Origin of the sequence: Virgibacillus salexigens (genome assembly GCF_014905415.1) — a bacterium.
In the GTDB taxonomy this organism is placed as follows: domain Bacteria; phylum Bacillota; class Bacilli; order Bacillales; family Amphibacillaceae; genus Virgibacillus; species Virgibacillus salexigens.
On sequence record NZ_BNEO01000009.1, the window covers coordinates 1 to 57,671 of the forward strand.

Annotated in this window: 64 protein-coding genes, 14 tRNA genes, 1 rRNA gene and 1 pseudogene (1 of these 80 running past the window's edge); 72 read left to right on the top strand and 8 right to left on the bottom strand. The window is 36.4% G+C overall.

Features of this window, described 5'->3' with window-relative positions; translation table 11 throughout:
- Positions 1–236 precede the first annotated feature (236 nt).
- From rrf to JKP73_RS20665, 15 genes are all read left to right on the top strand, one after another.
- A 5S ribosomal RNA gene (rrf, locus tag JKP73_RS20595) occupies positions 237–352 on the top strand.
- Between the two features lie 24 nt (positions 353–376).
- Positions 377–451, top strand: a tRNA-Asn gene (locus JKP73_RS20600).
- Between the two features lie 3 nt (positions 452–454).
- Positions 455–546: transfer RNA gene (locus tag JKP73_RS20605), tRNA-Ser, on the top strand.
- Positions 547–561: 15 nt separating this feature from the next.
- Positions 562–636, top strand: a tRNA-Glu gene (locus JKP73_RS20610).
- A gap of 7 nt (positions 637–643) precedes the next feature.
- Positions 644–719, top strand: a tRNA-Val gene (locus JKP73_RS20615).
- A gap of 22 nt (positions 720–741) precedes the next feature.
- Positions 742–818, top strand: a tRNA-Met gene (locus JKP73_RS20620).
- A gap of 63 nt (positions 819–881) precedes the next feature.
- Positions 882–958 (top strand) — tRNA-Asp (locus JKP73_RS20625).
- 30 nt (positions 959–988) lie between these two features.
- Positions 989–1,064 (top strand) — tRNA-Phe (locus JKP73_RS20630).
- 22 nt (positions 1,065–1,086) lie between these two features.
- Positions 1,087–1,171, top strand: a tRNA-Tyr gene (locus JKP73_RS20635).
- An 18-nt stretch (positions 1,172–1,189) separates the two neighbouring features.
- Positions 1,190–1,263: transfer RNA gene (locus JKP73_RS20640), tRNA-Trp, on the top strand.
- 14 nt (positions 1,264–1,277) lie between these two features.
- Positions 1,278–1,353 (top strand) — tRNA-His (locus JKP73_RS20645).
- 11 nt (positions 1,354–1,364) lie between these two features.
- Positions 1,365–1,439 (top strand) — tRNA-Gln (locus JKP73_RS20650).
- A gap of 4 nt (positions 1,440–1,443) precedes the next feature.
- Positions 1,444–1,518: transfer RNA gene (locus tag JKP73_RS20655), tRNA-Gly, on the top strand.
- A 5-nt stretch (positions 1,519–1,523) separates the two neighbouring features.
- Positions 1,524–1,597, top strand: a tRNA-Cys gene (locus JKP73_RS20660).
- An 11-nt stretch (positions 1,598–1,608) separates the two neighbouring features.
- Positions 1,609–1,690: transfer RNA gene (locus tag JKP73_RS20665), tRNA-Leu, on the top strand.
- A gap of 137 nt (positions 1,691–1,827) precedes the next feature.
- Here the strand turns inward: JKP73_RS20665 and JKP73_RS20670 are convergent.
- Both JKP73_RS20670 and JKP73_RS20675 read right to left on the bottom strand, forming a co-directional pair.
- The gene (locus JKP73_RS20670) at positions 1,828–2,925 is read right to left on the bottom strand and encodes a site-specific integrase (RefSeq protein WP_200411756.1); all 1,098 of its coding nucleotides are present in this window, start codon (positions 2,923–2,925) and stop codon (positions 1,828–1,830) included.
- A gap of 38 nt (positions 2,926–2,963) precedes the next feature.
- Entirely contained in the window at positions 2,964–3,587 is a 624-nt protein-coding gene (locus tag JKP73_RS20675; RefSeq protein WP_200411757.1) for a LexA family protein, read from the bottom strand.
- Positions 3,588–3,733: 146 nt separating this feature from the next.
- Between JKP73_RS20675 and JKP73_RS20680 the strand changes: the two genes are divergently transcribed.
- The 8 genes from JKP73_RS20680 to JKP73_RS20715 all read left to right on the top strand — a co-directional run bounded on the left by JKP73_RS20680 (position 3,734) and on the right by JKP73_RS20715 (position 8,502).
- Positions 3,734–3,931 (top strand): helix-turn-helix transcriptional regulator, encoded by a 198-nt coding sequence (locus JKP73_RS20680; RefSeq protein ID WP_200411758.1) that lies wholly within the window; start codon positions 3,734–3,736, stop codon positions 3,929–3,931.
- Positions 3,932–3,972: 41 nt separating this feature from the next.
- Positions 3,973–4,278: a DUF771 domain-containing protein gene (locus tag JKP73_RS20685; RefSeq protein ID WP_200411759.1), complete on the top strand. Its 306-nt coding sequence runs from the start codon at positions 3,973–3,975 to the stop codon at positions 4,276–4,278.
- A gap of 17 nt (positions 4,279–4,295) precedes the next feature.
- Positions 4,296–5,093: a phage replisome organizer N-terminal domain-containing protein gene (locus JKP73_RS20690; RefSeq protein WP_200411760.1), complete on the top strand. Its 798-nt coding sequence runs from the start codon at positions 4,296–4,298 to the stop codon at positions 5,091–5,093.
- A 9-nt stretch (positions 5,094–5,102) separates the two neighbouring features.
- Positions 5,103–5,885 carry an ATP-binding protein gene (locus tag JKP73_RS20695; RefSeq protein ID WP_234447153.1) on the top strand — a complete coding sequence of 261 codons (783 nt, stop codon included), beginning with the start codon at positions 5,103–5,105 and terminating at the stop codon, positions 5,883–5,885.
- A gap of 1 nt (position 5,886) precedes the next feature.
- Positions 5,887–6,069: a hypothetical protein gene (locus JKP73_RS20700; protein WP_200411761.1), complete on the top strand. Its 183-nt coding sequence runs from the start codon at positions 5,887–5,889 to the stop codon at positions 6,067–6,069.
- Positions 6,070–6,164: 95 nt separating this feature from the next.
- Positions 6,165–6,386, top strand: coding sequence for a hypothetical protein (locus tag JKP73_RS20705; RefSeq protein WP_200411762.1), 222 nt, complete (start codon positions 6,165–6,167; stop codon positions 6,384–6,386).
- Positions 6,387–6,766: 380 nt separating this feature from the next.
- Complete coding sequence (locus JKP73_RS20710) at positions 6,767–7,261, top strand: ArpU family phage packaging/lysis transcriptional regulator (protein WP_234447154.1); 495 nt, start codon at positions 6,767–6,769, stop codon at positions 7,259–7,261.
- Between the two features lie 494 nt (positions 7,262–7,755).
- Entirely contained in the window at positions 7,756–8,502 is a 747-nt protein-coding gene (locus JKP73_RS20715; RefSeq protein ID WP_200411763.1) for an SDR family NAD(P)-dependent oxidoreductase, read from the top strand.
- 315 nt (positions 8,503–8,817) lie between these two features.
- Here the strand turns inward: JKP73_RS20715 and JKP73_RS20720 are convergent, their stop codons facing one another.
- Positions 8,818–9,243, bottom strand: a complete 426-nt coding sequence (locus JKP73_RS20720; protein WP_234447155.1) for an ester cyclase — start codon at positions 9,241–9,243, stop codon at positions 8,818–8,820.
- Positions 9,243–10,004 (bottom strand): MBL fold metallo-hydrolase, encoded by a 762-nt coding sequence (locus tag JKP73_RS20725; protein ID WP_200411764.1) that lies wholly within the window; start codon positions 10,002–10,004, stop codon positions 9,243–9,245. Before JKP73_RS20725 ends, JKP73_RS20720 begins: the two co-directional genes overlap by 1 nt.
- Before the next feature lie 127 nt (positions 10,005–10,131).
- Here JKP73_RS20725 and JKP73_RS20730 point away from each other — a divergent pair, with 127 nt between their 5' ends.
- From JKP73_RS20730 to JKP73_RS20870, 29 genes and pseudogenes are all read left to right on the top strand, one after another.
- Positions 10,132–10,542 carry an Lrp/AsnC family transcriptional regulator gene (locus JKP73_RS20730; protein ID WP_200411765.1) on the top strand — a complete coding sequence of 137 codons (411 nt, stop codon included), beginning with the start codon at positions 10,132–10,134 and terminating at the stop codon, positions 10,540–10,542.
- A 392-nt stretch (positions 10,543–10,934) separates the two neighbouring features.
- Positions 10,935–11,237, top strand: a complete 303-nt coding sequence (locus JKP73_RS20735; RefSeq protein WP_200411766.1) for a hypothetical protein — start codon at positions 10,935–10,937, stop codon at positions 11,235–11,237.
- A gap of 5 nt (positions 11,238–11,242) precedes the next feature.
- Positions 11,243–11,476, top strand: a complete 234-nt coding sequence (locus JKP73_RS20740) for a pilin (RefSeq protein WP_200411767.1) — start codon at positions 11,243–11,245, stop codon at positions 11,474–11,476.
- A 14-nt stretch (positions 11,477–11,490) separates the two neighbouring features.
- Entirely contained in the window at positions 11,491–11,673 is a 183-nt protein-coding gene (locus tag JKP73_RS20745; RefSeq protein ID WP_200411768.1) for a hypothetical protein, read from the top strand.
- Between the two features lie 60 nt (positions 11,674–11,733).
- Positions 11,734–12,327 carry a hypothetical protein gene (locus JKP73_RS20750; RefSeq protein ID WP_200411769.1) on the top strand — a complete coding sequence of 198 codons (594 nt, stop codon included), beginning with the start codon at positions 11,734–11,736 and terminating at the stop codon, positions 12,325–12,327.
- 38 nt (positions 12,328–12,365) lie between these two features.
- Complete coding sequence (locus JKP73_RS20755; RefSeq protein ID WP_200411770.1) at positions 12,366–13,133, top strand: hypothetical protein; 768 nt, start codon at positions 12,366–12,368, stop codon at positions 13,131–13,133.
- 205 nt (positions 13,134–13,338) lie between these two features.
- Positions 13,339–14,151, top strand: coding sequence for a toprim domain-containing protein (locus JKP73_RS20760; RefSeq protein WP_234447156.1), 813 nt, complete (start codon positions 13,339–13,341; stop codon positions 14,149–14,151).
- On the top strand, positions 14,135–16,411 hold the full coding sequence (locus tag JKP73_RS20765; protein ID WP_200411772.1) for a VirD4-like conjugal transfer protein, CD1115 family: 2,277 nt from the start codon (positions 14,135–14,137) through the stop codon (positions 16,409–16,411). The genes JKP73_RS20760 and JKP73_RS20765 overlap by 17 nt, the downstream gene beginning before the upstream one ends.
- Positions 16,412–16,431: 20 nt before the next feature.
- Positions 16,432–16,674 carry a YdbC family protein gene (locus tag JKP73_RS20770; protein ID WP_200411773.1) on the top strand — a complete coding sequence of 81 codons (243 nt, stop codon included), beginning with the start codon at positions 16,432–16,434 and terminating at the stop codon, positions 16,672–16,674.
- A 58-nt stretch (positions 16,675–16,732) separates the two neighbouring features.
- Positions 16,733–17,341: a hypothetical protein gene (locus JKP73_RS20775; RefSeq protein WP_200411774.1), complete on the top strand. Its 609-nt coding sequence runs from the start codon at positions 16,733–16,735 to the stop codon at positions 17,339–17,341.
- A 69-nt stretch (positions 17,342–17,410) separates the two neighbouring features.
- Positions 17,411–19,339: a pLS20_p028 family conjugation system transmembrane protein gene (locus tag JKP73_RS20780; RefSeq protein WP_200411775.1), complete on the top strand. Its 1,929-nt coding sequence runs from the start codon at positions 17,411–17,413 to the stop codon at positions 19,337–19,339.
- Positions 19,311–19,616: a DUF5592 family protein gene (locus JKP73_RS20785; RefSeq protein ID WP_200411776.1), complete on the top strand. Its 306-nt coding sequence runs from the start codon at positions 19,311–19,313 to the stop codon at positions 19,614–19,616. Before JKP73_RS20780 ends, JKP73_RS20785 begins: the two co-directional genes overlap by 29 nt.
- A gap of 32 nt (positions 19,617–19,648) precedes the next feature.
- The gene (locus tag JKP73_RS20790; protein ID WP_200411777.1) at positions 19,649–20,284 is read left to right on the top strand and encodes a TraC-like domain-containing protein; all 636 of its coding nucleotides are present in this window, start codon (positions 19,649–19,651) and stop codon (positions 20,282–20,284) included.
- A gap of 15 nt (positions 20,285–20,299) precedes the next feature.
- Complete coding sequence (locus JKP73_RS20795; RefSeq protein ID WP_200411819.1) at positions 20,300–22,228, top strand: VirB4 family type IV secretion system protein; 1,929 nt, start codon at positions 20,300–20,302, stop codon at positions 22,226–22,228.
- Entirely contained in the window at positions 22,228–22,878 is a 651-nt protein-coding gene (locus JKP73_RS20800) for a hypothetical protein (protein ID WP_200411778.1), read from the top strand. Before JKP73_RS20795 ends, JKP73_RS20800 begins: the two co-directional genes overlap by 1 nt.
- Positions 22,875–24,002 (top strand): M23 family metallopeptidase, encoded by a 1,128-nt coding sequence (locus JKP73_RS20805; protein ID WP_200411779.1) that lies wholly within the window; start codon positions 22,875–22,877, stop codon positions 24,000–24,002. The genes JKP73_RS20800 and JKP73_RS20805 overlap by 4 nt, the downstream gene beginning before the upstream one ends.
- Before the next feature lie 23 nt (positions 24,003–24,025).
- Complete coding sequence (locus JKP73_RS20810; protein WP_200411780.1) at positions 24,026–25,069, top strand: hypothetical protein; 1,044 nt, start codon at positions 24,026–24,028, stop codon at positions 25,067–25,069.
- Positions 25,070–25,352: 283 nt separating this feature from the next.
- The gene (locus JKP73_RS20815; protein ID WP_200411781.1) at positions 25,353–25,685 is read left to right on the top strand and encodes a hypothetical protein; all 333 of its coding nucleotides are present in this window, start codon (positions 25,353–25,355) and stop codon (positions 25,683–25,685) included.
- Position 25,686: 1 nt separating this feature from the next.
- Positions 25,687–26,139, top strand: coding sequence for a hypothetical protein (locus JKP73_RS20820; protein WP_200411782.1), 453 nt, complete (start codon positions 25,687–25,689; stop codon positions 26,137–26,139).
- Between the two features lie 3 nt (positions 26,140–26,142).
- Positions 26,143–27,387, top strand: coding sequence for a MobP2 family relaxase (gene mobP2, locus JKP73_RS20825; RefSeq protein WP_200411783.1), 1,245 nt, complete (start codon positions 26,143–26,145; stop codon positions 27,385–27,387).
- A gap of 101 nt (positions 27,388–27,488) precedes the next feature.
- Positions 27,489–27,905: a hypothetical protein gene (locus JKP73_RS20830; protein WP_200411784.1), complete on the top strand. Its 417-nt coding sequence runs from the start codon at positions 27,489–27,491 to the stop codon at positions 27,903–27,905.
- A gap of 93 nt (positions 27,906–27,998) precedes the next feature.
- Positions 27,999–30,140 (top strand): type IA DNA topoisomerase, encoded by a 2,142-nt coding sequence (locus JKP73_RS20835; RefSeq protein WP_200411785.1) that lies wholly within the window; start codon positions 27,999–28,001, stop codon positions 30,138–30,140.
- Positions 30,141–30,146: 6 nt separating this feature from the next.
- Positions 30,147–30,374 (top strand): hypothetical protein, encoded by a 228-nt coding sequence (locus JKP73_RS20840; protein WP_200411786.1) that lies wholly within the window; start codon positions 30,147–30,149, stop codon positions 30,372–30,374.
- A 254-nt stretch (positions 30,375–30,628) separates the two neighbouring features.
- Entirely contained in the window at positions 30,629–30,826 is a 198-nt protein-coding gene (locus JKP73_RS20845) for a hypothetical protein (RefSeq protein WP_200411787.1), read from the top strand.
- 49 nt (positions 30,827–30,875) lie between these two features.
- Positions 30,876–31,439 (top strand): hypothetical protein, encoded by a 564-nt coding sequence (locus JKP73_RS20850; RefSeq protein ID WP_200411788.1) that lies wholly within the window; start codon positions 30,876–30,878, stop codon positions 31,437–31,439.
- 58 nt (positions 31,440–31,497) lie between these two features.
- The gene (locus tag JKP73_RS20855; RefSeq protein ID WP_200411789.1) at positions 31,498–33,102 is read left to right on the top strand and encodes an LPD25 domain-containing protein; all 1,605 of its coding nucleotides are present in this window, start codon (positions 31,498–31,500) and stop codon (positions 33,100–33,102) included.
- A 222-nt stretch (positions 33,103–33,324) separates the two neighbouring features.
- Entirely contained in the window at positions 33,325–34,434 is a 1,110-nt protein-coding gene (locus tag JKP73_RS20860; RefSeq protein WP_200411790.1) for a tyrosine-type recombinase/integrase, read from the top strand.
- A 23-nt stretch (positions 34,435–34,457) separates the two neighbouring features.
- Positions 34,458–36,578 (top strand): annotated as a pseudogene (locus JKP73_RS20865) (tyrosine-type recombinase/integrase).
- Entirely contained in the window at positions 36,571–36,951 is a 381-nt protein-coding gene (locus tag JKP73_RS20870; protein WP_200411791.1) for a DUF6262 family protein, read from the top strand. Before JKP73_RS20865 ends, JKP73_RS20870 begins: the two are co-directional and overlap by 8 nt.
- A 232-nt stretch (positions 36,952–37,183) precedes the next feature.
- Here the strand turns inward: JKP73_RS20870 and JKP73_RS20875 are convergent, their stop codons facing one another.
- Genes JKP73_RS20875 through JKP73_RS20885 form a run of 3 tightly spaced genes read right to left on the bottom strand, consistent with a single transcriptional unit; the run spans position 37,184 to position 39,372 of the window.
- Positions 37,184–37,915: a MerR family transcriptional regulator gene (locus JKP73_RS20875; protein WP_200411792.1), complete on the bottom strand. Its 732-nt coding sequence runs from the start codon at positions 37,913–37,915 to the stop codon at positions 37,184–37,186.
- A 9-nt stretch (positions 37,916–37,924) separates the two neighbouring features.
- Positions 37,925–38,659, bottom strand: coding sequence for an ABC transporter permease (locus tag JKP73_RS20880; RefSeq protein WP_200411793.1), 735 nt, complete (start codon positions 38,657–38,659; stop codon positions 37,925–37,927).
- The gene (locus JKP73_RS20885) at positions 38,656–39,372 is read right to left on the bottom strand and encodes an ABC transporter ATP-binding protein (RefSeq protein WP_200411794.1); all 717 of its coding nucleotides are present in this window, start codon (positions 39,370–39,372) and stop codon (positions 38,656–38,658) included. The genes JKP73_RS20880 and JKP73_RS20885 overlap by 4 nt, the downstream gene beginning before the upstream one ends.
- 87 nt (positions 39,373–39,459) lie before the next feature.
- On the opposite strand from JKP73_RS20885, the gene JKP73_RS20890 reads away from it, so the two are divergent.
- Positions 39,460–39,735 (top strand): hypothetical protein, encoded by a 276-nt coding sequence (locus JKP73_RS20890; protein ID WP_234447157.1) that lies wholly within the window; start codon positions 39,460–39,462, stop codon positions 39,733–39,735.
- Between the two features lie 117 nt (positions 39,736–39,852).
- Here JKP73_RS20890 and JKP73_RS20895 read toward each other — a convergent pair whose 3' ends face one another.
- Positions 39,853–40,653, bottom strand: a complete 801-nt coding sequence (locus tag JKP73_RS20895; protein ID WP_200411795.1) for a class I SAM-dependent methyltransferase — start codon at positions 40,651–40,653, stop codon at positions 39,853–39,855.
- A gap of 765 nt (positions 40,654–41,418) precedes the next feature.
- On the opposite strand from JKP73_RS20895, the gene JKP73_RS20900 reads away from it, so the two are divergent.
- From JKP73_RS20900 to JKP73_RS20980, 19 genes are all read left to right on the top strand, one after another.
- Positions 41,419–42,585, top strand: coding sequence for a bis-aminopropyl spermidine synthase family protein (locus tag JKP73_RS20900; RefSeq protein ID WP_200411796.1), 1,167 nt, complete (start codon positions 41,419–41,421; stop codon positions 42,583–42,585).
- A gap of 14 nt (positions 42,586–42,599) precedes the next feature.
- A complete protein-coding gene (gene speD / locus JKP73_RS20905) occupies positions 42,600–42,959 on the top strand; it encodes an adenosylmethionine decarboxylase (protein WP_200411797.1) in 360 nt (119 codons plus the stop codon).
- 18 nt (positions 42,960–42,977) lie between these two features.
- Positions 42,978–44,078, top strand: a complete 1,101-nt coding sequence (rsgA, locus tag JKP73_RS20910; RefSeq protein WP_234447158.1) for a ribosome small subunit-dependent GTPase A — start codon at positions 42,978–42,980, stop codon at positions 44,076–44,078.
- A gap of 333 nt (positions 44,079–44,411) precedes the next feature.
- Complete coding sequence (locus tag JKP73_RS23665; protein WP_369074070.1) at positions 44,412–44,489, top strand: putative holin-like toxin; 78 nt, start codon at positions 44,412–44,414, stop codon at positions 44,487–44,489.
- A gap of 741 nt (positions 44,490–45,230) precedes the next feature.
- Positions 45,231–45,725 carry an NUDIX hydrolase gene (locus tag JKP73_RS20915; protein ID WP_200411799.1) on the top strand — a complete coding sequence of 165 codons (495 nt, stop codon included), beginning with the start codon at positions 45,231–45,233 and terminating at the stop codon, positions 45,723–45,725.
- Positions 45,726–45,855: 130 nt separating this feature from the next.
- Positions 45,856–46,335: an HIT family protein gene (locus tag JKP73_RS20920; protein ID WP_200411800.1), complete on the top strand. Its 480-nt coding sequence runs from the start codon at positions 45,856–45,858 to the stop codon at positions 46,333–46,335.
- 178 nt (positions 46,336–46,513) lie between these two features.
- A complete protein-coding gene (locus tag JKP73_RS20925) occupies positions 46,514–46,873 on the top strand; it encodes an ASCH domain-containing protein (protein WP_200411801.1) in 360 nt (119 codons plus the stop codon).
- 127 nt (positions 46,874–47,000) lie between these two features.
- Complete coding sequence (locus JKP73_RS20930) at positions 47,001–47,435, top strand: NUDIX hydrolase (RefSeq protein WP_200411802.1); 435 nt, start codon at positions 47,001–47,003, stop codon at positions 47,433–47,435.
- Positions 47,436–47,536: 101 nt separating this feature from the next.
- Entirely contained in the window at positions 47,537–47,707 is a 171-nt protein-coding gene (locus tag JKP73_RS20935; protein ID WP_200411803.1) for a hypothetical protein, read from the top strand.
- 251 nt (positions 47,708–47,958) lie between these two features.
- Positions 47,959–48,330 carry a hypothetical protein gene (locus JKP73_RS20940; RefSeq protein WP_200411804.1) on the top strand — a complete coding sequence of 124 codons (372 nt, stop codon included), beginning with the start codon at positions 47,959–47,961 and terminating at the stop codon, positions 48,328–48,330.
- A gap of 137 nt (positions 48,331–48,467) precedes the next feature.
- Positions 48,468–48,764, top strand: coding sequence for a TIGR04104 family putative zinc finger protein (locus tag JKP73_RS20945; RefSeq protein ID WP_200411805.1), 297 nt, complete (start codon positions 48,468–48,470; stop codon positions 48,762–48,764).
- 83 nt (positions 48,765–48,847) lie between these two features.
- Positions 48,848–49,030: a hypothetical protein gene (locus JKP73_RS20950; protein WP_200411806.1), complete on the top strand. Its 183-nt coding sequence runs from the start codon at positions 48,848–48,850 to the stop codon at positions 49,028–49,030.
- A 176-nt stretch (positions 49,031–49,206) separates the two neighbouring features.
- Positions 49,207–50,130, top strand: a complete 924-nt coding sequence (locus tag JKP73_RS20955) for a zinc-dependent alcohol dehydrogenase (protein ID WP_200411807.1) — start codon at positions 49,207–49,209, stop codon at positions 50,128–50,130.
- 107 nt (positions 50,131–50,237) lie between these two features.
- Positions 50,238–50,867 (top strand): class I SAM-dependent methyltransferase, encoded by a 630-nt coding sequence (locus JKP73_RS20960; protein WP_200411808.1) that lies wholly within the window; start codon positions 50,238–50,240, stop codon positions 50,865–50,867.
- A gap of 183 nt (positions 50,868–51,050) precedes the next feature.
- Positions 51,051–51,131 (top strand): putative holin-like toxin, encoded by an 81-nt coding sequence (locus JKP73_RS23670; RefSeq protein ID WP_369074071.1) that lies wholly within the window; start codon positions 51,051–51,053, stop codon positions 51,129–51,131.
- A gap of 357 nt (positions 51,132–51,488) precedes the next feature.
- Entirely contained in the window at positions 51,489–53,267 is a 1,779-nt protein-coding gene (locus tag JKP73_RS20965; RefSeq protein WP_200411809.1) for a type I restriction-modification system subunit M, read from the top strand.
- Complete coding sequence (locus JKP73_RS20970) at positions 53,260–54,546, top strand: restriction endonuclease subunit S (protein ID WP_200411810.1); 1,287 nt, start codon at positions 53,260–53,262, stop codon at positions 54,544–54,546. The genes JKP73_RS20965 and JKP73_RS20970 overlap by 8 nt, the downstream gene beginning before the upstream one ends.
- Positions 54,547–57,585, top strand: coding sequence for a type I restriction endonuclease subunit R (locus JKP73_RS20975; protein ID WP_200411811.1), 3,039 nt, complete (start codon positions 54,547–54,549; stop codon positions 57,583–57,585).
- A gap of 22 nt (positions 57,586–57,607) precedes the next feature.
- Positions 57,608–57,671 carry the start of a hypothetical protein gene (locus JKP73_RS20980; protein ID WP_200411812.1) on the top strand. Its footprint extends 248 nt past the window's final position, so only the first 64 of its 312 coding nucleotides appear in the window; its start codon is at positions 57,608–57,610; its stop codon lies off the right edge, out of view.

Below are 57,671 nucleotides of genomic sequence, written 5' to 3' on the forward strand. Positions count from 1 at the left end.
GATGAGGTTGATAGGTTCGAGGTGGAAGCGTGGTGACACGTGGAGCTGACGAATACTAATCGATCGAGGACTTAACTAACCAATTTGGCTTTGAAACGTCGTTGAATGATCTCTTATTTAGTTTTTAGGGTACAAATCCCTACATATTTTTTGAAATTGTACTTGATTTTTTCCAAGAAACAATTATAATAATGGTTGTCACTGTTTTTTCGACAATCACTTGGCAGATATCATTGTCTGGTAGCAATAGCGGAGAGGTCACACCTGTTCCCATGCCGAACACAGTAGTTAAGCTCTCCAGCGCCGATGGTAGTTGGGGCTTTGCCCCTGCAAGAGTAGGACGCCGCCAGGCAAGGAAAATCCTAATTGGAATTATTCCACAGTAGCTCAGTGGTAGAGCTATCGGCTGTTAACCGATCGGTCGTAGGTTCGAATCCTACCTGTGGAGCCAAATGGAGAGCTGTCCGAGTGGCCGAAGGAGCACGATTGGAAATCGTGTAGGCCGTTACCGCGGCCTCGAGGGTTCGAATCCCTCGCTCTCCGCCACTATTAACTTAGATTGGCCCGTTGGTCAAGTGGTTAAGACACCGCCCTTTCACGGCGGTAACACGGGTTCGAATCCCGTACGGGTCACCAACAATATGGAGGATTAGCTCAGCTGGGAGAGCACTTGCCTTACAAGCAAGGGGTCGCAGGTTCGAGCCCTGCATCCTCCACCATATAAGGTTAACTTAAACATATCGCGGGATGGAGCAGTCTGGTAGCTCGTTGGGCTCATAACCCAAAGGTCGCAGGTTCAAATCCTGCTCCCGCAACCAAATTCATTATAAATTAAATGAAGTAATACATAGATGATTAGTGATTTATATGTTATAATTAATGGTCCGGTAGTTCAGCTGGTTAGAATGCCTGCCTGTCACGCAGGAGGTCGCGGGTTCGAGTCCCGTCCGGACCGCCACTTGAAATTTTTAATAGATTTAAAACTAATGGCTCGGTAGCTCAGTCGGTAGAGCAACGGACTGAAAATCCGTGTGTCGGCGGTTCGATTCCGTCCCGAGCCACCATTTTTGTTTTCTCATTCAATTTGGAGGGGTAGCGAAGTGGCTAAACGCGGCGGACTGTAAATCCGCTCCCTCAGGGTTCGGGAGTTCGAATCTCTCCCCCTCCACCATTATTTTTCATAGTAAGTAGGGGTATAGTTTAATGGTAAAACGAAGGTCTCCAAAACCTTTGATGTGGGTTCGATTCCTACTACCCCTGCCATTTTCAATTAAATGGCGGCCGTGGCGAAGTGGTTAACGCACCGGATTGTGGCTCCGGCACGCGTGGGTTCGATCCCCACCGGTCGCCCCATTTTTGTAGATTGGGCTATAGCCAAGCGGTAAGGCATCGGGTTTTGATCCCGTGTACCCCAGGTTCGAATCCTGGTAGCCCAGCCATTATGCGGAAGTAGTTCAGTGGTAGAACACCACCTTGCCAAGGTGGGGGTCGCGGGTTCGAATCCCGTCTTCCGCTCCATATAGGGCGGTATAGCCAAGTGGTAAGGCAGAGGTCTGCAAAACCTTTATCACCGGTTCAAATCCGGTTACCGCCTCCATAAACGAACTTGCCGGTGTGGCGGAATTGGCAGACGCGCACGACTCAAAATCGTGTTCCTTACGGAGTGTCGGTTCGACCCCGACCACCGGTATTACCATATTAATTTCAGTTAAGATGAATAACCGTTATAGTGCGCTTGAATGTTGCTGTGTCAATGTTTAAGCGTACTTTTTATTTTTTGGGAATAAGATAGAATCCGGTAGAAAATGATTTTGTTTTACACATTTTTTACACAAGCATTCTTTCAAATATGGATACTGTTTCACGTTCATCTTCTGTGCGCATTTCGTTTAAAATATGTGCATACGTCTTCCATGTTGTTTCTACATCCTTATGGCCTAAACGTTCACTTACATAATTCATGGATACTTTTTGATATAAGAGCACGCTAGCATGAGTATGTCTCAACCCATGTATTGTGATTGGATCAATCTTCATTTCTTTTAAGGTTTTTCGCAATAGCTTGTTTGCATTAGTATTACTAATAACATGGTATTTTGATGACGGGCTGTAAAAAACAAGCTGATGAATGTTGGGGGGACTGTTATTAAATAATTCTTTAAATACACTCATTGTTACTTTGTCTACTTTAACTACCCTTACAGACTCTTCATTTTTTGTAGGGCCAAAACCTTCTTCTTGTCTTTCCAGATATGCCCACGTTTTATCGATATTAATCGTATTATTTTCAAAATCAAAGTCTTTTCTTGTCAGCCCCACCAGTTCTCCGAATCGAAAACCAGTCGAAATACCAAGTAAGAGAAGGTAATATCCTAAGCCACCATTTAATCGACTGAGCAATTCGTTAAACAATTTTTTACTATCTTCATAACTCAAATGCTTTTCCTCTCGTTTTTTAGCCTTAACGGTCCATGTAAGATTAACTTTTCGTGTGAAATCAAACGGAATGAGGCGATCCTCTACAGCATCTTTCACACATGCACGGCAATGAGAATTTAATTTCTCCACAGTTTCTTTTGCACGAGTCCCACCAAAAAAGTTAATAAATTTTTGATATTCCTGTCGGGTAATATTTTGTATAGGTGTATTGTCAAAATATCTTTTAACTGCAGTTAGAGAATACTGGTAATGTCTCAAAGTAGTTTCACTAATATTTGTCTTATAAAGTCCTATCCAGTTCTCAAAGTATTCACTAAAGGGAATTGACTTCAATTGTGTGGGATGTCCTTTATTTAGTTTGTTTTCCATTTCTGCAGCTGCTACTTGAGCTTCCTTTTTTGTTCGAAATCCGGATTTACGGATAGGTTTAGGTTTTGCACTAATGGTATATTGCCAAGTCTTACCGCGTTTCTGAAAGCTAAGCATAATAATTCCCCCTTATATAAATCATAAGTAGCGAGTATTTATAAATCTAAAGTATATCGGATTGCCTTCCCAATTATTTTAGCTGGATTACTTTTATCTGCAATAATTGCATCATAGTGTCTATTATCTGGCATTAGCATTAAATAGTTATTTTGTTTATTTATACGTTTCAATGTGGCTTCTGTATTACCGTTGACTAGAACGGCAGCAATCTCTCCATTTTCAACTTCTGGCTGCTCTCTGATAAGCACATATGCACCTTGTGGTATCGTGGGCTGCATACTATCTCCTTTTACTTTTAAGTAATAAGTAGTTCCTTCTGGTAGGCTTTTTCTGGGTTCTGTTCTATATCCATTGAAATTTTCCGCAGCATAAATAGGTTTACCGCAAGCTATCTCACCTAAGATAGGAACTTCTACAAATTCAGAATTTACTTCATATAAATTACTTGGTTCTGTCAAAATGTAACTTTTGGGAAGTCCAAAATGGTCAGCTATTTTTTGTATAGCGCCCATACGTGGAGATGACTTTCCTAATATCCATTTGCCAACTGTTGACTTAGAAACACCAGCTATTTTTGCCAATTGATATTGATTGATATTATACCTCTTTAGAAGCATTTGGAGATTATTTGATATAATCCTTTGCATGTCATTGTTCATTTCTAATCCTCCGTTTTTGTTGCTTATTATAGCATTTTATTCTATACAATTAAACATAAAGTAAAATTAAGTAGAATTTTATTCAACTTACCTCTTTACAGTAGAATTAAATTCTACTAAAATTAATTATGAAAGGGGGAACAACGATGGCAATACCGCAAATTTCTCTAAAAGCGGCTAGAGTTAATGCTAATCTAACCATTATGCAGGCTTCAAAATGTTTAGGTATATCGCACGGTACTCTAATAAAATGGGAGAAGAAGCCAGGAGATCTTACGCCAAATCAGCAACTGCAAATTCAAAGAGTATACGGTATCCCTACTGACTTTATTTTTTTTGGTTAATAAGTAGAATTAAATTCTATTATAGTGATGAGGTGAAAAAGTTGCAACAGTTAAATGTACAGTTAAACGTGCCTGTTCCTTCTGACAAAGTTTTGATCAGTAAAGTTGAACTAGACGAATTAAAGCAGGAATCTTTATCAGGTGTCTTTTGGAGTATGAAAGATTTAGAACAACGGACAAGTAAAAAACAAGAGTGGCTAAAAGAGAACATATTGTATCGAAGTAAATTTCGCTCTGAACTAGAGAAGTTTGTTTATTATCCAAAAAGTAAGGGACAGAGTTGGAGTTTTCAAGCAAAGAGAATGGCTCAGTTTTTAGAAAGGAATTTTGATCAGATATTTTATTAACGAGGAGGCAGTTTATAGTGAGTTATCTTAAATGGATTAAACTAGATATTTCCATGTTTGAAGATGAGAAGATTAAGCTAATTGAACAAATGCCAGAGGCAGATACAATTCTAATAATCTGGGTGAAGCTACTGGCACAAGCAGGAAGGACAAATGCAAATGGGTATATTTATCTTAATGAAAACATTCCATATACGGATGAGATGCTTGCAACTATATTCGGCAGACCGGTTAATACTGTAAGGCTTGCATTGAAAACTTTACGTGAATTTGGAATGATCCATATCGATGAAGATTCCTTTATTCATATAAGCAACTGGGAAAAACATCAGAATGTTGAAGGGATGGCAAGGGTGAGACAACAGAATAAATTAAGAAAACAAAAGCAAAGGGAACGTGAAAAAGCTAAACAGATTGAGCAAAAATCCAAAAATGTGACGTCACGTGACAATCACGCAACAGAAGAAGAACAAGAAGAAGAGAAAAGAAAGAAGAAAGAAGACAAAGAACAACAACAACATACGTCAGCAATCATTCAATTTTGGGATGGTAATGGATTCGGTTTAAATAACATTCAGGGAAAAAAACAGTTGTTGTCGTGGTTGGATGATTCATCATTTAAGCAACCTGAAAAGGTCATACTCAAAGCTATGAAGATAGCATGTGCCAATAATAAAAGACAGTTGAATTACGTTGAGGGTATTTTGCGGAACTGGGAGAATCAGTCATTATTGACGCTAGAAGAAATAGAAAGCAGCAAAAAAGAATATAGGAAACAGTCTGCTGCGGTTGATGGTTATAATTACGGGTTTTAGGAGGTGTGTATGATGGAAAGTATCAGAAAACATATAGCAAGTCCAGAACAAAAACTACTTCAAACGTTTGTGTGTGAGGGTTGCCATCAATACGTTTCGCAAACAGAATTGATTATCCCTTCTGGACCACGTGCAGGAGAACGGGTTGTAGCAAACTACGGTTGCAGATGTGAAGATATTAAGCTGGCAGAAGCAGCAATACAAAAACAAGACCATTTAAAGCAGGGTCAGCGAAAGCATAATTTTAATTATTATTCCTTAATTAATAACTCGCTGAGAGAAGCGACATTAGAAAACTTTCATGCTTCTGACAGTGAACTAAAGCAATTTAAAGAAAAGGCCTTGGCGTACATTCAATCCTTTGATGGAAAGCAAAATCTTTTATTTACCGGGAATTATGGCACCGGGAAGAGCCATTTATCTGTGTCTATAACGAAAAAACTCATGGAACAGGGGTATAAATGCTTATTTCTATCACTCCCAAAGCTGCTAACAAAAATAAAGCAAACCTATAATACAAAAGGTGTCACGGAAGATGAGCTATTGGAAGAAATAAGGCGTGTGGATTTACTAGCTCTTGACGACATTGGCGCGGAACAGCAAACAGACTGGACTACTTCTAAGCTGTTCGAAATACTGGATGATCGTACAGGTAAGGCAACCATTTATACAACTAATTTAACCAGTGCTGCGCTAAAAGAACACATGAACGAACGCAACTTTTCAAGAATGATGGATAATACAAACGTGATTGTTATGAATGGTTCAGATTATAGAAGGAGGAGTTTTTAAAATGTGGAAAGGTATGAAAAGCGTGATGGTGTTTGATCCAAAGGATAGCGAAGTAGAGACCAACAGAAAATGGCGAGAATGGATGCAACATAACAGCTCCGTTGGTGACAAATATGTACCAACGGCAGCTGAAACAAGAAAATATCTTAATCAATTGGAAAACAGAAAGCAACGATACGCCTAAATATCAACCTTTCTGAAATCCAAGAAGATATCTTCAATTATACCATTGTTAGCTGCTATGTGAAAACATCCAAAGAATTATTTAGGAGGGCTAAGATGCAAGTCTTTAATAAAAGTGATGAAAGAAAGATCTTAATTGAAGCCGGATATTTTGAAGCCCATTGTATTTCCGAAGCATTATCCATGTATCGTTTAAGCATGGCAGCCTTACATGGAAAGGACAGCGAAGAGGAAATAAAGATAGAAAAGTTAAGGTATATGATTATGAATCCAACGGTAAAACGAACGCGCAATGGAATGGAAGAGCACGATGAATGAACAGATTATGCAGCAATCAAACGTCTATGAATATTTGGGCAAGGAGTTTGATCCATTGTTCCATGTCATTTGCAATATGCAACAGTGCTGTTCTAAGCATATCCCAGAGATAAAAGTGACAATCATAAGAAATCGTCACGGTCTATACGAAATAGACTCCAAATCCAATCATGAATGCTATTTGACTAAAGAAAAATTATATGATTGCGTTAATGAAATTTTAAATACAAACAGCTTATTGAGGGAGATGTAATGGTTTCGCAATTTCTTCTGTGTCATTGCTTTTTCAAGGATAGCCTGAATGTTGCTTTCATTGGCTAAGGACTATCCTGCCAAATAAAAAATCAGAGTTAATATAATTATTTACGATGAAAGAAAGGGTGAAAAACGAAATGCAATTAAGCTCGAGTGTTGAGAAGATGTTCACACAAAAGGAAATTGAAGAAATTTTAAAGGATGAACAGAGATTCTATATAGAACATGCAGAGAAGAATTGGCTAAATCGTTATTTCAAAATAAAAGCAATAGCGAACGAAACAAAAGTACCTAGCATCGTGTCTTCTATTTCTGATATGCCACATGGATCGAGTAATTTCAAAAAGAGTAAGACGGAAATGTATGCTATTAAAACAATACAGGCATCAGAGTGGTTAGAAATATTGGGTTCAACCATTCAATTATTAAGTCCGATTGAACAAGAGTTGATTGAATTGAAGTATTTACGTAGACGTAATGACGGGGCACGTTACAGCGACGAGTCCATTTATCCGCAGCTATATATTGGTAAAACAAGGTATTATGAAATAAAGAAAGAAGCATTGGAAATACTCGGACGACACCTATATGGTGTCTTTGCTGAAAAGGATTTTTCCTGATGATGTTAGTTATTCATACAATCAAAAAATCATTACTAGTTATGTTATTCTTTTTGTTGTTTATTGCTTTTTCAAGTTTCTGTGGCATTGTGTTTCTGGCTGTTTTTCAGTGGTTCATGCAAACCGACATTTACTTGGAGTTAGTTTATTCTGCTGAGTTTTGGTTATATATGCTGGGTATTCCATTTATCATAATTTTCTTCATAACTTGTGCGAAGTTATAGTGCATAAGGGTTAATAGTGATTAATGTAAAAAATTAAAAAATGTACTGTTTACCCCTTTGGACCTGATAGTCTGAAGGGGCGTTTTTGAGTTTAAAATTTAATTTGGTAATAAGGTTACCATTGATTAAATTGTGGAGGCTGTGATTAATATGATGATAAGCTAATTTTATTTTTCCAATCATTTCAAGTTCTATGTTAAAATTAATAAAGAACTTTAAAAACTGTTTCTTCAACGATCGGGCCATTATATTGAATAAGGTGGTACATAAATGACAAAGCAATTAAAGCGTTTTGAAAATAAGGTAGCATTGGTGACAGGTGGACGTTCGGGTATTGGCCAGGCCATCGCCTGCCGCCTACGCGACGAAGGAGCGACTGTAATCACCGCACAGCGCGGCAAGGATGAAGAGTTTGACTGGATTGAGGCTGATTTCTCAGATCCGGATTCACCGGAGCGAATCGTTAAAGAAGTCATCGCTCGGACAGGCAAGCTCGATGTAGTGATCAATAATGCCGGCATGATGCAAGAAGCATCGATTGAAGAGATGAGCGTTGAGGATTGGCAGCGTAATCTCAGCGTTAATCTGACAGCTCCTTTCCTGTTGATTCAAGCAGCGTTGCCTTACCTGCGCCAGACGAAAGGTAGTATCGTCAATACTGGATCGACGGAAGGACTTGCTGCCAATCCCCAGCACGCGGCCTATTGTGCGTCCAAAGCTGGTCTTCATGGGCTGACCCGTTCGGTGGCAGTAGACCATGGCCATGAAGGCATTCGTTGTAACGCAGTGGAACCCGGCTGGATCGACACGGAGTTAAACATTGACATGATTGCAAACAACTCTGATGCGGAGGCTTTCCGACGCGATATCGCAAGCATCCATCCTGTGGGCCGTACAGGTTCACCCGAAGAAGTGGCAGCGCTCGTGGCATTTCTGGCAGCTGATGAGGCTGGATTTATCACAGGACAGGTATATACTGTGGATGGCGGCAGAATGACTAAGCTGAGTCATCCTTGAGCAAGGAGTTCATATCGTTTGCTTGTCTGCCCATTGCTCTATAAACTTTAAAGTAAACATAAAATAACAGTTGGGCGCACTTTCTTGAATTGAAGGAAAGCGTCCAATTTACTATTGTAGGGCCGTATTGCGGAAGATCGTCCTTAAGAGGTAGTAATGATAAAATAAATGGATATTGTGAAAAGGTATACTTAAACTAAAGGGTAGAAGAGCTGAATAGGATTTAATTATGTGGTGTACCAACAAGATAGTTTATTAAGAATAAAAAAGAGACCCATGTAGAGTCTCTTGCCTTCCAATAAATTTATTTTTAACTTAAGCCTTTATTTGATGAATGATGTCATGAACATCTACAAAAGATCTTTGCTCAATAATTTTGCCTTCAGAAATACGTAAAAGTATCATAAGAGAAAATCTGGCTTCTTTTCCAGTTGCAGGGACACCGGCAAATGGGATACCTGTGTGCTTTCCTTCAAAGATAAAACAAGCGGATACAAGGTCTCCCTCAGCTACCATTTCTACAATCGGCATTTTAAAGCCCGGGAAAGCATCAAAGTTTTTCTTTTCCGATTTGATAAGACCATCCACACCGGGATACGGTGTGTCTAACTGTGGATAAAATACAAAGTCCGGATGGCAGAAATCTTTAAGATCTTCATATTTTTCTTGTTCAATCGTTTCAAAAAAACGACGAACTAATTCTTTATTGGCTTCAAATGACATATCAACATTTCCTTCCATTAAAACTTGTAAGATTCTCCGTCATCCGGCACCAATACGTTAGACGTGATTCCTCTTTCATTAAGAAATCCTTTTAATTCCTCTCTGGACAGTCCCCAATGATTGACTGCTTCCATATGGACAGCAATAATTTTTGCATCAGGGGTAGCCTTGTACACCTCATAGACATCATCTTTCCCCATCACAAGAGAACCACCTTCATTGAAATGATTATCTCCGGCATTAACAACGATAACTTCCGGATTATGAGTATCAATTACTTCTTGCACAGCGTCATACCATACTGTATCTCCTGCTACATATAATGTTTTCTCACTATCATGTTTAAAGACAACCCCACACACTAGACCAGCAAGTTTTAGAACTTCGCCTCTTCCATGCTCTCCTTTTGTTTTCACTAATTGAATACCTTCAAAAATAGTGTCCTCTTGTAAAACCTCTACATTTTGGAAACCAGCATTTCGAATTTCTGTCGCATCTTCTTCATTTTGAGAAAATAACTTGATATCCTTTGGTAATACTTCTTTTGCAACTTCATCCCAATGATCATAGTGAAGATGCGTTACAATGACTGCATCAATATCTTTAATAATAGTGTCAATGGAAGTTGGCAATTCAACTAACGGATTATATTGATCATCTCTTGGTGCATTTGGGAAAGGTGGGTAAGTACCTTTTTCCGCTAGCATTGGATCAACTAAAAACTTTTTACCTGCATATTCTACAACGATTGTTGCATTACGAATTTGATGTATATTCATATATATTTACTCCCTTTTTTGTGATTTTCTTTGAACAATGTATAGTTTATACTAAGAATTGTTGGAGATACATGGATTAAATAAAGTATTTGGGTGCTTTGACTTTATAAATGAAGGAGTTAAACAAATGTTAGATAACACAGATATGCATATTTTAGATGAACTCTCTAAGAACAGCCGAATTACAATGAAAGAATTAGGTGAAAAAATTCATTTAACTGGGCCAGCAACTTCGGATAGAGTGGCAAAGCTAGAGGAAAGTGGAATTATTGAAGGTTATACCATTAATGTTAACCAGGTTAAATTGGGCTGTACTATACATGCTTTTATTACTATTATTACAGAAAGCATTTCTCATCAACCCTATCTGTCATTCATAAAAACACAAGGGAAATACCTAATAAATAACTATAAAATCAGTGGAGATGGGTGTTACATACTCGAATGTAAATTTCCTTCCAATGAACTAATGAATCAATTTCTTGAAGAATTAAACGAGTATGCGAACTATAAATTATCTATTGTTATTGATAAATAGTGAATCAATACAACGGAAAGTTTGTGCAAAGATGTACTTAAACTATATGGTGCCTTAGTTCAATTAGCTGATTGGCAATAATCATTACCTTGATTATTCCATAATACGATCAGGCGCGATTGTAAAACAATATAAAAAAGTAATCGAGCTTTTTATAGAAAATCAAATTAAGAATTCTTTATGAAGAACCCATTCTCGAAAAGGGTTCTTTTTGTTTGTTCAAAATGCGGAGAGCTGCGAACAATTAGCGAACAAAAAGCCGAACGAATGACGAATAAAAATGCTCGAAAAAGCTGTTAAATTATTAGTATCAGGAAGTTTAGAACTTCCCATTAACTCCTTTCTTCACGGAAAAGGGTTTTTATTTTGACCAAAAAAGGGAGGTGTAAATCATGTCTCATAATGAATTTGGAAAAGCAATGGATCAAAATCAAGGCAAAGACGCTAAGCAGGGAGATAAGCCAATCACTAAGGATTCTGCTGAAGCATCTAAAAAAACATCATCATCCAAGCGAAAAAATAGGCCTGTAAAACCGGAAGGATTTAAGGAATTTGAAACACTCGCAAAAGGAATTATCGAAGCTGATGAATCTTCTTATTACGAATGGCTTCATGAGCGACACCAAGAAATCATCTTGAACTTTAATGTGTCGAATCAGAAACAGATTACAAACGTCGCGAAGAAAGGAGAGTGAGATGCATGCAAGATGCTATTCAATCCATCCAAAATATAACAGATGGGATTAAGCCAATAGCGCCAGTCTTAGCGGGGCTGGTGCTCGTTGTTATTGGATTATTGTGGACGTTTGCCAAAGATCCACAAAAAAAGGAAATGTATACCGGATGGATGGTAAACGTTGCAATTGGCTTTGGGATTGTCTACTTGGCAGCAAGTCTGGTTAGTTGGTTAGGCGGTCGTGTTGTCGGATTTTAAGGAGGTGACAAGTTGTGAGTACTAAATATAACTACTTTATAAGCTATCTTTACGAAGATGGCGGTGGCAATGTCGATATAACATTAGAGGGTCCTATTCAAACGATAGACGATCTTCGCGGTGTTGAAAAAGCAATCAGCGATGAGTTTAATCTAGGCGACTCTGTCACCATTCAAAACTTTATACAATTAAACTAATGATTAAACAAGCTTTTTAGTATTTGGTCAGTTTTTTAATAATAATGGAGGAGGATAAATATGCCGGGTGTACAAGATATTGAAAAAGAATTAGCAAAAAAGTACGCTGACTTTCTTGAAGCAAGAGATAAGGAATTATTGAATCCTGATAATGTTGACTACAATTCGAAACGTCAGAAGCTGGAATCTCTTTATCAAGATACCGTTTTGAAATCGAAGTATACGAAAGACAGGCTTCAATCTATAAAAGATAAGGTGCAAAAAGAACACGATAATCAAGTAAATCAATCTGAACAATTTAAGCAGACGTACAAGCAAAATGTACTGCAAAAGCTGCATCCTACAAAAGAAGAAACCACTTATAAGGATGCCTACAAAGAACAAGTGCTGGACGCTTTAGAAAAAGATGAAAAAGAAGTTCCTTCTGAAGAGGCAGAAAAAAAAGAGCAAGAGATGAAAGAATTTGAAGAAATGCATGGCTATGAGAAGGTATATGAGCTCAAGCGTGAGGTTCTGGATGAAATCAAAGATATGGATTTAACACCAGTTCAACAGGAGAAGCTAAATGAGATTGAAAAAGACCTGGAGAAAGAAAAAGAGCTGAAATTAGGGAAAAAACAAAGCAAGACACAGGAACAAGTGATGGACATGTAGGGCTTCCGTGAAGGGAGTCCTTTTTGGAGGTGAAAGGGATGAAGATGAAAGATAAGCTGTTTTCCAATGTCAATGCTGTTAAGCCCGATGGACGCACTTTTAAGGCTTTTCAAAAACGATTTAATACCATCTTGGGCGATAGACTAGACATGACAGATCAACAATTAAGACAAATCTATGATGGAATTTCGCCCTATATTGAAACAAGTATCTATGCGGAAATGGAAGATGTTTTAGAAGCGATTCAAAACGCTTACCATGCATTCGTAAATTGGGTGAGAGACGAGACTGCGCAGGAATCTAAGAAAATTGAAGATCAATCAAACAAGTATTCCAACGTTCACACATCAGGAAGTCATCAGTCATTTTCCAAACTATCGAACCATCCAAATATAGATCAACAACTAAATAAAGGTGAATCATTTGAAGGTGAAAAAATCCAACGCTATATAAACGATGAAAAATCGTTTAACTGGTTTGTAACACATGTCGTTACGAACTATCAATCGCTCCCCAAACAGCGAATTGAGGTTTTGGTGTTCAAGCATGAAGACTACCAATATCTCGAACTGCAGTTATTTGGTAAATCTTTTATCCGCCAATATGGATTTAGAAAAGCTTATCAGCTTCATAAGACATTAATGCATGCATTTTATACAACTTTTGATGACTTATTAGCGAAGGGAACAGTCATGAAAACAGATCAAGCTATTGAGGAACAAATCCTTGCCCCCGTCTTAGAGCAATTTAAAGCTAAAGTAGACGCTAAAGTTGGTGAAGCACATGAGCAAGCTGAATCCCTATAAGAAACTCGTATTTCAAAACATCGAAAATGCCTTAAGCGATTTAAATGCTGAAGATAGAGGGCGTTATTTTATTTGCAATTGCCCGGAATGCAACAAACATGAAGCGTTTATGTATAAAAATAATAAGCATTTTATCCAGTGCAACCGTGAAAACCACTGCGGCTCACGGATGATATTGGAATTCCACCAAGAAGGGGATATGTCAATGTATGAACAACACATGAAAAAACAATACCCCAACCTGACTGCAAATCAACGGCAGTCTTTGGACTGGGCAAATCGTGTGTTTTCGTACGCGAAGAATTATTTTAAAAGCGAGGCATTAGACAATGGATATCGTGGGGTATCCAAACAAGTCACACGAGGTTTTGTAGCTGACTTACAGCATGAGCATATCGTGCAGCATCTTTTTCAAAGAGCAGAACCCTTACTGAATAAAGATTATTCCACTAATAGCTGGATGTGCAAACGAAACTTAATTTTTCCATTGTATGGAGAAAACAATACGTTGGATCGGGTGCTACTCCGTTCCAGCATCAATGAAAATCTAGATCCCAAGGAAATACAGCTTATTTTCAATCCCTCCAAAGAAGCGAGGGATTTTTTTATGGATATTCCACAGGAGGCTGACAATGTGGTGATTAGTGAATCCATTCTGGATGCATTGTCCTTTCGGGAAATTGATGAAAATGTTGGCATTATGGCCTTAACAGATGCAACTAAAACAAGACAAATCAAAAATCATCTGGCAGAACATAGCGAACGTTATGCAGAAAAACACTTTTTAATTGCTATGGATGATGACCAAGCCGGATGGAAGGCAACGAGAGATATCGTAAACAAGATGGAAAAAGACGATATCGGTAAGAGTTGGACAGTTTTTAACTATACATCTCAAACAAAGGATGCAAACGAAAACTTGCAAGAAAATCGTAAAGCGTTTGAGGAAACATACAGCCAACTGGCAACATATACAAAGCAACATGAAAGGGGGAGGGATATTGAATACGAACCATAAATCGTTAACCGAACACGTCAGCAACAGGAAGGTTGTAGCGACTTTCGTATTACTGATTATCGTAATGGGGTTCTTTCTTGCAAATTTTCTATTACACTTTTTTCAGCAAGTGCTACATCTGATTGAAGGGTTTGCAAATAATCCTGAACGAGTCAATATAAAAACATTTACAGTCGATTGGCATTACGTTTTTTTGTTTCAAAAAGAATGGATAGAGTTTTATGTAGGTTTTTATATATTTGTAGGGATTAGTCTCCTAAAACTTTTATACAATATTAAAATGAATTATCAATCCATCAATCATGGCCAACACGGTACAAATGCATTTGAATCGGTGAAGAACATGAAAAAGCAGTATCAGATTATTCCAGCATCCAAAACGGAGTACGAAGGCAAAGGTGGCACAATTGTTGGAGGGTTGCAAGAAGCAGGAAAACCATACAGACTCCTGATTGATGATGCCCCAGTCCATACCATGGTTATTGGAATTACCCGTTCTGGTAAAGGAGAGACGTTTGTTGTTCCCATGATTGACGTACAGAGCAGGGCTACAAAAAAGCCCTCTATGGTGGTCAATGATCCAAAAGGAGAACTAGCTGGTGCTTCCTATGAAACCTTAAAGAGACGTGGTTATGATGTATATGTGTTTAATCTGATTGAACATGCAATGAGTATGGGATTCAATCCGTTACAATTAGTGATTGATTCCTGGAAAAAGGGAAACGTAAGCGACGCCCAAAAATATGCCAACAGTGTGGCATTCAGTTTGTATCATAACCCAAACGCCAAAGATCCGTTTTGGTCGAACAGTGCAAAATCGCTTGTGACTGCCATTATCTTGGCGCTAACCGAAGATATGGTAAAAATGGGTAAAGAAGAACGTGTTACGATGTATTCTGTTGCGAATTTCCTTTCCAGCAAAGGCAGCGAAACCGATGCAGACGGAAATAATGCATTAGACGAATTCTTTCAGACGCGAGATGAAAACAACCCAGCACGGATGATGTATGCTACCAGTAACTTTTCGACAGGCAATACACGCGGTAGTATCTTCAGTGTTGCAATGGATAAACTGCAAATCTTTACGCTTGAACCGAACGCAAAAGTAACCGGTCATAACAGCTTAGATTTAACCGAAATAGGATTCGGAGCCAAGCCAGTGGCGGTCTTTTTAGCGACGCCTGATTCGGACAAATCAAATGATGTATTAGCTAGTATCTTTGTTAGCCAGTTATATCGTGTCAATTCGGAAAAAGCAACCAAAAGTAAAAACGGGAAGATGAAACGAAATGTACAATTTATTCTTGATGAATTTGGGAATATGCCGGCGATTGATGGCATGGCCAGTATGGTGACTGTCGGTGCCGGTCGTGGTTTTCGATATCATTTAATTGTTCAAGCTTATTCGCAAGTCAAATCGGCTTATGGCGAGGAATCGGATACGATTATTGGCAACTGTTCCAACCAAATTTATATCCTTACGGAAGATAAAAATACCGCGGAGCATTATTCGAGCATGCTTGGTGCCAAAACGATTACCGATGTGAGTCGAAGTGGTGATTATCACTCATTTGATAAGTCGCACAGTGAATCGACAAAAGAACGTTCTCTTTTAACGTCAGATGAATTGATGCGTTTAAAAGAAGGCCAGTCCGTCCTGATACGCGTGAATAAGCGTCAGGATAAAAAACGAAGAAAGATTGAGCCTAAACCTCTATTTAACGAGGAAAAAACCAGTCATAAATTTCGGTATCAATATTTGGCTGAAGACTTTAATACCGAAAATTCTATTATGATGCTGCCGATTATGTCGGAAACGTATCATGATATGGATTTAACCAGCATGGTCTATTCAGCTAAGTCAAACGACGACCTGTTTTTACAAATGGCTGATTTCGTGACAGGCAAGGAGTTTGAGCGATTTAAACGGCATATCTTGCAGATTGAACAAAGTCAGGGTGATATGGATGAAGAAAGAACCAAAGCATTGCTTCAAGAAGTCCATCATTGGTCTTTTCTGCATTATATGAGTTTCTTAGTTTATCACCCTCATTTCTCTCGTATCCACTTAAAGGTACTGGCAGCATTACAGTATTACCTAACAGAATACGTAGCGCAAATGTGGCAGGATAAAGCAGCGAAGCGAATGGAAGAGCAAGTAAATCATAAAGACAGTGAAGCGAACGAACAGTCCTCATCGGAGGAACAGTCCAATGAAATACAGGAAGCTGAAAAATTACGCCAACAGGCACTATCTTAATAGAATAGGAGTGATAAATCATGAAGGAACCAAAATACCGTGTTGACTGGCATGTTATTGAAGAAATCGCCGTATTGCATGAAAGTCAGGCAGGCTGGACAAAGGAACTTAACATCATTAGCTGGAATGGGGATGAACCGAAATACGATGTAAGATGGTGGAATCCGGATAAAACGAGATTGGGAAAAGGTTTTACTTTTACTGAAGAGGAGCTAGGGAAGCTAAAATCGATTATTGATATAAAAATACCACATAGTGAATAGGGCAAGATAATCATTTCCAGCGTCAAAAAGGACTGTTATACTGTTTCTAAAAGGATGAATGGGAGATGATGGTAAATTTATGCGGAAACGAACGTTATTTACTCTGATAGTAGTATCAGTTTTACTCGTTTTAAGTGCTTGCGGTGGAACGGATAGCGCTGCAGAGGATAAAATCGATGAAATTAATGAAACACCAAAAACGGGGTTGAATGAAACCACAATAGATGAAGTTATTGCGAAAAAGGATGATAATAAAGCGTTCTATGTTTTGATGTATGATGCCAAGAAAAAATATGTAAAAAATACTAAATTGCTAGAGGTGTATGATAAAGCTCTAAAAGATAAAGATATGCCGGCGTTCTATTTGAATCTTAATACGCTTGATGATGAAAAAAAACAAAAAGTTGAAGCTGTGAGTGAATCGTATAGTAATCGGACGTCAGGCCATAACCCTTTTGAAGATGGTGGAATGGCCGTTGTTCATGGTGGACAGTTTAATTCAGCTTATGCGTACCAGGGGTCAGCATGGATTTTAAATACATTGATAGGGAAAGCTAATACAGAAAACAATACATTTCGGGATGAAGGTTTATACAGCAAGGTGGAAAAGGAAATTCAATTTAACATCGATTATATCAATGAAGAAAATGTAGAACTAACATACTAATAATAGAAGGAACTTACCTGAATTAAGGTAGGTTCTTTTTTTATGTCAACGAGGGAGGGGGATGTATTCGTGGATAAACTTAAAAAGCTTTATGAAGATTTGGCTGCTATTTTAGATATCAGCAGTGGATGGCTTTATGATGATCTCATTCGAAACATTGGATGGGGAATTATACAAGCATTAGTTTGGATTAACAATTGGATCGCAGGTGTGGCAACAGACGTAGTCACACTTGGTGGTGTGTACGATAACCCAGCTATGAAACGTTTTATTGAAACGATTCAGCCCTATGTGTTTGGGATGTTTGTCGTGACGCTAATCATTGTAGGTTTTCAGTTTATGTTGAATAAAATTGAAAAACGTAATGAAGTACTAATGAATGTATTCGTTGCAGTAAGTGTTATTGTTATCCTGCCAACCCTTATGAATATAATGGAGAATTTATTGAACGAAGGTGTTTCAGCATTAGATGAACCAGGAACACTATCTGATAACGTTCTTAAAAGGAATATTGCAGACGTGATGTATTATGTAGATAGTGGTTTTAATTATGCAAGTGGTGGCAATGAAGAGACGGTATCAGGCAATAAAAATTTGCTCCCACATCCACCAGATTCTAAAGATAAAGATGTTGGAACAACGGATTATACGTTCGGAAATCAATTAAAAGAACCTTCTTCCATTGAAGTGAATGAAAAATTGGATGTTCAAAAAGATGAAGGCTGGTTTAGTTGGACAACAAAACCGTGGGTAAGTAAATTAAAAAAACAACAAGATAATGGAGGACTTGGATATGATTTCTTAACTAAACGTCTTGTTTCCACAGGTGATGGTGGAAAAAGAATAGTAGATTTAAACACAAACACAGTTCCAGCTACCAATCTAGGTCAACAAAGCTATTACAGGTATCACGTTAATTGGGGCGTTGCAATAGCCACATTAGCCGTTACGGCCTTTGCATTGGTGATTACAACCATTAAAATTGGACGTGCCATGTTCGATTTAGCGTTCCATCAATTATTTGCCATGTTTACAGCAGCGACGGATTTAACAGGCGGTCAACGTTTGAAAAAAGTGCTAGTGGAAATTGCCAGTACATTCGCTGTTATCTTTGTGATGATGGTGCTATTACGGATGTTTATTATTTATGCACAATGGGCGAATAACATGGAACAACATATTGGTGTTATTGGTATCATTTTGCTTTTGATTGCTGGCGCCTGGGCGTTAATTGACGCGCCAGATATTGTGCAGCGCTTGTTAGGTATTGATGCCGGATTGCGTTCTGGCTGGCAGGCCATGATGGGTGGTTATGCAGCTGGTCGCATGATCGGTGCAGGTGGTAAAATGACAGCCGAAGTTGGTGGTAAAGCTCTTAAATCAGGCGGGAAAATGGGCGGCGGTGCTGTTGCTGGTGGTGTTGGCATGAAACGGGCGTTGAAAAATAACAGCCATGTGAAACCAATGCCATCTAATCGGAATACTAGTGCTGATAGAAATCACCAGGAAGGCCAATTTTCCATGAACACGGTTAAGGGCAATACAATCCCGCGCTATAAGGACAATGACGGTACCGTTGGAAAAGGACAACCGACACAAGAAGCTCGACAGCCATCTCCCTACTCTAAATCAAGACAAGATCAATCTACTAGTGGTGGTTCTACCGGTGGAGTAACAACATCATCCGATCCCGGAAAACCCTCTAGTAGACAGGTTCCTATACCAAAATCACCAAAGATGACAAATCAGCCAAATCCAGAGGCTTCAGATGGTCATATTCACCCAAAACCAAAACATACGTTGTTTGGTGGTAAAAAGACGGTACAGCGAGCCAGTCATTTTCTGACACGCGCTCACAACACGGGTTATGATGTCGGTCAAAAAATAAATGAGGTTCGTGGAAATATCCGACAAGGATCTGAAAAAGATATAAAAAAACCACAAGACATGCAAAAGGGGTTGAAGGGTCATGACATACGAGATTCCAAAAGAGATTAAGGCGAAACCAAAAATTTTAGGATTGGAAATGCGAGAGCTGGTCATGTTATTGATTAGCTCTCTTTTGGTGTTAACGATTTTACGTGATTTGGTGCATAGTGTTTTTATGATTCCTTATTTCGTGGCCGTGATTGGCTTTTTGTTTTATCTATTCTTGCCGTCCGGTCACAATCCGAAAAAAAGAAACTATGAATCGATTATATTATTTTTTCGCCATAAAAAGATTGTTTATCATGCCGGCGATAAACACGAACAGGAAAATCATCAATTGCGCTAATAGTTATCGTTGAAAGGAGGTACACAATCAACATGAATCAAAAGAACAAAGGGACTGCCGGTGAATCGAATGACAAACAGCTAAATGAAAGGTCATGGGCAGCGAAATTCAAGCAGGTTTTTAAAACGGAAAGGCATAAAAAGACGGAGCACACGAAGAAAGAAAAAGTGTTGCACCAGACGCTGGAAATACTGCCATTTCTTCAAATACACGATGATTATATTTTGATGAAGAATGGTGTTATGGACATTCTTCAGATCCAAACGAAAAACATTCATGCCTTGAACGATGCTGATTTAAATTATTTATTGATGAATCGAACCCGTTTTTTACGGAGTTATTTCCGGTCCTATAAAGAGATCATTTTAAACTTTCCAGCAAATACGGAAGCTCAGCGCAACTATTGGCTAAAAAAACGAAAACAGACAACCAACCGGATTCGATTGGAATATATCGATCAAAAATTAGTTGAGTTTGACTTTCTGGAACGAGAACGTTCCAATCGGGAGTTTTTCATCTTTGTGTATGCTGATGACAAACAGGAACTGGCTGATCGGAAAAATGATGCTATGCAAGGGATGCAGCAGGCGTTTCCGTTAACAGAACTGCCTCGAAGCAAAAAGGAACAAATTCTGTTTCTATTAAACAATCAAAACACCAAATTATAGGAAGGAATGGTTATGATGACAATGCAGACGAAACAACAGATAAAAGCGAAACCACCTCAACCGGATAAAGGTTTTCTAACGGCAATACAACCGCAAGGCGGCATTCGCTTTAAAGACAAATATATTAAAAAAGGTGATGGCTATGAAGCCTGTATTCATGTTTTTGAGTATCCATCCAGTGTTGATGTGTTATGGCTCGATAAAATCATGGCCATGTATGATGTGACAGTAGTAACAGATGTGGCAACGATGAATCAGGATGAAACGGTGAGCGCAATAAATAAAAGCATGGTGGAACAAGATGTCCGGTTTAGAAGCTCCAAGCATGAATCTGAACGGATGGATGCTCAACGTGGTTATCAGGAGATGGAAGACTTGTATCGGCAAATAAGTGAAATGGGTGAGGTCATTAAACTACTCCATATTCGTTTGTTTGTTGCTTCCCCAACCATCTGGGAGCTGGAAAAGAAAGTGGATCGAACTATATCCAAACTACAGTCATTCGGATTTAAAGGCCAAATCTTTTTAAATGAAACCTATTGGGAATGGCAAGCTCTATTTCTACCCTATGAGCAACAGCTGGCATTTCCAAACAAACGAGAAGGAAAAGGACTTCCGGCTATGACGCTTGCATCCGGATTGCCTTATCATTTCTCAGAATTAAATGATCGAACAGGAAGTTACTTAGGAACGTCGTTTACTGGAGGCAATGTACTATTTGATCTTTTTCATAAGGATAAAATGCGACGGTTTTTTAATGCAGTAGTTGTCGGGAAAATGGGTGCTGGTAAATCCACTACGCTAAAAAAATTACTAATGGATAATGAAGCACGCGGGAACTATATCCGTGGTTTTGATGTAACAGGTGAATTTAAAACACTGGTTACATCAGTGGAGGGGCACACAATTAGTCTTGATGGAAGTGATGGTGTTATCAATCCTTTACAAATTTTTCGTACAGAAGATAATAGCAACCCGGAAAAGAATGAAGAGATTAGTTTTATGCAGCACATATCCAAAGTAGCTACCTTTTATATGTTTCTTGCTGGTAATCCTTCTTCTGAGGAAATTGAGGAGTTTAAAAAGGTGCTGCGTCTTTTTTATGATTCTCTTGGTTTTCAGGAAAAAATGCATACCACGGGTATTACGTCACTGGATAATGAGGAATATCCCATATTCAGTGACTTTTTAATGTTTATTCAAAAGCAACTCTATGACAATATCGAAAAGCGAATCATTCGTCAGGAGTTGTCATCGACAAGGATTCGGCGACTCGAAAAGATTGAGTTGGTAATTGATAACCTGGTGAATAGTTTTTCTTATTTGTTTAATGGGCACACAACGATTCCTGCCATTACAAATGAACAAGTGATTTTCTTTTCCATTCGTAATTTAACCGGGCTTGAAAAAAGTGTGTTCAATGCGCAGATGTTTAACGCATTAAACTTAATTTGGGATAACTTGATTCAGATAGGTTCCTCTCAGAAAAAACTTATGTATGAGGATGAGTCGTTTGATGTCGATGAGGCAAGCCGTTTTCTAGTAATGATTGATGAAGCCCATCGGATGGTTAACTCGGAGAATATGCTGGCGGTGAAGTTCTTAACAGACTTTGCACGGGAAGCACGGAAATATTTCGGCGGGCTTATTTTGGCCAGTCAATCCATTCGTGACTTTGTACCGGATCACTCAGACACGGATACGGTTACGAAGATTCGGACCTTATTTGAACTAACCCAATATAAATTTGTGATGCAGCAAGATTCCAACTCACTGGATACGCTTCGAACGGTTTTTGAAGGACAACTGACCGACAGTGAATTGGAGAATGTACCACAACTACAACAAGGTGAGTGTTTACTAAGTATTAGTGGTCTCGGTAATTTGATGCTTTCTATTGAAGCGTCCGAGGAAGAATTGCAGCTGTTTGAGGGGGGATTGTAATGAAGAAACGTATTCTCAACAAGTATATATTCCTTCTCATCGTTGCCTTGTTAATCATTGTAACGTATGTCTGGAAATGGACAACCGATGACAAAGAACAACAAAATCCAAACGACGAATTATTCGATGAATCACAGCACGACACAACACAGCCACCGACACTTCAAGAAAACAAAATCGATGAAGCATTAGTAGATAAACCGGATGGCAATATGAATACTACAAAAGAAAAGGAAGATTCATATGAAACTGCCTATCAAAAAAGGTTTGGTAGTCAAGCAGTTACAAAGGCGAAGGAGCAAGCAAAGCAGGAGCTTGCTCTTTATTTATCCCACGTTTCCGACTGGGATAAATGGCAGGGCGTTGTAACTGGTTCATTCTTGAAGAAGGTTAAGAATGATATTCCAGCGGTAAAGGAAGCAAACGTGAAACGCCATATTGAATCCATCGAGCTGTTTGCTTCGAATCCGTCACAATCCAAAAACATGACATTTGGTGCATTTGCCACATGGCAAGTAACATCAAATGGTCGTATAACCAATCAACGAACGCAGCTTTTTTACGTGACAGTGATAAGCCGAAACGGTAAGTGGCTGGTGAATAACATGGTAACCCCTAATGACGGCATGGAAGGAAAGCGAGATACATGAAACGTATTTGGGGTATGGTAAAAGGCATTATGAAGAAAAAAGTGATTGGATGGATTGTCGGTCTGGTTACAGCAAATATCATCCCTATACTAATTGGTTTAGTATTTATAACAATCCTATTTGCCATTATTGGCGCATTAGGTGGCAGCGTTGATCAACAACATGCGCAACAAAATAATCCATCTGCCGGTTATGTATGCTCGGCAACCGGTGATATTAATCAGGAAAAATGGGACGCTATTTTTCAAAATAAAAAACGATCAGGAGCGCTAAAAGGGTATGGGGACGACATTATGAAGCTATCCAAAAAGCGCGGCATTGACCCTGTGTTGTTTGCTGCCATTGCCATACATGAAACAGCTTGGGGAAAGTCACATGCAGTAAAGGATAAGCATAATCCAGGTGGGTTGATGAATCCAGATGGGAGTGGGCTTTATTCTTTTCCAACGTTGAAAGAAGGATTGAAGGCTATGTCGAAAACATTATATAACCGCATCAAAGTGGATGGCTTGGTAACTATTAAACAATTAGGAAGTGTCTATGCTCCGATTGGTGCTGCAAATGATCCGACTAATTTAAACAAACATTGGGTACCAACGACTAAAGAAATCGCACAAAAGCTAGGTGGTTTAACGATGAATTGTAAGCCATCTGCCCAGTCATACATGGAACTGATTGGCGACAAGTCATGGATATCAGCACACACCAAAAATATTACATCGGGTTTTGGTAATCGGAATTGCAGTGGATGCACTTCCTTTCACGGTGCTATTGATGTTGCATCAAATGGTATTCGCGGAACACCAATTACCGCATTTGCGGACGGAGAAATTGTAATCAGTAAGGCAAATGGGACGACATTTCAATCAAGCAGAAACAACATGGGTACAGGTTATGGCTGGTATGTGGAAATTAAACATCAAAATGGGATGCGCACAAGATACGGGCACATGATGAAAAAAGGAAAACCTGCAGGAACAAAAGTCGAAGCAGGTGATGTGATTGGCAAAGTTGGTTCAACCGGTGCATCTACCGGTCCTCATCTACACTTTGAAGTCAGAATAAACGGTGAAAAAGTGGATCCGATGTCATACGTTCAACCATTTTTAACCACTGAACAGTAAGTCGAAAAGGAGATGAAGCTAGCGTGAAAAGTAAATTGAATCGTGGACGTGAGAATAAATACTATATCAGTCTATTGGTAATCGCTGGACTTTTGTTTGGCGTTTTTTTTACTTCCAAAACATGGATGTATGATGACAGTGTTATAGCCCAAACAGCATTCAATGAATCAATTGGCGGGCTTAGTCAAACAACATTAATTCTCCGTGATTGGGAATACAACCCGAAAAATGAACTGATGGAAGTGACGTTAGAACGTATCCATACTGGAACCGATGCGGTCAAACCAACATTTTCTTTTTATGCGAAAGAACAAAATGAGAGTCACAAATACAATGCAGAGCTGGTATATCAATCAGACAATAACATGATTGTTCAAATTGAAAATGTTCCGGAAAGCTTTCAGGTTATTGGGTTATTTGTAACGGAACATCGTGATCAAAACATTCTAAAACAGGAGTACAAAAAGCAATTAGAAAACAAAGGTGAAGCTGCAACAATGACGGATGAGGACATCAATGATTCGGATTTGTCTGAGCCGGGACAAGTGATTATCGTTGGTGATTATCGAAAGATTGAGACCAATAAAACACTGGTGACAAAAACCGATAAGGGATATAAGAAAGAAAATATTATTGCGGATCTAAAACGTACAAAACGAAAAATCACCACAATTATGGAACAGGATATTCCGTTTCAAAAAGATTTGATTACCACACTTGAAAAAGAAAAACAATCATTGAAGAAGAGCATGGAATTTGAAACAAAAGAAGAACAAGCTGATACAAAACGGGAGATTGAACACAAGGATAAAGCTATTAAGGATGCGAAAAATGAAATCGAAAAACTGAAAAAGAAAGTGAAAGAACTTCGGGATAAATATCAAAATCGCGAAGAAAAACTGAAGGCATTAACGGACAAAAACGGTAAACACAACCAACAAAAACAGGAAAAAGTGGATGACAAAAGTACAAAAAAGAACAACCAAGCTGTGTCCAAAAACAAACAAGATAAGCGCAACAAGTCATCCAATAACACGAAAAAGCCTGAGAAAAAGCGTGATCAATAAGAAATGGAAGTGTACGCCATCTGTAAGTCACCATAGGCGCCAAGTGTACGCCATTGTTCGAATGCATGACATGCACAGGAAAACTAGGCTCTGCCTAGTCCATCACGTTACGTGATGGCATTTTCCCCTTATCCTGTTCAACACTCTTTGGCTTGTAGGTAGAGCATTTCCTATTTTACTGAAGCCCATACAGGTGGTGCTCATGATGGAATAAAAACAAAGATAAATACGCAGCTGCTGTGCACACATTAGATGGCCAAAAGAATGAAAAGGATGATGACAAATGGACTTAAAAATTCGTGATTTAGATGCAGGAGCCATGCAAGTACTAAAGGAAGTTGCAAGCAAACAAAACGTGTCACGGAATGAATTATTAAAGAGACATCTGGAAGATTTAGCACAGTTTCAAGGCATTAAACGCGCTGAAAAAGATTTGGATTCCACATTACGCAGCGTTGGTAAAGCATTAGAAATTACGTACAATCGGCTTCATCAATTAGAAAAACAATCAATGAAAGTGTATTTGTTGTTAGCCACTGTGTTGGACATTGACCCTGAAGAAACAGATGATTATTTGGAAAACATGTTTAATGTAAATGTAAAGGAGATGAATTAATTTGGGTACAACAAAACAACGTTTACATGTTCGATTGGCACCTGACATTGTTGAAAAGATACAGACCATTGCAGCTGAAAAACATGTATCTCAAACCGATGCCATTACAGAAGCAATTGATCATTACTTTGCAGAACGTGATGAAAAATATGTTGTGTTTCAAAACATGATCTCGGAATTAATCGATGAAAAGTTCGCAGCTATGCAAGAAAAGCTTCATCGTATTCAGGTTACCGGCAATGTGATTGACCGTGATACCAAAATTATTCTGGAGTTTATGAATCATTATTACTTGATTAATGAATTTAAAGATTTGATTACAACTGAAAAATATAAAACAAATGGGATGCAGCAAGCAGAAGACTTAATTCAAAAACGTATCCATAAACATCGTCAAAAGAAACTCGATTATGAAAAGCAAAAAGCACAAAAGCAACAGGAAAGTGAGGCCTAATACATGAGCACTCCTGCGGTTGTGTTAAGAAGCAAATTTGTCACACCCGGATCCAATACGTTTAATGATTATATCAATTATATCGATCGAGAAGATGCCAAACGTCATATCCATGTTAAGCAATCATCCAAAGAAACGGATGATTTTTATATTTTTCATGACTTCATGGATTATATGGAGGATGAAGCAAAACAAGGTCAATTGTTCACAAGCGATAATGATCAGTTGAATCAGAGTGACAAGAAACTCTTGAAGCAGAAATTTCAAAAAGCACAACAAAATGAATCACCTATGTGGCAGGATGTCATTAGTTTTGATAATGAGTGGTTAGCAAAGCAAGGGCTTTATCATCCGGCTACCCATACGGTTAATGAAGTGAACATGCGGAAGGTTATCCGCGGAACAATGCATACGGTGTTGAAGGCAGAAGGTATGGAAAAATCGGCTATATGGACAGCATCTTTACACTATAATACGGACAACATTCATGTCCATATAGCTTCAACGGAAGCCCATCCAACACGTGAGAAAATAAATGTTTTCGATAAGGAAACCCAAACATGGCATGAAGAATATCGTGCCAAACGTAAACCAAAGACACTGGATAAAATGAAATCCAAAGTGGCGAACATGATACTGGATCGAACGAAAGAACGCAATAAAGTTGATGAACTTGTTCGAGGTACCGTTCATCATAAAAAAGAAAATGGTGTTTCCTTGTCTGCTTATCGCAAAACAAAAGAGTTGTTTCAGGATGCAATGGAGCACCTTCCAACGGATAAAAGACAATGGCAATATGGTTACCAATCGATTAATGATGCAAGACCGTATATTGATGAGATTACGAATATTTATCTGCAGCAATTTCATGCAGAAGATATGAATCAGTTGCACCAACAATTGGATGAGGAAGTAAATGTGATGAAAGAAATGTATGGAGAGGGGAGTGATTATGAAACGTATAAACAAACGAAATTAGATGATCTGAAGAAGCGTATGGGGAATGCATTACTGGCTGAGATGCGCGAGTATGATAAAGCGCAAAACGATAAATTATTTCATCCGAGACAATTCAATAGATTACATTCACTTTCATCTCAAGAAGCATTTGCTGATCCCCATCATACTGTTTATGCGTTTAATGCTTCTATGATGAAGTTAAGTAAAGCTATGCGTCGAACGTTTCATGACTACCAAAAAGATCGTAATCTGCAAGAATTTGACCGTATAATGGATGGCTATGAATAAACAAAAAGGTGGTCGTATTATAAATTGAAAACCTTCTATTCTTATTTATTATGAAACATTTTACATGTAAAAGGCTATTCGAATAAGAAAGGTTGAAGAAAATGAAATACCAATTAGAGTACGATAAAGTCTTATTAGCAAAAGAGCCTGTTTTAGTAGAAACAGGTGATATTATTTCAGGAGTTTCAATGTTAATTCGTTTTAGTAAAGTTTTTGAAGAAAATCCTTCAGATGATATATATATGATTAATGTTGATGGGGTAGATAAAACGTTACCTGAGTTATTGAAGGTGGCCTATGACTCAGAAATAAGGAAATTTAGTTTCTTTCCTAATGATGTCCTTGGCAACAAATACGAAGTTGTTGGTTATACAAAAGATGTAGGGGAAGGGTTTTTAGTGTCTCATCCTATTAGTAAAAAAGAATTTGATGAGATTATCAAAGATTACGGACACTTATTTGCTACAGATAAATCATTACAAAGCTGCGCTTATTCCATTCATAAATTAGAGGGATGATTATTGAAAATTAAAAAGCTACTTTGACCTTATGAAAAACATAGCAAGACTTATAACACAAAATATATAGTGATAAGGGAGATTGACTCATAAATGGGACTTACATTAATTTTAGCTGAGAAACCAAGTCAAGCTATGCACTATGCAGAAGCTCTACAGCATGTCAGTAAAAAAGATGGCTACCTGGAAGCAAACGATAAACGATTCTTTCCAGGAAAAGTATATATAACGTGGGGATTTGGTCATTTGGTAGAGTTGGTACCACCAGAATCTTATAGTGAATCTTGGAAACAGTGGCAATTAAACAAGTTACCAATATTTCCGGAAACATTTCAATTTCAAGTAGGTAAAGATAAAAGGAAACAGTTTAACGTTGTGAAGAAATTATTGAAAGAAACAGATGAAATCATTGTCGCAACTGACTGTGACCGTGAAGGGGAAAACATTGCCAGAAGTATTATTAAAATGGCCGGTGCATCTAACAAACCAACCAAGCGATTATGGATAAATTCATTGGAAGTGGATGAAATTCAAAGCGGATTGAAGCAGCTGAAAGATGGAAATAACTATATTTCATTGTATAAGGAAGCTCAAACACGACAATTGAGTGATTGGCTGGTTGGCATGAATGCATCCCGTTTATATACATTGCTCCTGCAGCAAAGAGGGATGCAGGGTGTCTTTAGTGTTGGCAGAGTACAAACGGCTACACTTTATTTATTGTATAAAAGACAACAGGAAATCGAGAACTTTGTCTCCAAACCTTTTTTTGATTTAGTTGGCAACATAAATGTCAAAAATGGTTCATTTGATGCCAAAGTGAAAGCACGTTATCAAACGAAAGAGGACGCGATGAATATCTTGGATTCTCATCGTCTGTCATCTGGCGAAAACCAAGGAATTATACAACAGGTCACAAAAGAACAGAAAAACAAGAAAGCACCGAAGCTGCATTCCTTATCAACGCTGCAAGCAACTGCCAATAAGAACTGGAAGTATAGCCCGTCTGACGTATTAAAAACGGCACAAGCTTTGTATGAGAAAAAACTATTATCGTACCCAAGAACGGACAGTCATTATATTACGGAGAGTGAGTTTGCATACTTAAAAAGCCATCTACCAACGTATCAATCTTGTTTAAACGTATCGATGGATGTTGTCTATCCCAATGCACGAAAACGTTATGTGGATAGTTCCAAGGTTCAGGAGCATTATGCCATCATTCCCACAAAACAGGTACCGAACAAGCAGGGTTTGACTGATAAAGAATGGAATATTTATCAGGAAGTTATGGCAAGGACAATCGCAATGTTTGCTGGTGATTATGAATATGAAGAGACGAAGGTAGATGTTGATGTAAATGGATTGTGCTTTCAGAAAACCGGCAAGGTAGAGCTAAAAAAAGGTTGGAAAGCATTATTTACAGAAGATACATCCGACGCAAAAGATGAGGCTGAACAAGACAATACGGTTCTTCCGTCTATGCAAGAAGGGGAATCTTGCAACGTTGGGATTGATATATATGAAGGAAAAACGAAACCATCGAAGGCTTATACACAAGGGCAATTAATTAATGTCATGAAACAAGCTGGTAAGGAAATTGACGATGAAGCACTACAGCATACTTTGAAAGAAAATGAAGGGATTGGAACGGAAGCAACCAGAGCAAATATCCTTGATACGTTGAAAAAGCAGTACTATATCGAGATAAATAAGAATAAAGTGTCGGTTACCAAGAAAGGACAAATTTTATGTCAGGCTGTCGAAGGAACGATTCTAGCTAGTCCCGAGATGACCGCCAAATGGGAAAAGTATTTACACAAAATCGGACAAAATGAAGCTTCTCAAGAACACTTTATTTCTAAGATAGAACAGATGTTGGAATCATTAATGGAAAATGCACCGAAAAAGGTAAACGCAATGCAGCAGCAGTTTCAAGAAGTAAAAGAGCAATCCGGTATTGGAGATTGTCCGATATGCAGCCAGAAAGGAGGGAAGGTGGAGGACAAAGGAAAGTTTTATGGTTGCTCCCGTTATAGAGATGGCTGCACGTTTACATTACCCAAACGGTTCCTTGGAAAGGCAATCAGTGAAACCAATATTAAAAAGCTTCTTGCAGGTAACAAAACCAATTTAATCAAGGGATTCAAGAGTAAGAAAGGAAAAACATTTGATGCGTATTTACGCTATGACAGCGAAGAACAGCGAATAAAACCTGAGTTTGAGAAGGGATGATATGGCATGGATATGTACGTTAATGGAGAGTATCGAGTAATTGATATTGGATATATAAAGAAAATCAAGACTTTAAGTGTCGTGTTTATCGTGAAAGACGGAGAGGTAGAGATGAAAGTGGATGACATAACATTGGATACGGTTCAAACGATTTATCGGGCAGATAAGGAAGCCTTATTTCCGTTGGATGTAAAAAATAAAAAGGTTATATTGGATGACGAAACGACAAATTAATGAACGTGATGATTGCACTGACTTCCATTGTGGGAGTTTTTATTTTGCATAAAGGGGGGGAAGCATGAATAGCTATAGAATCATATCAACGTTCGATTTTGAATGTCTCGCAACCATCATGATGACGGATAGGAAACCGGCGATGTGATTGAACGCGGAATATGGAACCCGGATCCAGCCAATAAAGACGATTTATATATTTGTTTGTATAATCCGGACAAGCACATATACCCGAACCTGTTGGATTAGAGGATATGTTGGATGTATATCAACTAGAAGAAGTATTGAAGCCTAGTATGTATCAGCAGCTGCAAAATTCTTTATTTGAGAAAAATGTGCCATTCACTTACGGATTAATGGAAAATGATTTTTCTATGTCTACGGCTGTAACGCTAGTTTATGAACTCAGATATGATAAGACGGCAACAGACGGCAACGAAAGCCAAAGATAATGACTATAGTATGGAAATGTGAGGGCTTCCGTTTGGGAGTCCTTTCTTTATGTCTGGAAAGGGTAAACAATTTATGGAAAAAGATAAACGAGAAATTTATGTTGGAAACGCTGACGTATACCTTATTCAAGGATTGGAGTTAGATGTGGAATTTGATTATATTTCACAAGCAGAGCACACAGCAGCCATCCTTGAACTAGAGAATTATATTCAGGAACAAGGCATACACCCGGTTAAAAATGAGGACGGATATATTGCGGCAGAAGAAGATACCATTGTTTATGTTCCCAAAACAGGGGAGATTGATTATGCTGCTGGTTTTGACGGACAAAATCTCTTAGAGAAAGATCATCGAACGGAACAACTATTAGATGACTTTTATGATGACTGCCTTTCTTTTTGGAAACGAGAAAACGATAAAAATTCCGGTTTTGCACTAGCTAAAAGCCCAGAAGAACTTGCTTTACAAGATATTTCTTCTCTGGAACATGATCCAACCGTTCCAAATGGCGGTTTGTTGGATGAGAATATAAAACAAGCGTGGTTACAAGAAAAGCGATATGAGCTAGCGAATAAAAATACGAAAGCACATATGCAAGATATGGATATGTAATGTTAGGCTTCCCTGTTAAAAGGGGAGCCTTTTCTATTTCATGAAAGGATGAATTTGTATGAAGCGAAAAACGATTGAACAAAAACGGGAAAAAGTGAAACAATTAACTGAAACGATGGATAATTCTATTGATTCCTATTTTGAAAGTGAAGAAAAAATGGCGGAATATCTGGAATTTATGACGCAATTTCATAATTACTCGCTGCGTAATTCCGCCTTAATTCAAAGTCAGTTTAAGGGAGCACAAGCGGTTGGAAACTATAACTTCTGGAAAGAGAAAGGTTTTCAAGTACAGAAAGGTGAGAAAGCCATTCGAATTTTAGTGCCAAATAAGACACAACCAAAATTTAAGGATGAAAACGGTAAATGGAAAAGCATAAATAGGGCTACTGAACAGGAAAATGAATTATTAAACAAAGGGGAATTAGAGAAAAAGGCAAGTGGGTTGTATTTTGGTAAAGGCAGTGTTTTCGATGTTTCGCAAACTGATGCAAAAGCTAGTGATCTCCCAGATATTTTCCCGAATAGATGGCTGGAGGGGAATGTAGCAAACTATCAAAATATGTTAGAGGCCCTGCAAAAAGTGGAAAATAAACTAGATGTGACGATTGGCGAGCCTTTAGAGGAATTAGGTGCTGCCAAAGGTGCATTTTACCAAGGATTAGACAGTAGAAAAAATCATATTGGTTTAAATCCACGTAATGATGAATTGCAAAACGTGAAAACATTAATCCATGAATTGGCCCATGCCAAGTTGCATGGTACTCCAGATAAGCATTTCAATCTATCTTCGGAAGAAAAAGAATTCCAAGCAGAAATGACAGCTTATGCCGTTGCATCCTACTTTGATATTGATACAAGTGATTATTCTTTGGGCTACCTTGCGAATTGGACCCAAGGAAAGGAATTAAAAGATAAAGCAAAGTTATTGGAAGAAGTAAGAGGAGCAGCAGTTGAATTTATTGAGGTTATGGAACCTGAGTTGATGAAAGATCAAGCTAAAGAAATGGAAAACGGTAGGGAATCCTTTATAAAAGCTATTCAGTATCGAAAAGATACGTCTGAACTTATAGAAGTTAATCAAGAAGCAATGGACTATGTGATTGATCATAAGGAAGAAGAACATACAAAAGGCTTGTATTATCTTGCGGACGGGAATGCAATGGCTGGACTGGATAATTCTACGAACGAAGCGTGCACAGAAGAATTCGATCATGTAGTAAAATGCAAGGCATGGTTAAAGGGATATGACTTAGATATTGAGAAGCCACAAATGTTTATTGAGTGGTCTGAGGCACCGGAATTAGAAGTTGATTCAATGATGGATTTTGCACATGGTAACGCTATTATGGAGAAGTTGGAAGAAAGGTATCAAGCTGACGATAGAAACTATAAAACCCTTTATCATATTATTTTTCCTGCAAATTATAATTCGGAGACGGAAATTGTAAGTATTGATCGGTTGGATATTGGAGAGGGGGAAGTCTTGAATCCACATCATCAGGTTCGGAAAGAAGATAACCTTGAGGTTGACCAACTAAGGGTGCTTGATGATGCTGTTTATAGTTTCTTAAACAAAGGAGAAGAAAAAGATATTAGTGATTGGTTGGAAGTTAAAGGTGGAAAAAGAAAACTACAAGAAGCCGTTATGGAATTGATGTGAAAAACTTTATAGTTTGTTATACTTACTATTAGTGTAATAGGGCTTTCATGGGTGGTAGTTCACCCCTTTTCTTGAATTAAATATACTATAATAATAAGAGGATAGTTAGTTTAATATAATAGCTAATATCCTCTTTTTTATGCATACTAGAATTATATAATATACTTTTAAATTTTAGTCTAATATGTTTAGTTTATGATTCTATTATTGATGGAGGTTATTATGAAAGTACAGGAAGTGTTACTTGATGATAATAAAAAAAGATACATGCTTCTTGATGAAGAAGGCATACCAGTAGTCCCAGTAATGAGATATTTAAAATATCTAGATATGACAGGGAAAAGTAGTAATACTCAAAAAACGTATTGTTATGCTTTAAAGCAATATTTCAGTTATTTACTTGAAATAGAAAAAGATTTTAAAGTTATAACAATAAAAGATTTAGCAGAGTTTATTGTATGGTTAAGGAATCCTTATGCAAGTAGCAGAGTAACTCTATTAAAAAAAACAAAAGCAAAAAAGACTGGGAAAACAGTAAATCTCACTATTACCGTAGTTACTAATTTTTATGATTATTTATTTCGTATTCAAGAAATAAATAACGACATGATAGAAAGGCTGATGAAGCAAGTATTTACTGGAGGGCATAAAAAATACAAAGATTTCCTTTATCATGTCAATAAAGATAAGCCTTCTTATAAGAATATCTTAGCGTTAAAAGAACCAAGGAAAAAGTTACAAGTATTGTCTAAAGAAGAAGTTGAACAGATTCATGAAGCCACAAGCAACATGCGGGATCGATTGCTTATTAAACTGCTATATGAAACAGGATTAAGAATTGGAGAAGTACTATCGTTGTTCATAGAAGACTTTATTTACGATCATAAAAATGGACACCGTATCCAGTTGAAAGATAGAGGGGAATTATCAAACGGTGCAAAGTTGAAAACAGGAGAGCGTGCCATACATATTTCACAAGAGTTAATGGATGTATTTGATGATTACTTATATGAAGTCATTGACGAGTTGGAGGTCAATACTGACTTTGTTTTTGTGAAGTTGCGAGGAAAAAATGTAGGGAAACCAATGGAATATTGGAACGTAGAATCACTATTTAAGCGTTTAAAAAAGAAAACAGGGATAAACCTACACCCTCACCTATTTCGCCATACACACGCTACAATCTATTACCAGAAAACAAAGGATATTAAACAAGTACAAGAACGATTAGGACACTCTCAAATACAAACAACAATGAACCTGTACCTGCATCCTTCGGATGAAGAAATCCGTGAGAATTGGGAGAAAGCACAAACAGCATTTAAAATTTAAAAAGTTAAAGGGGCATATCATTAATGGTTAGTAACTATCCGATCCATCAAAATATTGATATACAATATTTACTGAAAATAAAAGAAGAACTATCTTCATTTGTTGATGTTAAGATTAATAAGGATGGATCTTTGACTAAACAAATGATTATGAATGACTATTTTTTGGTTAATGACAAGTGGAATCTTGATTTTATCGGTTCTATTAATAATTTCAAAAACCAATATGCAAATTATAAAGGAAATATAAGAATCTTTCATTTATTTTTCCAAACCCTTCTATAAATCTTGAAATAAAATACGTTATATACCACAGACTATTTAATGGAGAATTAACGTTGTCGGGTTTATTTAATGATTATCAAAAGAAACTCAGAAGACTTGGAGAGTTTTTATCTGAAAAGTACGCCAATATTTCGTCTTTACTTCATTTAGACATTGAAAATGCAAAGGAGGAATGGTTTGATTGGTTACGGTATAGAGGTTTTAAAACGCATAGACTATCGTATAATGCAGCCCGTGGAAAGACATATAAATGCATGACATCTTTAGCCAGCACATTAAATGTAATTTACACAAACCTATTTCACCTTACAGATACTCGAGAAGAATGGGAAAAGGATATTTGGGACGTAAGGGTATTAAATGAAAAATATAACATTGATTATAATAAATCTAAAACAGTATATACACTTAATTTTACCACAATTAAAAACAAAATTATCAGAGAGCAAGTCAAAAAGTATTTCAAGCAAAGGTTATTAAGTAAAAGAAACTTTTCATGGAGTACTGCAACAAACTATCTTTATTATATCCCTCGATTTATCAATTTGATCTTGTTTCTTGAACCTAAATGGAAGGATTTTCAAGATTTGTCAAGAGAACATATAGAGAAATACATTGAGGATCTAAACAATTATGCCAAGACACAAATTAAACAGGGGAAATCGCATCCAGAACACTATATTTCGAAAGGTATAAATATCATACAAAAGTTTTTAGAAGATTTACAGACCTTCGAATATAGTATAGCTTGTCAAAAGAATATTAGATTATTAATTTTACCTTCAGATAAACCGAAATTAAAGAAGAGACCATATGATCACATTGATTACATACCTGATACAGTATTGGAGCAATTGTTTCGAGATATTAATCATCTTCATCGAGATGCTCAACCGATTTTATGGATTGCTTTTAAAACAGGACTTCGTATTTCAGATGTATTAGGATTAAAACAAGATTGCTTAGTGAGGCTAAATGGGAAATACCAGGTTGTAGCTGATATTAAGAAGACTTATGTCAAAGGACATTCAATTCCTATTGATGATGAACTTGCAAATATTATAGCAGCACTAGTTGATAATTCAAAAGTTAATAGTAACCAGGACAACAATCCTGAAAAATATATTTTCGCACGCCTAAGTGGTGCAAGAAAAGGAAGACCTTATAGCCAGAAATGGTTCGTAGACCAATTAAAATATTTTTGCCAGAGAATGCAATATTACAAGTGAAAATGGAAATTTATTCCACTTTAAAACTCATCAGTTCAGACATACTTACGCTATTAAAATGCTAAATGGAGGAGCAGATATTTTAACTGTTCAAGAATTACTTGCATATTCCTCCCCTGAAATGACCATGCGATACGCTAGATTATTAGATAATACTAAACGAAAAGCCTTTGAAGAAGTGATGAAACAAGGGGTGTTTAGTTTTGATCTAAATGGTAAAGTCCAACAAGTGAATCCCGATGAGGATGTACCGAGTGATATACTAGAAATGTTGTGGCAAGATCATAAATTAAATTCGATTGATAATCCATATGTAACTTGTCACGCAAGAATTAATGGCAATTGCCCACATGCCGAAGAACCTCCGTGTTTAACTTGTAATGGTGGGAGTCCATGTAAAGATTTAGCAATAGGCTTTTCAGAATTAGATACACAGAAATATGAATTATTGGTCAAAACGACCTCAAGGATGATTGACATTCTTGAACAACGGGGGCGGGACGATATTGCAGAAAAAAACAAAAAGAACTTAGAGCGATACCAAAACATTTTAAATACTATCCAAGGTGGAAACATCATTTTTGGCAGGTCAGATCGAATGAAACGAAAGCAGGGTGTTTTGAATGGCTAGTTATGATCGTAGAGAACATTTAAAAGCCATTCATGCTTCTAGAAAGGCTCTAACTTATCAAAAGGTCGATGATGCCATTACAAGGCTTATCCGATTCAATGAAAGCATTAATTTTAATAGTGTAGCAATTGAAGCAGGCGTAGCAAAAGCAACATTATACAATAATTCTGAACTACGTGAGCGTATTGAATCCTTACGTCAACGACAAATAGAAGATCCTACTAGTAAACAAATAAATCGGAACATAAATGAAGGTAATAAAGATGCTCTTATTCAATCATTGAAAAGAAAGGTAAAAAAATTAGAGGAAGAGAATAAGCAACTAAAAGAACAAGTGAAATTGGCTTATGGAGAGGTATATAAAAAATTTTAGGAATTGAGAATGGCGTTGCCTATTCTTTCAACAAACGGGCCAGATTGTTGAACAAAATAGGTTAAAATGATCAAACTCTTTATTTTATAAATACCAAACCTAATCTGATAGAGAATTATTCATTTTAATTTTAAATGGATTCTTTTTATCGTAAAATATGAATTAGTGGATATTTTTATATCGATCATTATTTCAAAGCTACAAAGATGCTAAAAACCACTTTCCTTTAACGTTATTGGAAAGTGGTTTTTTCATGAAACAAAGCTAGTGTATCTTTTGCATCTGCTATGGCATCTAGTAATGATTTACCTAATTGATCCGTTACTGACACAATATCTTCTTCATCTGTTGGTGTATTTAAAATCGTGACAATATCAGTACTTGGTTGTTGAATTTGTTTGAGTAAACGTAAAATGGCATTAATTGAGTAATGGGCACTTCTTAAACTACGAATAACTCGTAGCTGCTCCAGTTCCTTTTCACCATATGCACGATTACCGTTGCCCAGTCTCGGAACGGTAATGAGTCCGTTACGTTCCCAATTTCGTACAGCTTCAGATGTAATATTTAAAAGCAGTGCCACTTCCTTTCGAGAATAAGTTCGTGTACTAACAGTAGGATCTTCTCTCAACCATTTCTCAACAACTTTTGTAGCAGACAAGGCATGAACATATTCGCGTTCTAAATTGGTAAGATAGTCTATTGTTAGTTCTTCAGCTTTCGTAAAATTTTCTTTACCGCAAGCATATACAATGGCACGAGCTCTTTTTCGAAGATCTCCTTGCACAATTTCACAGCGAAAGAGCGTTCGAGCGACTTTTAACTGTAACAAATGGATATCTGAATAGATACGGTAGCCATTTGTTTGTCTTGGTACAGGTGATATAAATCCCCATTCCTCATAAATGCGCACAGTGTTGGGGTGTACCCCAACAAGTGCTGCAATTTCCTTTGTTTTGTACACCTGACACACCTACTTCCATTTGAAATATTTAATCGCTCCACCTAATCCAATGACAATACATAGAGCTAAAATCACGATATGGAATAGACCATCTGTTAGTGATCCTCCTGTACTTGCCTGCTTTAATAAATGTATTCCATGAGAAAGTGGTAAAATATCCATTATCCATTGGAAGAATCGAGGCATGGTTTCATACGGAATTGTTGCTCCTGAAAACAGCAACATTGTAAAGTAAGCAACAGAGCTCCAGACATTTGCTGACTTTTGGTCAGGTACTAAGCTTCCGATGAAAATCCCAATACTATACATCGCTACAATGACAAAAGCATAGGTCAGAAGGAATATCGTCCAAGAGCCCGTTAGTTCATAATCAAATAATAGATGATAAACAAGTGTGACACCAATAAATGATACAAGTGCTGAAGAAAGCTGAATCAAACCTTGAGCAAATAGAATTTGGAGAGGTGAAACAGGTGTCACGTGGAATCTCTTTAAAATACCTCGGTGACGGTAATCTGCAATGGTTAGTGGTACGCCCATAACTCCTGTTGCCAGTACACCAATTGTAATTATGGATGCATACGATAATTCAAAATTGGAAGCACCAGCTAATCCGTCATTACTCAGTAGATAACCAAATAGTGTGGCTAAAATGATAGGGAAGCAGATTCCAAAAATTAGAATATCAATGCCCTTCCAAACCAGTTTTCCCTCAATTTTTAAAAAGGTAAGAAATGTACTCATACCCAGTCCTCCTGACCTGCAAAATTTAGGTACGCGTCTTCTAGTGTAGCTTTCCCACTCGTACGAATAGCCTCTTGGATTGTGCCATGAAATACCGTTTTCCCTTCTTTTAAAATTAATATTTCATTACATAAAGCTTCGACCTCATCCATGTAGTGTGATGTTAGGACAATTGCCAGCCCATTTTCCTTCATAGTTAATAGCTGCTTCCAAAGCATACGACGTGCCCTAGTATCTAATCCCGTTGTAAGCTCGTCTAGAAAAACAAGCTTAGGATTTGATATCAATGCCAGCAGCACTGCTAAGCGTTGACGTTCTCCTCCTGAAAGAGATTTCACAAGTTGAGTTTCCTTTCCAACTAAACCAAAAGTTTCTAAGAGTAGAGGCACATCAGCAGTTTGTTTATAAAGCGACTCCCATTGCTCGCATGCCTCACGCACTGTTAATTTATCTTGGAAATTTGTTTCTTGAAACTGTACACCCACCTCTTGAAAGACTTCCTTGCGATGGAGAATTGGTGACTTTCCGAGCATTGTGAGCTCTTCGTAATTACTCTTTTCAATACCAAGTACCGCTGCTATCGTAGAGGATTTCCCTGCACCGTTTGCCCCAAGTAAGCCAATTACCTCCCCAGGTTTGATGCTAAAACTAATGTTGTCGATAGCTTTTTTAGTACCGTATGTGACCGATAGGTTTTTGACGGTTAAGATCATATTTATTCCTCCTATATAAGACTTAGGAAGCTACTATAACAAAGAGTTGTGGGGGTGGTGTATTATTGGAGGGTTAATCGGACCATTATGTTGGGGACTACATACGGTGATCAGAGTTCAGAGGCAGCGGCAAATTTTTTCAGCATTATGTATGGTAACACCATTACAACAGATATATTAGGAACAATAAAATATATAATTAACGCATTGGAAGAAAACAATGTACCCCACGATTATATCGAGTTTCCTAATTCGTGCCACGGTCTGCAAAATGACAATAAGCTTTTTGCAAAATATATAGAAAAGATGAATGAGTATCTGGGAAGTGAATACGCTGTCCGTTTGTTACAACAAAAACCGTGATAGAATACAGAAGATTTAAAGAGCCTTTCTACACTTTATTGTAGAAAAGCTCTGATATTTTTATATTTTAAATATCATTATTATCACTTAATAGCAGGATTCAATCTTGTTCCACAATCAGACGCTTTTGCTATTTTTGCAAATAAGTAACGCATGATTACTAACACCTACGCAAGACGGGCTTTGACTCATTACATTAGACAGTACCATCCAATCCTCCAATTGTTTATCAGACATTGCATTAATTGCAGTAGCGCAGAATGAAAAATCAACTCCTACATTTTTAATTACAGTTAAGTTATTATTAGTGACGGACATTTCCATTTCTTCTGGAGTGGTGAAAAAGAACACCTCTGGTCTTACATCGTCAGTTCCTTTATTGAAAACGAAGTCGTTAGCCGTTTTACTCGGATAATCTTCCGGTGCCATAAAACACCCTCCCAGATAAGCACCAACTTTATTTATATATGCAAAAATTAGAATACCATCTTCTTTACATATTCGTCTGCTTTCATATATTACTAAGTTTCGTTCCTCTGGTGGTAGGTGATACATCGGTCCTAAAATTAATACAAGATCATAACTTTTATCTAATATGCCTTCGAGTTTTGTTGCGTCTCCAACTTGAGCTCTAATATTTTTTAGATCGCTGTTCATTATTTTTTGATTAAACAAAGTGATGTTTTCGGGTGTAATATCGATTCCTAAATAAGAATTACATTTTTTAGCAAAATACATTCCATAGTGACCTGTTCCGCAGCCAATTTCAATAACAGTCTTTTCTAAGGAAATATACTCACCGATATATTTTTTAGTATAGAAAGACTCCATTTGGCTAGCCTTATCATGAAAAAATCTTTGATCCTCCATTAAAGCATCTTTATAGTTCACACGAATTTTCTCTTGATTTGATGACAATGAGTTAACCCTCCTCATGTGTATATTAAATTTAAGTTTATCATTTGTAATGGTATAGATAAAATCTTTTCTTGTCTAAACAATAGTCTTTACCCAAATGAATATTTTACCCCATCACAATCGGGTGCAATTCATGAGGAATTGTGTCTTTTTCAGTAGTAGGGCCGGCTAGCCACATAACCTGTGCCATTTAAAGCAGGAATTGACGACGAGCCCCTGTGGGTACGATTGCATTCTGGTTTTATATAGAAAGTTTGCAAAACAAAGTTGTAGTGAAAAATAGAATAATATTGTTCTTGCCAATTTAATATATTCAAGTTATAATTAAAAGTATTATAAAAAACAGGAGTTTTGCTCGATGTTGGTATTTGTTCTTAACTAATCAATCAATTTTATATGGTTCTTTCTATTTCATTTGCAAAAATCTACTTTTTGAAGTGGTTTATTTGTAGTGGACAAAAATAGATGGATCAATATCGGTTAAGAACACAACGGCCATCCTTAATGTATAATTGACTACAAACAACCGTGCTCTTATGCACGGTTCTATTTTTATACCCATGTTAGAAATAGGTTTTTAATGACCTGAACCATTTCGACAAAAGTACATTGGGTAGTCAATATCCTAAAAAGGACAGAAGATGGACTATATGTTCATTTTCTGTCCTTTTTATATGTGGGATTATGTAACAGTTTGGATGACGTGTGTGCTTGCCCATAAGGAATATAGCACATTAAAAATACCAACGATAAGAGAGTGATTCCATGAAAAATTATATTGAACAAGTAAATGCAAACGTACGTCTTCAAGAGGGTCCTCGGGTAATCGAACAACTTTTGATTGAATGTTTTATAAAACCTGGGATTTCCACAAAAGAACTAGCACGAAAAGTCCTTCTGCCTGTTCCGGTAGCTACTGCGATTAAGAAGGAACTCATAAAGGCAGGTGCTTTAATGCAGGATCGTGGGGTGCGTTGTACCTATAAAGGACTTTCATATATCGAAAATGAGTTAGGATATGGTGGATTAGACAAAGCCTTATACCAAAGGCTTATGATCAGTGAGACAGATTGGAAGATAGAGCTGGAAGACATATTATCGTTACTTACAAAGTTATTTCAATTACGCCCACAAGTTAATGTGCAAATTGATCAATCGAAATGCACACCCGAAACAAGTTTGCGTCGCGCAATACTTTGCCTAAGACAGCATGCGTTGATCGGGAAAAAAATCTTGTGTGTTGGTGATGACGACCTAGTCAGTGTGTCACTTGGCCTTCTTCTTAATCGGTTATTTCCGAAAAAGGGGAATAAAAAAACCATGATTACGGTCATAGATAATGATGACCGATTCTTAAAGTATATTCGTGATATAAAGGAACGAGAAGGACTATTTATTAATGACCTTCATTTGGATTTACGACAATCACTACCAGAGTATTTTTACGAGCAATACGATTGCTTTTTCACAGACCCTCCTTATACGCTGGAAGGAATGTCCCTGTTCCTTTCTCGTGGAATAAGCGCTATGAAGAAAGAAAAAGGAATGCCAATCTTTTTGTCATTTGCCCATAAATCACCTGAATTTATGCTGGCATTGCAGTATGAGCTAATACACATGAGTCTCTCAATTAAAGAGATTATTGTACATTTTAATGAATACGAAGGGGCGCAAATGATTGGAAATAAAGGACAAATGATCGTCCTTCAAACAACAGAATCGACAAAGCCTAATATTACGGATCGATTTGAAGATGAACTCTATACAGGCGAGGTAAGACAAACAATTCGTACTTACCATTGTAAGTCGTGCAATAAATCAATTCTTGTTGGCACCCAGGGAGACTTTCCTACAATCGAAGCGTTGAAAAACCAAGGGTGTCCGGATTGCAATCAAAATAATTTTTGCCTAATCAAAAAACAAAGGTTATAGAAAGGAGGAATAGAATGGATACATTTGGCCGCCATATTGTATCTGACTTATGGGGATGTAATGTTTATAAACTTACAGATAAAAAGTACTTGGAAAATGAACTTATGGTTGCAGCAGAAAAAACTGGAGCTACAATATGTGGAGTGTTCTTTCATGAGTTTTCACCACAAGGGTTCAGTGGAGTTGTTATCTTAGCAGAATCTCATTTAAGTATACACAGTTTTCCAGAACACGGATATGCAAGCATTGATATATACACATGTGGAAGGCATGTCCAACCGAAGTTTGCAATTCAGTACTTGGATTCCTCTTTAGAGTCAAAATATAATAATTGTAAAGAAATAATAAGAGGCATAGAATCCCGAAAATTGTAATCTAAACTTTAGGAGGAAATGAAATTGAATAATATTGATATAAAAAATTTAGGACTTACTGAAGAATTTATACAGGAGTCTAAAATATATAAAGACCTTTTTATTGGTCGAGTTTCATCACAATCTAAAAATTTATATAAGGTAATCACAGAAAATGGTGAGATCGTAGCTGAGATATCTGGTAAGTATCACTATAGTGTAAAAGGAATTTCTGAATATCCTGCTGTTGGAGATTTTGTTATGATCGATAGAACAAATAATTCACAGGGAAACGGAATTATTCACCACATACTTTCACGAAAAAGCGTATTTGCACGTAAAATGGCAGGAACTAAAGAAGATATTCAGATTGTCGCTACAAATATTGATACGGTTTTTCTTTGTATGTCACTGAACGATGATTATAACTTACGTAGACTAGAACGTTACCTTTCTATCGCTTGGGATAGTGGTGCAGTACCAGTTATTGTACTTACAAAATCAGATCTATGTAAGGAAATAGAAGTAAGACTTAACGAAATCTCTTCTATTGCAATAGGAGTAGATGTGCTTGTTACAACAAGTATTTCTGATGATGGATATCAATCAGTAAAAAGATATCTTTCAAGTGGACAGACTGTAGCATTTATAGGCTCTTCTGGAGTTGGAAAATCGACCCTAATTAATCGTCTTCTCGGTCAACGTGTATTAGATACGAGAGAAATAAGAAATGACGATAAGGGAAGACATACCACTACAAGACGTGAGCTGATCATGTTGCCAGATTTAGGCGTTGTTATAGACACTCCAGGAATGCGAGAACTTGGGATTATAAGTGCAGATTTAACGAATTCCTTTTCTGATATTGATGAACTTGCTAATGATTGTAAATTTAATGATTGTACACACCAACATGAGCCAAACTGTGCTGTACAAAAAGCAATTAAAGATGGCTTTTTGTCAGTTGAAAGGCTAGAAAGCTATTGGAAACTAAAAAAAGAGACTAAATATCAAGGTTTGAATTCTAAAATGATTGAAAAAGAAAAGACAAATGAAATGCTTAGTAGTATGGGTGGCATGAAAAACTTTAGGAATTTCAGAAAATCCATCAAAAAACAAAATAGAAATAAAAGAAGATGAAGTCTTAGAAATGTTTAAAATGAAGATTAGGGTATCGGCTCCATGTTGAGCTGGTACCCTATTTTTTTGATAGAATAGATTGCATAGTGAAATAACATTTGGTCCGCTTGTAACTAATGTGTAATTTATTTGCAGCTTCATGACAAGATCTTATATTCAATTTCAACAATCGGGCGCGATTGTTGAACAACACAGGTAGAAAATAATCAAATTTTTTATAAACCAACAGTAAAAGGGCGATACATATTGTACATGTACAATATGTATCGCCCTTTATTTTTTATGACTTTTTACGATTTAGGTCTTGATAAACTAGAAAGGGAGGTGAAGCCTATGACAGTTTTCGAGGGATTAGTATTAATGGTCTCGTTCGGGTCGCTGATTGTAGCTATTCTGTCACAAAAAAAGTAACCACCCCAAGCCTAGCAAGCATTAGGTGATTACTTTTTTGTTAATCTCAATGTGAGCTGCCCCCTTGAAGGGCTATTGCACTAACCGTTTGGTGTGACAGCACCAGACGGTTTTTATTATTATATTACTTTCTATCTACAGTATACCCGATTTTTAACTAAATGAAAATAAACACGATTTGATTCGTGAAATTGTAGCAGTCGTTTATCTTCGCCTTGGTTTGAACAGTTGCAAATAAATTAAAAGCTTTTGATACGTTTTACCAGCTAAAAGAATGTATATGATATTCATTTTTAGTTACCATAATGTTTCTTTTAGGAAGTTACCATCTTTCATAATTATTAATATACCAACGTTTATGCCCTTCCGAAAAATTATTAATTATGCATGGTTTTATACATTATTGATAAATCAAGGATTTGACTGTTTTTTTGTTAACGACTAAACCTTTGATTATGTATAAAATATTGTATATTAGTTCCGTAGTCTAAGCAGTAAAAGGCAATCTATTTTGTATTAATCTAATGTACCTGATATCTAAAGAAGATGAAAATAAACTGTAAGTTTAAAACAAAGTCGTACCGTTTAAAATAAAGTCCTACTGTTTATAAAAAAGTTGCACCGTTTTACCCCTTTGGATATGATTATCCAAAGGGTTTCTTATGGAAATAGTAATATAATTTTATACCGCAAACGGGCCAGATTCTATCATAAAAACAGGAAGTTGTGGGGGGATAAAAGTTGTATAAACAAACGTTGTGTTTTATTCGGAGAAATGATGAATTATTAATGCTGAACAGAGAAAATAAACCAACTCAAGGACTTTGGAATGGTGTTGGAGGTAAGGTAGACAGTGATGAAACACCTCTTGAATGCGTAATTCGAGAAGTAATGGAAGAAACAGACATAAACATTAACACCTACGAAGTAATTGACAAAGGAGTTATCTCTTGGGAGGTAGATGATTCCCATATTGGTGGGCTTTATGTATATTTGGTTGATATTGAAGATAATTATGATTATCCAACACCTAGAAAAATTGATGAAGGAATTCTTGATTGGAAAAAAATTACGTGGCTTTTAGAAGATAAAAATTTTGGTGTAGGTGAAATGATGCCATATTTTTTACCGAATATTTTAAATCAAAATGAGAAATATAATCATTTTTGTGTATTAAAAAATGCTAAATTAATGAGTTATGAAATGAAAAAACTAGAATCGAATAAATTAGCATAAAACCTATAAAATCATTGTTGCAACAATCGGGCGTGCTTATGGAACTGAACTGCGTCCAGTACTGTATTTGTGGAACAACATAGTTCTGACATTATGCTAATTCAAAGTGAAGATAGGGGTGCCTAGAGAGATGAACTTGTATTCGCATAAACCTGAAGGGTACGAATGTCCTTTTTGTCGGATTGTGTCTGGTATTGAAAAACCCAATAAGGGGACGAAACAAAGAGACATAGTTTATCAAAATAAATACGTAACGGCGTTTATCGCTAGCAAATGGTGGCCAAATAACAAGGGGCACGTTCTTGTTGTTCCTAGTAAACATTTTGAGAATATATACGAACTTCCAGCGGAAATAGCAGCCGAAATTCATCGTGTAGCCCAATTGACAGCGATTGCTATGAAAAAAACATATAATTGCGACGGAGTTTCTACTCGACAACATAATGAGCCTGCTGGAAACCAAGATGTGTGGCATTATCATCTACACGTTTATCCAAGATATGAAAACGATAACCTTTACCTAACAAAAGGTAGTTACACTGAACCCGATGAACGTCCTTTTTACGCAGAAAAATTACGTTCGTGGATACAGAAAAACAGTCAAAATTGAATCGAAGAAATAAAAATTCAACTGTTAATCTCCACAATCGGGCGAGTTTATCGAATAACGTGTTTTTTCGTGTATTGGTCCATTTGATTAAGTAAGGCTTATTGAGCTAACGGAGCAGATTAGTACAACTAGGAGGTAAAATAAACTTTGTCGAAATACAAATAGAGGTGAAGAAAAAATGGTACATAAAATGGGGTTATATGGAGAATATTTCAAAACAATTAAAGAAGGGAAAAAGAAGGTAGAGGTTCGCTTAAACGATGAAAAGAGGAGAAAAATTAAGGTTGACGATACAATTGAATTTGTTAAAGTTCCTGAACAGAATGAAACAATGAAAGTTCAGGTTACTGAGTTAAGAAAATACGAAACGTTTGAAGCAATGTATAAAGATATTGCATTTCAATATTTTGATTGTGAAGGTTGGACAATGGAAGAAATGGTGAAAGAAACTTATGAAATATATTCACCAGAACAAGAAAATCAATGGAGTACATTGGCTATTACAATTAAGTATTCAGCCCAAAATCACTTCAACTAACGAGTGAGACACTTATATAATGAGAGTCACTTTTTTATTGAAACGGTGCAGTTTAGTTTATGAAGGAACTTCATTGGAATAAGTAGAATTCTTTTAGCTAAACAAGTAAAAACGGAGGTAATGTTAAGTGCAAAAATGGTTTGGTTCTTCAGGTGTTTGTATTAATGAAAATGGTCAATTGTTAATGGTCTTACAAGGAAAACCTGAAGAGAAAAAAACGTGGTCTATTCCATCGGGAGGAAAAGAACACGATGAGACATTTGAAGAGTGTTGTATTAGAGAAATCGAAGAAGAAACGGGATATTCAGGCGAAATTATTGAAGAAATTAAGGTTAAAAGAAAGACTTATGAACATCTTAATATAACTGCTGAAGCCCATTATTTTATAGTAAAGATTGTGGGTGGAAAAAGAAATTTTCAAGACCCTGATAATCTTATTTATGATATTGCTTGGAAAACCTTAGACGAAATAAAGAATTTAGAATTAACCTTTCCTGAAGACAGGGATTTCCTTATTAACTACATAACGAAGGTATTCAAGCTCAATTCCTTGTTCAACTAATAGGTGCTTTTGTTCAATAACGATCTTCCGCAATCAGGCGCTTATCAGGAATAAATATTATTACAGAATTGGGCCATTTTGTAGCACAAGGGAGGATATTTGTGGAAATAATTTTTATGTTTATAGCTGGAATAATAGTGTTTATTATAGCTATTCTTGCGATTATTAAAGGGGTTACACATAGGGTTCAGGCTCCAACTAATGATTTAAAAAAGGAAATTTCAACCCTTAAAAAGAGAATCGACGAATTGGAAAATGAAAATAATAAATAATATTTTCTTCAAGAATCGGGTGCAAATCTGGAATAATAACTTGAACAATTTGGCCATTATCAGGAATAACTTATTGTGGAAATGATACAAGTTTGAAAAAAATTGGTATTAAACAATCGGGACATATTGTGGAGCGATGCCTTTAAAGAAAATTAGATTTGTAGGTTAAAGGTTCTGTAAAAATTTTGTATTTAAAGTAACGGGTAAAAGTATTGAACAAGGGATGATCTGAGTAAGAAAGGAGAGTTAATGTGTTTAGTCACTCTAAAAATAACTTTAGAACAAAAAGAAAGTTTGATGTGATTGGTATTGGTGACATTATCCAATTTAATGGAGGTAAGACTTATACCGTAAAAAGGTTCGACAAAGACAAGGGCAATTATAAGAGAGTATATCTTGAACCTTATAGAGGATATCACCCTGTACAATTTCCAGGAGATAAACCATATGAGGATAGGGTATGGGAAAGCATTCGTAATCTTAATTATGAAATGGAACAAAAATCGGATTCTATTTATTATGTGAAGAAAACAAAGCAATCCGAAGAACCAGATTTTTATCGTCTTTCCATTGAGGATGCTCACAAGAAAGCTATAGAATACGACAAGAATAAGTATAAATGATGTACGAATATTGTTAAAGTAACTGGTACGTTAGCGCAATAAGACATCAGAGCTTAATGTTGAAGAAAAGGTCAAAATTGTAGAATTAATAGCGTGAAAATTGAATCAGATTGATGCGAAGAGAAGGAGTGATTAAAATGCCGACTTGTCAAAACTGCCATAATAAATGGAGTTGGAAGCAAACTTTTAAAAGAACTTTTACATCAGATGGAATGACGTGTCCCTATTGTGAAGATAAACAATATCTAACTTCGCGTGTAAGAAAGGGAAGTGCTATTATTCCTTTTATAATGATCACTTTAATAATGCTTTGTAATCTGTTCTTTGGTCCTTCCTTTATTTTCTTTTTTGCCCTTTTAGGCGTAATTCCATTATTTTTTGTCATTTATCCCTTTTTTGTTGAAGTATCTAACAAAAAAGAAGCCCTTTGGTAATTCTTTCCTCAAATAGACGACGCTACTCTAAAGCAAGGATTAAGCACTCATCTTTCATTTAAAGGGCAGGAGGGTATATATTAATGGAATATATTAATGGATTGTACGTGTCACTCGTATTGATGATGGTTATTATTTTACTTAATACTACGATATTTAATGATGAATATTCCGGGATAGCAATGTTTATTTCATTAGGAGTATTCATATTTGGGACTGTACTTTTTATAAATGCTAAACGGATAAAGTCTAGTAGAAAAGAATAGTACGGTATTAAGTAATCAGCGCATTTCCAGAATAAAGGCTTTGCGCCTTTTTGCATAAATAGGCATATTGTTGAAGGTCAACAGGGATTTTTGGTAGGGAAATCGAAGATAAAATTATGTTCTTTTAAATAATAGTTTTATTAAAAACCTCGTAGTATTTTTGGTGGTGGATATTTGTGAAACAACACTCGCTAGAGTTAAATGGTAGAAGGATGTTAAAATGGCAGGTTCGAGAATTACCCCCTTTAGACAAGAATGAAGTACTAATTAAAACAATCCTTGGCTCGATAAGTGTTGGGGCAGAAGTGCCGCAGTATGAAGAAAGTGATATTACTGATGTAAACCCCAAATATCCAAAGAACACTGGATACGAAAATTACGGGGAAGTAATGAGTATTGGGGCTAACGTTCAGTCGTTACAAATTGGTGACAGAGTAATTGCGTTTTATGGCCATAAGGATTTTTCAATAGCAAAAGAAAATAACGTGATTCCCGTTCCTAAAGATATTCCTTGCTCTCTAGCATTACTCACAATTTTATCATGTGATTCAGCAAAAGGCGTCTTAAAATTAGACCCGAACAGAGAAGAAAAGGTATTGGTTACAGGGATGGGGACAATGGGGCTATTGGCTGTCTACTTTTTAAAAAATTATGTTGGTGTTGACCAGGTTGACATCATCGAACCAGACGTTTGTCGGAGAAATATAGCCAGGAATTTTGGAGTGAAAAATGCTTTTGAAATCCAAAACCAAATGGGATATGAGTATGATTTCGGAATAGAGTGTTCAGGAAAATATAGCGCATTTCAAGTGTTGCAAAAATCCATCAAAAAAGATGGAGAGATTTGTATTTTATCTGATGGAAACAAAGAAGAATTTAGATTACAATCAGAGTTTTATGAAAAGGAGTTGCGTATAGTAGGTTCAAGTGATGGATGGGATTATAAAAAGCATTCACAATGGTTCTTTAAACATATTAAAAAAACTCCCTATATTGATCAATTATTTCAATATGAAACATCTAAGGAAAATCTCATTCAATGCTTTAAGGATTTAAGTAAAGGAACAATTAAACCTTTAAAGGTGCTTGTACGTTATTAATAACGAAAACTTAAATTATCTTTGTTCCATTAAAAGACGCAGTAAATGAATTAAAGTTACTCTTTAATAGCCCATATTACGGAATATCAATATTGGGAGGGGCATTTATGTTAAACAACAAAGGATTTAATCTATGGGCTGATAACTATGATAAGACAGTCCAGGTTAGTGAGAAAAATAATCAATATCCCTTCGCAGGATACAAAAAAATACTGAATACAATTTTTAATGAGGTAATGCAGAACAGAAATTCTAACGTTTTGGATGTCGGGTTTGGAACTGGAATATTAACAAGTAAGCTATATGAAAATGGTCACCAAATTGATGGTATAGACTTTGCATCAGAAATGATCTCCATCGCAAAAACTAAAATGCCTAATGCGAATTTGATAGAGTGGGATATTTCAAATGGCCTGCCACCTGAAATCACCGAGAATAGATATGATTCCATTATAAGCACGTATACTTTACATCATCTCGATGATAAAGAAAAAATATCGTTTATAACTAACCTGCTATCTCTTCTTAAAGAGAACGGTAAAATATTCATTGGAGATGTCTCTTTTGAAACAAGAGAGAAACTTGAAAAGTGTCGTTTAGATAATATTGAATACTGGGATAATGATGAATATTATTTAGTTCACAATGAAATTAGTTTCTCACTAAGAAATAAGTGTCATTTTTATCCAATATCTCATTGTGGTGGTGTATTTATCATTGAAAATGACTGTATTTAAATATTGTGCATTTCTTCAATTAACGGGCGCGATTGTTGAGCAACACAGGTAGAAAACAATAGTTCTTTTATAAACCAACAGTAAAAGGGTGATACATATTGTACATGTACAATATGTATCACCCTTTATTTTTTATGACTTTTTACGGTTTAGGTCTTGATAATTTTTGAGGGGGGTGATAATATGACAGTATTTGAAGCATTGGTTTTGATGATTTCTTTCGCAATCTTAATTGTAGCTATACTGTCACAACAAAAAAAGTAACCACCCATTAAACGCCTAGCGAGCATTTGGGTTGGTTACTTTTCTAACTTAGACATGTGAGCTGCCCCCTTGAAGGGCTTTTACACATTAGACCGTTCCATGTAACAGCATGGGCGGTCTTTTATTATCATATGACCTTCTACAAATAGTATACCTCATTTTCATCATTAAATAAACATGTATGGTTTATAAATGGATGGTTATAGAATAAAGCCAAAAAATAATATGCCAACTTTTAAAGTGTAAATTTTGAGCACTTTATTATAAAGTGGGTTTGTGTTATTTAAATGCCTTTTGTGTTATCTTTAAAGAAAACAATACATATTCTAATAGAATTTTAAAAGTGAGGTTGTATGAATGAATGAAATTATGTTTCACCAACGAACAGGCATAAATATTCAAGAAAAGGCAAATTTAATCTGGAGTATAGCAGATTCAATTCGAGGATTATATAAACCGCATCAGTATGGGGAAGTCATACTTCCAATGACTGTTATAAAGCGCTTTCACGATACGTTGTTACCAACTAGAGATAAAGTACAAGAAACCTATCAAAAAGTAAAACATTTAGAAGTGAAAGAAGGATTCCTACAAAAAGCTTCTGGATATGGGTTTTATAATGTAAGCAATTTTACTTTTGAACGTCTTCTTGCTGAACCGGATAATATGGAAGAAAACTTTCTAGCCTATTTAAATGGGTTTTCTGAAAATGTCCAAGACGTTTTAAAGAACTTTGAATTTGAACGAGAGATAAAAAAGCTTGCCAATAATGATAAATTATTCTTTATCATCCAAGAGTTTAATTCGGAAAAGGCATACATGGGGCCAGACAGAATTACAAGCACCGATATGGGGTACATATTTGAAGAACTCATCAAGAAGTTTTCTGAAAGCTATGATGAGGAAGCAGGTTCTCACTTTACCAGTCGTGACATAATTTACCTCATGACAGATCTATTAATTGCAGAAGAGAAAGATGTATTAATTGATGAAGGCGTTGCCAAAACAGTATATGACCAGACAATGGGTACTTCCCAAATGTTGAGCGCAATGGAGGAAAGATTGAAAGCATTGGATGCTGAGGCAGATGTTACTACGTTTGGACAGGAAATTAATGAACAAACCTTTGCTATTGCCAAGGCTGATACGATGATTCGAAATGGCGATTCGAATAATATGAGACTAGGAAACACGCTAACGGAGGATCAATTCGAAGGTTATACCTTCGACTATTGTATTTCCAATCCACCGTTTGGAACTGACTGGAAATCAGAGTATAAAAAGGTGAAAGACGAACATGACCGTGGAGAAGCAGGTCGATTTGGTGTTGGGCTACCCAAGAAGAATGATGGTCAACTCCTCTTTTTATTAAATGGGTTAAGTAAACTTAAAGACACTGGGCGAATGGCAATTATACATAATGGTTCAGCTTTATTCAGTGGAAATGTCGGTGGTGGAGAAAGTGAAATCCGTCGTCATGTCATTGAGAATGATTATTTAGAAGCTATTGTCCAGCTGCCTAATGATTCCTTTTACAACACGGGTATTGCTACATATGTATGGGTTTTAACCAAAGAGAAACCAAAACATCGTATTGGAAAAATACAGTTGGTTGATGCTTCCAATATGTATGAAAAAAGAAGGAAAAATATCGGTAGTAAACGAGTTGACATCAGTGAAGCTTGCCGTGAAATAATTGTAAAAGCATATGGGGAATTTTTAAATAAAGAATATTCTATAGGCGAAAGAATGCTTGAATCGAAAATATTAGACAACGAGGATTTTGGTTTATATAAAGTAACCGTGGAAACACCACAGTATGACGAAGAAGGAAATATTGTGCTGAAAAAGAATAAACCTATAGCAGATAAAGATAAAAGAGACACAGAGGAAATTCCATTAAAAGAGAACATTCAAGCATATGTGGAAAAAGAAATAAAGCCATTTAATCCTGATGCTTGGGTTGATGAGAAGAAAACTAAAATTGGATACGAAATACCATTCACACGTCTTTTCTATAAATTTGAACAACCAGAAAAAGCCGATGATATTGCTGCACGTATTAGAGAAATAGAAAAAGAGATTGTGAAATCCTTTGAAGCCTTGTCAGGTGAGGAGGTAAAAGTGAATGATTAGGGAAATGGTAGATAGCGAGATTGAATGGATAGGGGATATTCCTAATGATTGGAGTGTATTAAGTTTTAAATATATAATGCAAAAGAAAAAGGAAATATGTAAAAAATACAATGGTGAAAATATACTATCCCTTACAAAAAAAGGAGTTATAATTAGGGATTTAAATAACCCTACTGGAAAAATGCCAGGAAGTTTTGATGGTTATCAAAAATTGAAAAAAGGAAATATATTATTATGTTTATTTGATATAGATGTTACACCAAGATGCGTTGGAATAATAAAATATGAAGGTTTAACTAGTCCAGCTTATAGTCAATTTGAACTCAAAGAGAGTAATTCATTAAGATATTACAATTATTTATTGACCTTTTTAGATGATAAAAAAGTTTTATTACATTTAACAAAAAGTCTAAGAAATACATTAACCGAGAATGATTTTGGTCAAATGAAAACAATTCAACCACCTTTCGAAACACAACAAAAAGTAGCCAATTTCCTTGATAATAAAGTTTCACAAATTGATTCCATTATCGAGAAAACAAAACAGTCTATTGAGGAATTGAAAAAGTATAAACAATCGTTAATTACTGAGACAGTAACAAAAGGCTTGTATTCAGACATTGAAATGAAAGAAAGTGGGGTAAATTGGATAGGGAGTATTCCAAAACATTGGGGTCTATCATATTTTAAATATGAAATATATATAAGAGCAAGACTTGGTTGGAAAGGTTTAAAAGCCCAAGAATATGTTGATAAAGGTATTGCATTTTTATCTACTCCTAACATAAAAGGAGAATATATTGAATTCAACAACGTTAATTATATAACAAGAGAGAGATATGAAGAGTCTCCGGAAATTAAATTATCAAAAAGCGATGTATTATTGACTAAAGATGGGTCAACTTTAGGTACTGTAAATGTTGTTAGATCTTTAAATGAAGAAGCCACAGTAAATAGTTCTATAGCGGTATTAACACCTTCTGATAATTTAGATGCGATATATTTATACTATTTGATAATGAGTGATTATATTCAAAATGATATTCGGTTAAAAAAGGATGGAATGGGCGTGCCACATTTATTCCAAAAAGACATTAGACAATTTCGATTGATTCTTCCACCATTGGATGAGCAAAGGCAAATTTCCATCTATTTAGATGATAAAGTGCAGTCAATTAATCGGATTATAAGTAACAAGGATAAATTGATATTCGAGTTGGAAAACTACAAAAAATCACTCATCTACGAATATGTCACAGGAAAAAAGGAGGTCATTTAATTGGCTTTTGAAGACACGGAAAAACGCTTTGAAGAAGATATTGAAACATACCTATTAACGGGAGGTGGGTATGTAAAAGGCAATCAAGCAAACTATGATAAAGAAAAAGCTATTGATATCCATCAATTAATAGAATTTATACAAGAAACACAACAAAAAGCATGGGTTCGATATAACAAAATATACGGAGAACAAGCTCCCAAACAGTTGTATAGGCGGTTGAATGATGAAATTGATTCTAACGGTATTTTGCATGTACTACGAAATGGCATTACAGATCGTGGGGTCAAATTGAAAATTGCCTTCTTTAAACCTGACTCCACTTTAAATGAAAAGACCATACAAAATTACCAATCCAATAAATTAGCGGTTACGCGTCAGTTTGCTTATACAACAGCAAATCATAATTCTTTGGATATGGTCTTATCACTTAATGGGATTCCGATTGTCGCAATGGAATTAAAGAATCAAATCAAAGGACAATCAGTGGAACATGGTAAGAAGCAATTTATGTATGACCGTGATCCAAGAGAGAAATTATTTCAGTTTAATAAACGTGTTCTCGTTTATTTTGTTGCTGATTTAAATGAAGTATGGATGACAACAAAGCTAGATGGTAAAGACACCTTCTTTTTACCTTTTAATCAAGGGTCGAACGGTGCTGGAGATGTTGGCGGTGCAGGAAACCCCCCAAATCCAGATGGTTATATTACGTCCTATCTATGGGGAAAAGTACTTCAAAAAGATAGCCTAATGAACATTATTCATCGTTTTATGCACTTGGAAGTGAAAAAACAAAAGATATTAAAAAAAGGACGCGGGCAAAATAAAGTGAGTTCAAAATTGATTTTCCCTCGTTTCCACCAGCTAGATGTCGTTCGAAAACTGGTTCACACTGTTCGGTTAAAAGGTAGCGGGGATAATTATTTAATTCAACATAGTGCAGGGTCTGGAAAATCCAATAGTATCGCATGGTTAGCGTATCATCTCGCTAGCTTACATGGCGATGATGATAAGAGTATATTTAATTCGGTTATCGTTGTGACAGACCGGACTGTTTTAGATCGTCAATTACAAGACACAATCTCTAGCTTTGATCACACGGATGGATTAGTGGAAACAATTGGAGAAAGAAAAACATCAAGGGATTTAAAAGATGCTATTAATGATGGCAAACGCATTATCATTACAACACTGCAAAAGTTCCCTGTTATTTATGAAGAGGTGGATGTCAATCAAGGAAACCGATTTGCGGTTCTTGTAGATGAAGCACATTCCTCACAGACAGGAACAAGTGCTAAAAAGTTAAAGGCAGCACTTGCTGATACTGAAGATGCTTTAAGGGAATATGCGGAGCTGGAAGCTGAAATTGAGGAAAAAACGCCAGATCAAGAAGATAAACTTGTACAAGAGCTTTTATCACATGGAAGCCATGATAATTTAAGCTTCTTTGCTTTTACAGCAACCCCTAAAGAAAAAACACTTGAGATGTTTGGAACAAAACAATCCGATGATTCGTTTCGACCGTTTCATATTTATAGCATGAGGCAAGCAATTGAAGAAGGGTTTATTTTAGATGTACTGCAAAACTATATGACCTATCAAATGTCTTATAAAATTGCGAAGAATACACCAGATAACCCAGAATTATCAACAACTCAGGGTGTAAAAGCTATTAGACGATATCAGTCCTTGCACTCTCATAATTTACAACAGAAAACAGCCATTATGATTGAGCATTTCCGAAATGTAACACAACATGAAATTGGCGGCAGAGCCAAAGCGATGGTGGTCACAGCTTCACGTTTACATGCTGTTCGTTATTTCTTTGAATTTAAGCGTTATATTGAGAATAAAGGATATGACGATATGGATGTGCTCGTCGCATTTTCCGGAACAGTCCAGGATGAAAATGAAGAGTACACTGAAGAGCAATTAAACAAAACAAAAGACGGCAAACGTGTGAAGGAAAATCAGCTAAAAGAAACATTTCATACCGATGAATTCAATGTTCTAGTAGTTGCCGAGAAATATCAAACTGGGTTTGACGAACCGTTACTGCATACCATGTTTGTTGATAAAAAACTTTCTGGTGTGAAGGCTGTCCAAACTCTTTCCCGGTTGAATCGTACGCATCCAGGTAAAAACAATACTTTTATATTGGATTTTGTGAATGAAGCAGACGATATTCAGAAGGCTTTTCAGCCATTTTATGAAGTAACAGAACTAGACAAGGAAATTGATGTTAACCTTATCTATGATACGAAAACAAAGCTGAGAAATTATAAAATCTATAACGATCAAGACATAAAAAAACTCACTAAAATTTATTTGAAAAATGGCAGCCAATCAGATAAGGATTTGGGAAGAATAGCGAGTCACTTGATACCAATTATTAAAAGATATGAGGAACTAGACGACCAGCAGCAATATGAGTTTCGAGTGACAGTTCGTAATTTTAATAAATGGTATTCCTACATTACACAATTAACAAGGATGTTTGATAAAGAGTTGCATGAGGAATTTATCTTCAATTCTTATTTGATTAAATTCATTCCCAAGAATAGTACTGAAAAAATTGATATTAAAGACAAAGTGAAACTGGAGTATTACAAGCTGGAACAAACCTTTAATGGGGATATCGCATTAGAAAAAAATACAAATGGCTACCAATTAAGTAACCCAGATAACGTAGAGACTGGAATTAAACCACCAGAAGATGATGATTTACTAGAAAATATCGTAAGACGAGTTAATGAAAAATATGATGGTAAAATATCTGAATCTGATCGTGTTATTATTGAAGGAGTTACACGTAAAGCGAAAGAATCCAATGATCGATTAAAGAGCCTTGCAAGAAATAATGATGAGGAAATGTTTGAAAAAAGTCTGTTTCCTGGGGTTTTCGAAAAGGCTTCTCAAGACTTATATATGGAACAAATGGACTCTTATTCGAAACTATTTGAAGATAAATCGTATTATAATACGATTATGATGGCAGTTGCGAAAGAGATTTATAAGGAATTAAGAAGTGAATAAAAAGAAGTTTGAGGTGTAATCGATGAGTACAAAAAGTCATCAACCATATAAATCTGTCCGTATTTATCCAGAGGATTTTCAAGAAT

Excerpts from the sequence above, each read along its gene's own strand:
- JKP73_RS23670 (WP_369074071.1), top strand. The coding sequence starts at position 51,051 with ATGACAGTATTTGAAGCATTGGTTTTGATGATTTCTTTCGCAATCTTA.
- JKP73_RS20960 (WP_200411808.1), top strand. The coding sequence starts at position 50,238 with ATGTTAAACAACAAAGGATTTAATCTATGGGCTGATAACTATGATAAG.
- JKP73_RS20770 (WP_200411773.1), top strand. The coding sequence starts at position 16,432 with ATGAAGGAACCAAAATACCGTGTTGACTGGCATGTTATTGAAGAAATC.
- JKP73_RS20680 (WP_200411758.1), top strand. The coding sequence starts at position 3,734 with ATGGCAATACCGCAAATTTCTCTAAAAGCGGCTAGAGTTAATGCTAAT.
- JKP73_RS20945 (WP_200411805.1), top strand. The coding sequence starts at position 48,468 with ATGCCGACTTGTCAAAACTGCCATAATAAATGGAGTTGGAAGCAAACT.
- JKP73_RS20850 (WP_200411788.1), top strand. The coding sequence starts at position 30,876 with ATGTCTGGAAAGGGTAAACAATTTATGGAAAAAGATAAACGAGAAATT.
- JKP73_RS20725 (WP_200411764.1), bottom strand. The coding sequence starts at position 10,004 with ATGAATATACATCAAATTCGTAATGCAACAATCGTTGTAGAATATGCA.
- JKP73_RS20900 (WP_200411796.1), top strand. The coding sequence starts at position 41,419 with ATGAAAAATTATATTGAACAAGTAAATGCAAACGTACGTCTTCAAGAG.
- JKP73_RS20740 (WP_200411767.1), top strand. The coding sequence starts at position 11,243 with ATGCAAGATGCTATTCAATCCATCCAAAATATAACAGATGGGATTAAG.
- JKP73_RS20735 (WP_200411766.1), top strand. The coding sequence starts at position 10,935 with ATGTCTCATAATGAATTTGGAAAAGCAATGGATCAAAATCAAGGCAAA.
- JKP73_RS20695 (WP_234447153.1), top strand. The coding sequence starts at position 5,103 with ATGATGGAAAGTATCAGAAAACATATAGCAAGTCCAGAACAAAAACTA.
- JKP73_RS20845 (WP_200411787.1), top strand. The coding sequence starts at position 30,629 with ATGTTGGATGTATATCAACTAGAAGAAGTATTGAAGCCTAGTATGTAT.
- mobP2 (WP_200411783.1), top strand. The coding sequence starts at position 26,143 with ATGAGCACTCCTGCGGTTGTGTTAAGAAGCAAATTTGTCACACCCGGA.
- JKP73_RS20965 (WP_200411809.1), top strand. The coding sequence starts at position 51,489 with ATGAATGAAATTATGTTTCACCAACGAACAGGCATAAATATTCAAGAA.
- rsgA (WP_234447158.1), top strand. The coding sequence starts at position 42,978 with ATGAAATTGAATAATATTGATATAAAAAATTTAGGACTTACTGAAGAA.
- JKP73_RS23665 (WP_369074070.1), top strand. The coding sequence starts at position 44,412 with ATGACAGTTTTCGAGGGATTAGTATTAATGGTCTCGTTCGGGTCGCTG.
- JKP73_RS20920 (WP_200411800.1), top strand. The coding sequence starts at position 45,856 with ATGAACTTGTATTCGCATAAACCTGAAGGGTACGAATGTCCTTTTTGT.
- JKP73_RS20755 (WP_200411770.1), top strand. The coding sequence starts at position 12,366 with ATGAAGATGAAAGATAAGCTGTTTTCCAATGTCAATGCTGTTAAGCCC.
- JKP73_RS20720 (WP_234447155.1), bottom strand. The coding sequence starts at position 9,243 with ATGGAAGGAAATGTTGATATGTCATTTGAAGCCAATAAAGAATTAGTT.
- JKP73_RS20715 (WP_200411763.1), top strand. The coding sequence starts at position 7,756 with ATGACAAAGCAATTAAAGCGTTTTGAAAATAAGGTAGCATTGGTGACA.
- JKP73_RS20815 (WP_200411781.1), top strand. The coding sequence starts at position 25,353 with ATGGACTTAAAAATTCGTGATTTAGATGCAGGAGCCATGCAAGTACTA.
- JKP73_RS20870 (WP_200411791.1), top strand. The coding sequence starts at position 36,571 with ATGGCTAGTTATGATCGTAGAGAACATTTAAAAGCCATTCATGCTTCT.
- JKP73_RS20700 (WP_200411761.1), top strand. The coding sequence starts at position 5,887 with ATGTGGAAAGGTATGAAAAGCGTGATGGTGTTTGATCCAAAGGATAGC.
- JKP73_RS20670 (WP_200411756.1), bottom strand. The coding sequence starts at position 2,925 with ATGCTTAGCTTTCAGAAACGCGGTAAGACTTGGCAATATACCATTAGT.
- JKP73_RS20835 (WP_200411785.1), top strand. The coding sequence starts at position 27,999 with ATGGGACTTACATTAATTTTAGCTGAGAAACCAAGTCAAGCTATGCAC.
- JKP73_RS20785 (WP_200411776.1), top strand. The coding sequence starts at position 19,311 with ATGACATACGAGATTCCAAAAGAGATTAAGGCGAAACCAAAAATTTTA.
- JKP73_RS20880 (WP_200411793.1), bottom strand. The coding sequence starts at position 38,659 with ATGAGTACATTTCTTACCTTTTTAAAAATTGAGGGAAAACTGGTTTGG.
- JKP73_RS20860 (WP_200411790.1), top strand. The coding sequence starts at position 33,325 with ATGAAAGTACAGGAAGTGTTACTTGATGATAATAAAAAAAGATACATG.
- JKP73_RS20795 (WP_200411819.1), top strand. The coding sequence starts at position 20,300 with ATGACAATGCAGACGAAACAACAGATAAAAGCGAAACCACCTCAACCG.
- speD (WP_200411797.1), top strand. The coding sequence starts at position 42,600 with ATGGATACATTTGGCCGCCATATTGTATCTGACTTATGGGGATGTAAT.
- JKP73_RS20855 (WP_200411789.1), top strand. The coding sequence starts at position 31,498 with ATGAAGCGAAAAACGATTGAACAAAAACGGGAAAAAGTGAAACAATTA.
- JKP73_RS20840 (WP_200411786.1), top strand. The coding sequence starts at position 30,147 with ATGGATATGTACGTTAATGGAGAGTATCGAGTAATTGATATTGGATAT.
- JKP73_RS20830 (WP_200411784.1), top strand. The coding sequence starts at position 27,489 with ATGAAATACCAATTAGAGTACGATAAAGTCTTATTAGCAAAAGAGCCT.
- JKP73_RS20970 (WP_200411810.1), top strand. The coding sequence starts at position 53,260 with ATGATTAGGGAAATGGTAGATAGCGAGATTGAATGGATAGGGGATATT.
- JKP73_RS20790 (WP_200411777.1), top strand. The coding sequence starts at position 19,649 with ATGAATCAAAAGAACAAAGGGACTGCCGGTGAATCGAATGACAAACAG.
- JKP73_RS20775 (WP_200411774.1), top strand. The coding sequence starts at position 16,733 with ATGGGAGATGATGGTAAATTTATGCGGAAACGAACGTTATTTACTCTG.
- JKP73_RS20805 (WP_200411779.1), top strand. The coding sequence starts at position 22,875 with ATGAAACGTATTTGGGGTATGGTAAAAGGCATTATGAAGAAAAAAGTG.
- JKP73_RS20950 (WP_200411806.1), top strand. The coding sequence starts at position 48,848 with ATGGAATATATTAATGGATTGTACGTGTCACTCGTATTGATGATGGTT.
- JKP73_RS20890 (WP_234447157.1), top strand. The coding sequence starts at position 39,460 with ATGTTGGGGACTACATACGGTGATCAGAGTTCAGAGGCAGCGGCAAAT.
- JKP73_RS20730 (WP_200411765.1), top strand. The coding sequence starts at position 10,132 with ATGTTAGATAACACAGATATGCATATTTTAGATGAACTCTCTAAGAAC.
- JKP73_RS20800 (WP_200411778.1), top strand. The coding sequence starts at position 22,228 with ATGAAGAAACGTATTCTCAACAAGTATATATTCCTTCTCATCGTTGCC.
- JKP73_RS20750 (WP_200411769.1), top strand. The coding sequence starts at position 11,734 with ATGCCGGGTGTACAAGATATTGAAAAAGAATTAGCAAAAAAGTACGCT.
- JKP73_RS20885 (WP_200411794.1), bottom strand. The coding sequence starts at position 39,372 with ATGATCTTAACCGTCAAAAACCTATCGGTCACATACGGTACTAAAAAA.
- JKP73_RS20925 (WP_200411801.1), top strand. The coding sequence starts at position 46,514 with ATGGTACATAAAATGGGGTTATATGGAGAATATTTCAAAACAATTAAA.
- JKP73_RS20705 (WP_200411762.1), top strand. The coding sequence starts at position 6,165 with ATGCAAGTCTTTAATAAAAGTGATGAAAGAAAGATCTTAATTGAAGCC.
- JKP73_RS20675 (WP_200411757.1), bottom strand. The coding sequence starts at position 3,587 with ATGAACAATGACATGCAAAGGATTATATCAAATAATCTCCAAATGCTT.
- JKP73_RS20760 (WP_234447156.1), top strand. The coding sequence starts at position 13,339 with ATGTATGAACAACACATGAAAAAACAATACCCCAACCTGACTGCAAAT.